A 57,671-nucleotide genomic window follows, 5' to 3' on the forward strand; every position below is an offset into this window, starting at 1 on the left:
TAGGGATTTTGTATACTTCTGTCAATAATTCCCAGCTCCAGGCGATGGCTTCTTTTTTAAAGTAATCTCCAAAGCTCCAGTTACCCAACATTTCGAACATGGTATGGTGGTAGGTATCAATCCCTACTTCCTCCAGGTCATTGTGTTTACCAGAAACACGTAAACAACGCTGTGTATCTGTTACGCGTGGGTATTTTATGGGCGCTTCTCCAAGGAACAAATCTTTAAACTGATTCATTCCTGCATTAGTGAACATCAGCGTAGGGTCGTTTTTCACTACAATTGGTGCAGATGGAACGATATGATGTTGTTTCGATTCAAAAAATTTTAAGTATGCCTGTCTGATTTCCTTAGCTGTCATCCTTCTCTATATTAATGGTGAACAAAATTAAAATTTTATTGCGGTATTCTACTAAAATCCCTTTACATTTGAACACTTTATATAAAAGCCGTAAACCACTAATAATCAAGATCAAACTATGCCTTACAAAGAACGGGAAATTAATAAAATGTATTATACGATGGGTGAGGTGACCGAAATGTTTGGCGTAAATGCATCACAGATCCGCTTTTACGAAAAGGAATTTGACGTTTTGCAACCTAAAAAAAACAAGAAAGGCAACCGCTTATTTACCCCTGAAGACATTGAAAACTTAAAGATCATTTTCCACCTTGTAGACGATAAGGGCTTTACCCTTAAAGGAGCGAAAGAGCATTTAAAGAACAATACTTCGGAAGTAAAAGAAAACCAAAAGATCATCGCTTCACTGGAAAAACTAAAAGATTTCTTACTCAAGCTAAACGAAGAAATATAAATTATTAGTTAAATAATTTTTTATTAAGAGAAATAATATAGTGATTAGGTATCATGATGCCAGCTTCACTCCGATTGCTCTTTCTCCTCATTCTGATGTCCTCAGAAATTCCCCTCTCCGCACAGGAAGGGGAACAGGTAAAAGACCTGAAAGAAAGCCTTGCAGAAAACGGGAATGAGGAAGAGGAACTTTCAGACTTTGCAGAACAGCTTGATTTTTTCAGGAAACACCCGATAGACCTGAACCATACCCATCCGGAGGATTTAAAAAAGCTGATCTGCTTATCTCCGCTTCAAATCAGCAGTTTTTTCAAATACCGCTCGCTGAATGGGAAATTAATAGACCTGCTCGAACTCCAGTCCATTCCCGATTTCGATCTGGAAACGATAGAACGGATTTTGCCATTCGTAACCTTAAGTCCTGCCAGTCCCTATGCCAGGCTCAACCTGAAGAACCTCTGCAAACAGAGCAGCAGCCAGATTATGCTCCGGTATGGCCGGCTTCTGGAACAACAAAAAGGCTTCCGAAACCTGGCCGGAAGCAGGTACTCCGGAAGTCCGGATAAACTCCTGCTGCGTTATAAATATCAGTATTCAGAGCTCCTCTCCGCCTCACTGCTTTTGAAGAAAGATGCCGGAGAAAGGCTGTTTAACGGAAAGCCGGCGATAGATTTTATTTCCGGAAATATTGCCCTTTACAAATACCGGCGCATCCTCAAGCTGATCATCGGAGACTATAGCCTGCAATTCGGACAAGGGCTCTCTCTCTGGTCTGGCTTCTCTTTTGGAAAAGGCCCGGATGTGACCAGTGTAGCGGCTAAAGATGCCGGACTAAAAACCTATACCTCCGGTAGTGAAGGCTCATTTTTCAGGGGTATTGCCGGCACGGTTCAACTCTTCGGGAAGCTCTCCTGTAGTCCGTTCTTTTCTTTCAGAAAGCGCGATGCCAGCCTGAAAGTCATGCCGGATGGCAGTATTGGGCTCAGTACCATTAACGAAAGCGGCCTTCACCGGACGCAGACAGAAATAAAAAACAGAAACACAGTCAGCCAGCAGGTCTATGGCCTGGTCCTGCAATATTCCGGCGAGCAGTTCAGTGCAGGTTTTCTGGGATATCGATCCGCTTACAGCCATGCATTCACCAATGCCGGCCCGACTTACAAAAAGTATCATTTTTCGGGAAATACGCTCAGTAATCTTGGTTTTCATTACAATTACACCTTCCGGAACGTCTATTTTTACGGGGAGGTATCCCGGAGTGTTCCCGGAGGAAATGCGATCCTGCAGGGAGCGATGGCCAGTATCTCTCCTCGTTTATCTGCGGTATTTGTCTATAGAAATTACGACAAAGATCACCACAATTTCTTTGGCCAGGCGATCGGCGAAGCCTCTGAAACGGCCAACGAGAAAGGGGCCTATCTCGGATTAAATTTCAGTCCGCATTCCCATTGGAAACTCTCGGTTTACTTCGATTACTTTAAGTTCCCCTGGTTAAAATACCGGGTAGATTCTGCCTCCTCCGGATTTGAGGTACTGGCTCAGCTGAGGTATACGCCGACTAAAAAACTCCAGGTTACTGCCCGTTTTAAAACGGAGCACAAACAGCAGAACCCAGATGCAGGAAGTATTGCCACTACCCTTGTCCCCCTGTTAAAAACAAATTACAGATTGGAATGCAACTGGCAATTTCACAGAAAATTCAAATCCAGGCAACGCATAGAACTTGTTCAATATCAGAAGGGTGAAAAAAATGCAGAGCTGGGTTACCTGGTATATCAGGACCTTGATTATTCTCCTTTATCTTCAAAATTATCCGGTAATGTCAGACTGGCTTATTTTAACACCCCTTCTTACCAGTCCAGAATCTATGCTTATGAAGATGATGTATTGTCCGGTTCCGGTTCGGGTGGTTATTATGGGAAGGGCATCAGGAGCTATCTGAATTTTCGTTACCGTTTGCTCAGGTCACTGGACCTTTGGGGAAGGTATGCCTTCTATTTTTACCCTGATAAAACGGTGATTGGTTCTGGTCTGGACGAGATCAGGGGAACTCAGAAATCCGACCTGAAATTCCTGGTCCGCTATCAGTTTTAAGTGATGGGGACCCGGAACCGAAACGCCTTAACTTTTTTGAGTCTGCTGATCCCATATGCGGCCGGGATCATCTTTTTCTATAAGGATCAGCTCATCCTGAGCAGCACCGTTTTAATCTCCCTCAACCTCAGTTTATTGCTCGTCCTGCTGGTTATAAATAGCTGTTACCAGGAATTCAAAGCTGATCATTTCAAGACTTTTACCGGATTTATTTTCCAATTGCTCCTTTTCTTTTTTGGCGGACTCTCCTGTATTAGCCATCGCCAGCCGCTAAGGCCGGATTATTTCACAAAAATCCCTTCGGGGTATCTGAAGCTGAGGATCAATGATGAACCTCAATATAAAGCAGGACTGCTGAGGTTTAAAGCCAGTGTATTGCTGGCCTACCAGGTCAGGGAGGCCGCAAACTTGCAAGGGGCATACCTCCTTTCTACCCCTGTTTCAGGAAGCCTCATGGTTGCGATAAAAATGCCTCCTGTAGCTGCATTGAAACTGGGTTACGGGGATGAACTGATCATTCCTTCGCGGTTTTCGGAAATCAGGCCCCCGGACCAACCCTCAGAATTTGATTTTAAGTCCTGGCTTGCTACACAAAACATCTATCAGCAAACTTTCCTGAAAGCACATCAATATTTAAAAACAAAAGGAAATACCGGCAACCCGGTTCTGGGATTCGCTTTAGCGCTCAGGAAGGAACAGGTAAAACGGTATGCCAGCCTGATCAACAATAAAGAGGCCATCAGCCTGGCCTGCACATTAATTCTGGGCGACCGTGCAGATCTGAGCAAAGAAACCCTCGACATTTATTCCAAAACCGGCACCATTCATGCATTGTCCGTTTCCGGCATGCATGTGGGCTTGATTTATATGGTGCTGAATGCTTTGCTGGCTTTCCTGAACCGGTTCAAAAAAAGGGAACTGCTGAAGCTGATTTTCATCCTTCCGGCCCTTTGGTTTTATGCGCTCTTAACGGGCCTCTCCCCTTCCGTACTTCGGTCGGTGCTTATGCTTTCGGTATTTCTGGTTGCCAAATCATCTTCCAGAACGGCAAACAGCTATAATATTATTGCTTTCAGCGCTTTTTTCATCCTTGTTTACCATCCATTTCTCCTTTGGGATGTCGGTTTTCAGCTTTCTTTTTTAGCCGTTACCGGTTTAATTTATCTGCAGCCTAAAATTCAGCACTGCTGGTATATCAAAAACAAATGGCTTCACAAGTTATGGGGACTGATGGCCATGTCTCTTGCCGCCCAGCTGTTTACCTTTCCCGCTTCGGTTTATTATTTTCATCAGTTTCCCCTATATTTTCTGCTCAGCAATCTTTTCATTATGGTTCCCATGGCATTGCTGATGTATCTCGGGATCCTCCTGCTCGTTCCCGGCTTTGGTTTCCTGGCCCCGCTTGTTGAATGGCTGATCAGTTTTACGAATCTGGGCCTTCAGTGGATTGCAAACCTTCCGTTCTCCAGTCTATCAGGCATCTGGATCAGCAAAATGGAATTGATATGGTTATGTTCCGCGTTAATTTTTCTGATCATCGCATGGGTTCATCTCCAAAAAAGCGCATTGCTTGCCGGGATGGCATCATTGCTGATTTTACAAAGCTGCCTTAGTTATGATCAGTTGAGGGCATACCATCAACGAAAAATCATCAGGTTCAGGATCCCCAAACAGAAGGCAACGGCTTACCTGTTTTCAAATCACGCAACGGTCTGTACCACGCTAAAACAGGGCGACAAAGCCTTTGTATATTTCATACAGCCAGCCCTGGATCAACATCAGATAAAGTTCGTAAAACTGATCCCTCCATGATCTTCATTTCCTGTAAAAAGCATGAGCCAGACCATGGGTTTTTACAGGTTCAAAATCAACATCCGGACAGGCTGGAAACCAGGAGCTGATCGCTTCCCGAAAAGCCCGTTTTTACGCCGGTTTTCAGTCGCTGCTTACCCGCCTTTAACACGCTTCTGACCGAGTTAGCACCGAGTATAGACCGAGCTTAGACCTAGGTTAGACCTAGCTCAGGTAAAACGAGGTATTTACATGACCAAAAGCAAAGATTTCAAAGCCTTATTCCTGATCTGGCTTTACCTAAAAATCCATCCGGTTTTGTGGTATTCCTATAGGGGCTTTACATCCGCCGTATTCGCTCTATATACGCTCCGTGTACGCTAGTAGGTTGGAAGGTAGTTGGCAGGTAGTTAAGAGGTGGTTGAGAGGTAGTTGCATGGTTGTTTTAACCTTTCAATAACCTTCCAACTACCTCCCAACTACCTGCCAACCTAAGAGCGTATAAAGCGTGTGTATAGAGCGTATAAAGATACTTATTCGTCTTTAACCTTACAAAAAAACAAGCGTAAACCAGATTTATGCTGACAATGATAATACGAAGAAAATATAATCCCTTTCCCCTAACACCGTTGATTTAGTTTATTTACTTTTGGTGTAAATAAATATTTATTCCCGAACGATCATGACAGCGCCTTTAGTTTTATATACAGTTGAGCAACGCATTGCGACCATCTCCATTAACCGTCCGGAAAAGCGCAATGCTTTAAATCCGGAGCTGGTGAGCCTGTTAACAGAAACCCTGATACGTGCTTCCGAAGATGATGAAGTTAAGGTGATTGTGCTCAGGGCCAATGGCAGCACCTTCAGTGCAGGAGCCGATCTGGCTTATCTTCAGCAGTTACAGCAAAACAGCTATGAGGAAAACCTCGCAGATTCAGAAAACCTGAAACGCTTGTTTACCACCATTTACTATTTACCTAAGCTCGTTATTGCCCAGGTAGAGGGACATGCAATTGCCGGGGGATGTGGATTGGCTACCGTATGTGACATTACCTTCTCTGTTCCGGAGGCAAGTTTTGGATATACAGAGGTGAAACTCGGTTTTGTGCCTGCGATTGTATCCTGTTTTCTGCTCAGAAAAACTTCAGAAACCATTGCCAAAAGAATCCTCTACACTGGCGAATTGTTCTCTGCACAACAGGCTTTGGACTATGGTCTGATTACTTTTGTAACAAACAAGGAGGATATTCATCTTAAAGTAAAAGAATTTGCATTAAGTTTGTGTACTGAAGCCTCTGCAAATTCGTTAATGGTAACCAAACAGCTGATTGGGCAAACCACAAACCCTGAATTGGAAAACAGCCTTTCACTTGCTGTACAGATCAATGCAAGGGTTAGAGAAAGTGAAGATTTCAAAAAAGGTGTTGCTGCCTTTATCAGCAAAGAGAAAATTAATTGGTAAGTTTAAATAAACAAAAAAACTATTATATGTTAACATCTATCAAAACCGGCGTTATAGCTGCAATCTTAGTGAGCACAGCCGTCTTCGCTCAAGCTCAAAAGAAAATTACTGAAGGAACTGTAACCATGGGAATCAGCTATGCACTGACTCCTGAGCAGGAACCAATGGCAGCCATGTTACCTACTGAAACCAAAGTTAAATTCAACGGCAACATGTCGAGATTTGAACTGCAGCAGGGTCCGGCTACCATTACTGTGATTTCTGATAACATCGCATTGAATTCACTGGTATTAATCGACGTTCCGGTAGCGCAAATGCAAATTGCAGTAAAAGGAACCAAAGAAGATTACGAAAAAGAAAAAGCCAATGATCCTAAGTTCAGTGACTTCAAAGCAACAGGGGAAAAACAAACCATTTTAACCTACAGCGCAGAAAAATACACTTACAAAGATGACAAAGGTGCTACTTATGAATTGTGGGCAACCAATGACATCGAACTTCCTGCAGGATTAATGGGACAGGAATTTAAAGACGTTAAAGGTACACCAATCAAATTCACCAGGTTCAACCGCGGTGTAAAATCTACAGCGACTATAAAAGCTTTCACAGCAGAGAAAGCAGGTCCGTTTACCCTGGATGTTCCTAAAGGATATGAACTTAAAACGATGGAAGAAGTAATGCAAATGCAAGGTGGAGGTCAATAACATCCGCTAAAATGTTCAAAAGCCTTATCTTTTTTATTAGATTCTACATTTTCTGGTTGTTATTTTTCTTTCTCGACCGGCTGATGTTCCTTCTTATTTACCATAAAAAGCTTGCCATGGTTCCCCTGTCGGAGACCATGGCAACTTTCTATCATGCCATTTCATTAGACCTTTCCATGGCGGCCTATTTGGCCATTGTACCCCTTCTGGGCTATATTTACTGGTTTTTAAGTGGCAGGAAAGTCGTGGAGCTCAAATGGATTACTCCCTATAACATTGTCCTGATTGTGCTGTTCAGCATCATCTCGGTCGTTAATTTCAATATTTACAGAGAATGGGGAAGTAAGGTCAATGCCAAGGCTATAGGTTTTGCCATTTCAACACCTACAGAAGCCATGGCTTCCAGTGCTTCCTCTCCTATCGGGTTATCGCTCGCTTTACTGGTGTTACTCATCGCCCTGAGCATTTTTATGCAGCGATGGATCGTATCCCGAAAACTAAACTTCGGCAGCAATCCGGTCTGGTTACGGACCCTGGTTTCCGTTCTGCTGGTTGCCCTGACATTTCTCCTGATCCGCGGGGGCCTCAGAGGCTCTCCGATTACGCAGAGTATGGCTTACTTTTCGAAAGAACAACTGCTCAATCAGGCCGCAGTAAATACCGAGTGGAACCTCCTCAGGAGCTCGCTTTCTGAAAGAATGGCCAGAACAAACCCATACGTTTATTTTGACCCCAAAACGGCAGATCAGCTCGTTAAGGAACTGTATACTCCCGAAAAAGACAGTACTGTTCAGGTTCTTAAAACCAGCAAACCCAATGTCGTCCTGGTGATCATCGAAAGCTTTACCGCCGACCTGACCCAAACGCTGGGAAATGAAACGGGAATTACCCCCCACTTCGACACCCTGATGCACAAGGGAATATTGTTCGATCACCTGTATGCATCCGGAAACAGAACCGACAAAGGCATTATTGCCTCTTTAGCGGGTTTCCCTACCCTGGCCTCGGGCAGTGTGGTGAAATGGCCGGAGAAGATGCAGAAATTACCTGCCATCTCCCAGTCGCTTTACAAAAACGGCTACCAAACCTCTTTCTATTATGGAGGAGAATCCGAATTCGACAATTACAAAGCTTTTATCCTCAGTCATGATTACCAGAGGTTAATTGATAAAAATAATTTCAAAGGAAATGAATTGCAGTCTACCTGGGGGAAATATGATGAAACCGTCTTTGCCAGACAGCTGAAGGACATGAATTCAGAAAAACAACCTTTCTTTTCTACCCTGCTGACCCTGACCAATCATGAACCTTACAGCCTTCCGGGGAAACCAAAATTCGGGAATTCTGACAATGTCGCTAAATTTAAAAGCACCGCACATTACACGGATTCCTGCATCAATGCTTACCTGAACAATGCCAAAAAAGAAAGCTGGTACCCCAATACCCTGTTTATCTTTGTAGCAGACCATGGCCATGTACTTCCAAAACAGGCGCATGAGATTTACAGCCCTGAGCGTTATCACATCCCGCTTCTTTTTTATGGAGACGTGATCAAAGATGAATTTAAAGGACGTAAGTTTAGCAATGTAGGTTCACAGATAGACATTGCCGCCACCCTGCTGGCACAATTAAAAATCCCTTCAAAGGAATTTGTCTGGAGTAAAAACCTGCTTAACCCATATACCAAACCTTTCGCTTATTTTACCTGGGACAATGGAATGGGCTTTATCGATAACCAGCAATGTGTTACCTTTGATAACGTAGGTAAAATGATCCTGGACAACAGCAATCCTAAAGACAAGGTCAAAACAACTCAGGTACTTGACCATGCCAAAGCATACCTTCAAAAAGTATATCAGCAATTTATAGAATTATAAAAATGAAATTTAAAAACCTCTTTTTTAAGCTGACCGTCATTATCTTTCTTGGATATTGCGGACAAAGCCATGCACAGAAACAGTCTGACCTAAAATGGGCTAAGGATGGTAATTCTTACTATCAGGAGAAAGACGGTGACATCATCTCTGTCACTTTACCAAAAAACGAGCAAAAGGTGATCCTGGACAGGGGCTTCCTTTATTCCAATGCCGCCAGCGGACTGGGAGAGATCAAAGATTTTCAAATCTCTGAGGATGGCAGTAAAATATTGCTCTATACCAATAGTAAAAAGGTTTGGAGATACGAGACCAGAGGCGATTATTTTGTTGCCGATCTGAAAACCAAAGAACTGATCAAAGTTGGAAAAGACAAACCGGCTTCTTCATTAATGTTTGCGAAGTTCTCTCCTGACGGAAGCAAGGTGGCTTATGTCAGTAAACATAACTTATATGTAGATGACCTGGCATCCCGCAGCACAAAAACCCTGACCACAGATGGAACAGACCGCCTGATCAATGGTACATTTGACTGGGTTTATGAAGAAGAATTTGATTGCAGAGATGGATTCAGATGGAGCCCTGACGGAAAAACGATTGCTTACTGGCAGCTGGACGCCAGCAAAATCAGAAACTTCCTGATGATCAACAACACGGATTCTATTTATTCTTTTAACGTTCCGGTAGAATACCCTAAAGTTGGACAGGACCCTTCTTCCTGCAAAATAGGTGTGGTAGACATCAACAGCGCGACAACCAAATGGCTGGACGTTCCCGGAGACCATATCCAGAACTATATTCCAAGAATGGACTGGGTTCCGAATACGAATGAAGTGATCCTTCAGCAGTTAAACAGAGAACAAAATGTAAGCAAGCTTTTTGTGGCCAATGCACAGTCGGGAGCCGTAAAAAACATCTATACAGAAACAGATAAAGCATGGATTGATGTGGCTCAGGGATGGCAATGGATCAACGAAGGCAAAGAATTCATCTGGGCAAGTGAAAAAGACGGATGGCGCCACCATTACCGCATCAGCAAAGACGGTAAAAAAGAAACACTGATCACCAAAGGCGATTACGATGTGATCGAGCAGGCATTGGTTGATGAGAAAAATAATTTATTTTACTTTATGGCTTCGCCAACAAATGCCACTCAGAAATACCTGTTTAAAACAAAACTAAGCGGCGGTGGTAAAGCAGAAATGGTAACCCCTTCTATCCTTCCGGGAACCCATAACTATGAAATCTCTCCGAATGGCATTTTTGCACGTCATCAGTACACCAGTGCGACAGTACCGACACTTACAGAATGGATGAAGCTGACTACTTTAAACCCTTTCACCATGGATGGCAGCATTACCAACCAGCTGGGCAGGGTAAAACCACCGAAAAATCAGGTGGAGTTTTTTAAAGTAACCACTGAAGATGGAGTAATTCTGGATGGCTGGATGAAAAAGCCGGATCATTTTGACCGTACTAAAAAATATCCTGTTGTATTTTATGTGTATGGTGAACCCGCTTCACAAACCGTAACAGATACCTATGGTGCAGGACGTAACTTCCTTTATGCAGGTGATATGGCTAAAGATGGTTACATCTATATTTCGATAGAAAACCGTGGTGCACCTGCTCCAAAAGGCAGAGAATGGCGCAAAAGTATTTATAAAAACATCGGTACGTTAAACATCCGTGACCAGGCAATGGCTGCTAAAAAAATCCTGGAATGGCCATTTGTCGATAAAGACAGGGTTGCCGTATGGGGATGGAGCGGCGGTGGTTCTTCCACTTTAAACTTGTTGTTCCAATACCCTGAGATCTATAAAACAGGGATTGCAATTGCAGCAGTAGCCAATCAACTGACCTACGACAATGTTTACCAGGAACGTTATATGGGATCTCCTTTAAAATCAACTGAAGCATATGTGAAAGGATCTCCGATCAGCTATGCAAAGAACTTAAAGGGAAACCTTTTGTACATCCATGGCACAGGTGACGACAATGTCCATTATCAAAATGCAGAAATGCTGATCAATGAACTCATCAAATACGGAAAAGTATTCCAGATGATGTCTTATCCGAACAGGACACACAGCATCAGCGAAGGCCAGGGTACCTTCCAGCATCTCGCCCTGACTTACACGCAGTTCCTTCAAAAAAACTGCCCTCCGGGAGGAAAATAAAATAACAAAGCAAAAGGATGGTCTGTAATTTACAGGCCATTTTTTTATGTTAAAAACACGAAAATCGGGAATATATCGTTAATATGGCGCAAATTTTGATATGTGTTGCACATCTCTGTTATAACACATAATATAAAAGGAGTTTTTTAATATAATCTGATCATACCTACACTAATTAATGGATAAAACAGCTGAAACTCCAGCCCATATAAGAAAAGAAGTCAAAACTCCCGGAAAGCTCAGCAGGATGTTTTTGTCATTCTATGATGTATGTCAATTCGTCACGCGCTTCTTTAAGGAAGGGTTCCTTCCTCCTTACGAAGGGAAAGAACTGATGCGTCAATGTTATGACATTGGTTACCGCTCACTGGCTTTGATCTCTTTAACCGGATTTATTACCGGGATCGTATTTACTAAGCAATCCAGGCCCTCACTGGCAGAATTTGGTGCCACTTCCTGGCTTCCTTCACTGGTAGGGATTGCCTTACTCAGAACCCTTGCCCCGCTCCTGACCTCGCTTATTGCTGCAGGAAAAGTAGGCTCCAGTATTGGTGCCGAACTGGGCTCTATGAGGGTAACAGAACAAATTGATGCCATGGAAGTTTCGGCAACGAACCCTTTCAAATTCCTGGTGACCACCAGGGTCCTGGCAGCAACCATTACCATTCCAATCCTGACTTTCTATACCGCAATGGTGGGAATGTTGGGTGCCTTATTAAACGTATCCCTTTTTGAAGATACCAGTGCCAGGGCATTTTTTCAAATGTCGCTAGAATCGATTACCTTTTTAGACATTACCGCTTCTACAGTTAAAGCCATCCTCTTTGGTTTTACCATTGGCATTGTAGGTTGTTATCAGGGCTATAATTCGTCTAAAGGAACAGAAGGTGTGGGTAAAGCGGCCAACTCCGCAGTAGTAATAGGTATGTTCCTCATCTTTATTGAAGAGATCATCTCTGTACAGTTTTTTAGTCTATTCAGAACCTGATCTTTTAAATAATGGAACAAAAGAAAACAACTGATATAGGTCAGGAAAAAGTAATAGAAGTCAAAGGGCTTTATAAATCCTTTGGGAATTATGATGTGCTTAAAGGTGTTGACCTGGATCTTCACCGAAGGGAAAACCTCGTTGTACTTGGAAAATCAGGAACCGGGAAATCGGTATTGATTAAAATCCTGGTGGGTTTACTTAGCCCTGACGAAGGAGAAGTAAAAGTATTGGGGCAGCATGTAGACCAGATCAGCTATAAACAACTCCTGGACCTGCGCCTGAAAGTGGGCTTTTCTTTTCAGAACAGCGCTTTATATGATAGTATGACGGTTAGGCAAAACCTGGAATTTCCCCTGGTTAGAAATCAGCGAAAGCTGACAAAAGGAGAAGTAAACCAGGCGGTAGAAAGGGTGCTGGATGCGGTAGGCCTGTTGCAAACCATTAACCAGATGCCTTCGGAACTTTCCGGCGGACAAAGGAAAAGGGTGGGTATTGCCAGAACACTGATCCTTCAGCCGGAAGTGATGCTTTATGATGAACCTACTGCAGGACTGGATCCCATCACCTGTCTGGAAATCAATAGCCTGATCAATGAAGTGCAGGAACGCTTTCATACCAGTTCAATAGTCATCACTCATGACCTCACCTGCGCAAAAGCAGTAGGCAACAGGGTAGCGATGCTGCTGGACGGCAAATTTGAACGCCAGGGAACCTTTGAAGAAGTATTTAACACCAGTGATGAACGGGTGAAACCATTTTACGATTATAATTTTATACAATAACAATATGCAGGTAACAGACACGCGTCGCAAAGTAACAGTGGGAGTATTCGTAGCCCTTGGATTGGTTATTTTTGTATTAGGAATATTTACGCTGGGCAGTCAAAAGAAGTCTTTTGTAAAAAGCTTCACTGTTGATGTTGTTTTTAATGATATCCAGGGGTTAAAAGCAGGAAACAATGTTTGGTTTTCGGGCGTAAAAATCGGAACCATCAGAAAGATCCAGTTCTTCGGAACCTCACAGGTGCAGGTCTTCCTGAACATCGAGGAAGAAGCACATAAATATATTCATAAGGATGCCACCGCAACCATCAGCTCAGACGGGTTAATCGGAAACAAAATTATCGTAGTGACCGGTGGAACACCTAAATTTCCTTTTGTAGAGGATGGAGACCGCCTGAAAGCGAGCAATGCCCTCTCTACTGACGACATTATGAAAACCTTCCAGGTGAACAATAAAAACCTGGTTGATGTGACTTCAGACTTTAAAATCCTTGCCAAAAATCTGGTAGAAGGAAAAGGTGCTGCCGGTGCTTTACTTGCCGATCAGCAGATCGCAGACAACTTTAAAGCGATTGTACAAAATTTGAAAGTAACCACAGAATCTGCCAATAAGATGGCGGTAGACCTGAATACTTTCACCAGAAAAATGAATTCTAAAGGCGGTTTAGCGGATAAATTACTGACCGATACGCTGGTATTTTCACAACTTCAGGCTTCGGTAAATGAACTGAAGAAAACCGCAAGCTCAGCCGCAGCAATGACGGAGAACTTAAACAAGGCTTCTTCAAAACTGACGCAGTCAGACAATGCCGCAGGAATGCTGTTAAACGATCAGAAAACTGCAGATCAGATCAAAGCGATCATGCAGAACCTGGAAGGCAGCAGCAAGAAACTGGATCAGAATATGGAAGCTTTACAACATAACTTCCTGCTGAGAGGGTTCTTCAAGAAAAAAGCTAAAGCAGAAGCTGAAGCGGCAAAGGCAACAGAAAAACAATAAGGTTCAGGCTGAACCTGAAATCATCCGGACAGAAGTGATCAGGATAAAAAAAAGGCAGTTTTCGATATGAAAACTGCCTTTTTTTGCTCTTTACTCCCGGAATTACCGATCAAATAGCTCAGCCATTTTCTTATCCATCGCTTCATCATTTACAGTGGCAAACCGTAATGCATGAGAGGTTGAGAGCAGGTATTACTTTCGATAAGCATTATTACTTCAAAAATCAAATAGGCGATGATAATGGTAAAAGAATTTCAGATTTACCAGCTAAATACTGGTTATCAAAATAAAAAACAATGCCTCTCTGAGAGGCATTGTTTTTATTATTTTGAATGTTCTTTTCCCGGCAAAGGAGCTTTCCAATAACCGCAGCCAGCCTTGTCATTGCCCTGCCTGCTGAAGGCAAAACGCATCAGCAGTCCGTTTATCGCAATGAACAGTACAACAGCCAATATCGTTGCAATTTTTGTCAGTACAACAAGGCCTGGATTTTTAGAAAACCCGGCAAAAACATATCCGATAATAAATACCATACAGACGCCAAACAGGATCCGCATGAACATGATGATTCCAAATCCCATGATCTTAAATTTTAATGATTAGTTGTTTTTATTTAATAGTTCCTGGCTTTCTGCCTTTCCCCAATGGGGATGAACACCTGTTTCCGGATCTTTTAACAATCCAAGGCTCTGTTCGGCCAATTGCCTGCCCAGCTCTTTATTCCCTCCCCATAGTTTAGGTGTCTTGTACATTTCCCAGGCTTTGACATAGATGGCCCTGGGATTTTGCGGATTCAATGCCTGGGCTTTTACCCTGTACTCCTGAGACAGCTTTCCATACTTACGGCCATAAGTCATGGGGTTGATGAAGACTTTTGTACGGTATACCATACTCAATACCGTATACACTTCCGAAAGTTCCTTCTTTTGCCCTAAGGTATCGAGCAATGTCTTCGCCCTTTTTGCCTGATCTTCTCCCCGGTTGCTGAACGGTTCAATCCCTTCCCCGTCATCCTGCTTGAGAAAGCCTATTTTCGCATTGCAAAAAGCAGCGTAATAATAGGGAAGCCAATTCTTTTTCTCCTGTTCGGCAATGCCCAGAAACTCTTTTTCCAGGCCTTCATACTCCCCGGCGTTTTTAGCCCGGTCCAGTTTTGTTACTGCATTCTGCAATGCAGCTGTTGTTGTCTTTCCCTGTGCGTCTGAGTTAAAATAACTGCACAGCAGGGCCAGAATCGTAATTACTGACTTTTTCATGTTAACGGTTTTTAAGATTAAAAAATATTTAAAGGTTTTTATCGATAAAATCACCCGTACGGTCTATCCCGAAGCTCATAAATATGCCCGCATAGAAATACCTGGCGGCGGGTAAGGTTATGGGTACTTTATTACTGCCATCCAGACTATAATTGTAACCGAAGACCTGTCTGGTGCCCAGGATGTTGTTTACACCGACACTGAAACCGGAGACCGGCTTCTGTCTCCAGCTGCTGAAGATGGAAAAGAGATGGGCAACCTGAAGGTTCGCTACACTGTATACTTTTGTCCTGCCCTGGTCAAAGATCCGGTACGATTGATCAGCAGCATGGTACCTGATGTCGTAATAAGGCCTGCCTGCCGCAAAAGCATAGGAAATATTCAGGTAGGTATTGATCTCCTGAAAATTTTGCTTTAAGGCAATGGTAGCAGTATGCGGAGCAGCGAAAGAAGGCCTTAGCGCATAGGGATAATTCAGCTCAGTCCGCTTCGTGTCCAGGTAGGAATAAGTAATCCAGTAGTCCAGGTTTTTAATGGTCTTTTTATCCCGAAAAAAAAGCTCCAGTCCCTGGGCGTAGCCAGTTCCTCCATTGTCAGTTACCGGCGTTGTTTTCACAAGATCCCGGTAATCTTTTCGGTAGACCTCGATCCGAAAAAAGCGATTATTTGCCTTTTTTGTATAATTCAGGATATAGTGAGCCGCACTCGAAAATTTCAATTCAGAATTCTGGTACAGGATCTCGTTGATGGGTTCCTGATAAAAGCGCCCATAAGCAAGATTAAACTGCCCTCCATTGTTTAAGCGATAAGCGATGCTCAACCTTGGTGCAACCACGGCTTTACGGAGTAGGGAAGAATATTCGATACGGGTTCCGATTTTAGTCGCCAGACCAGGTGCCAGGTAAATGTCTCCTTCTGCAAATAGAGCAGAAAGGTGATCGCGAAGCAAAAAGGCACTATCGTTTAACCTTCCCCGATCCTGAGTATAAAAATGTTCAGCACCAAAGCGCAAAGCCTGATTTTTGGGAAGCTGATCTGTCAGGACAACCCTGAACTGCGAAAAATCAGATTTGATCAGCCGCTGCCTGTTTTTTAAGCGCATGGCTTCCTGCGACAGCTCAACCGGCGATCCGGCTGCATTTTCGAGACCGGTACTGACCTCATCCTGATGATAGCTGTAAGCGGCTCCTGCTTCAACCTGCCAATGCGTAGCGAAATGCCCCCGGTAGCTCAGGTTATTATAGCTGCTTTTTCCTTTCACATGGTCTGCCAGTTTTAACGCTGTACTGTCAATATCGGGATTCCTCATGCCCACATCACTCCTGTTCCAGTTGGTATAAAATTTCAGCATCCCCTGCTTACCGGTTTGTATCCTGAAATTGGCATCACCTTCCAGATACTCCGGCCCGCTAAAATAATCCGGCCGCTGTTTCACAACAGCATTATACAATGAGGCTTTGGTATAGCGCAGTGTAACGCCTAAACTACTCTTTTTATCGGCCGACAGCTGCTGTATACCGCCGCTCAGATTTGGCGGAAAAACGGAAAAATAAGCGGATGATTTCTCCGGAAGGTCATTGCTTTCCAGGATCAGTGCGCTGCTCATCGCACCACCATACAATGCAGAGTAGCCTCCTGTACTGAACAGTATGCCTTTGAATAAAATGGGGTTCACCCGGGCATATTGCTGAATTCCCGGCAGCTTGGGGTAATTTGGGTTTTTAAGCAGCGTACCATCTATAAATTGCCGGCTCTCCTCTCCTGTTCCACCCCGCACAAAGAGCCCATCCATTTCACCGATTTGCTGGGCTCCCGGCAGCGACCGGAGTGCCAAAGCGAGGTCCCCGTTATTTCCCGCAACCGTAAAAGCATCCATAGCGGTAAGGGAAGCACCCTTGGCTTTATCGCTGGCCTCAAAAGAACCGGCACTAATGACCACTTCGTTCAGACTGCGGGTATCTGGTTTCAGAACAATTTCCAGCGCTACAGAAGAATCCAGCTGCAGCTCTTTTTTAAACAACCGGTAACCAACGAAAGAAACCATTAATGTCAGGTTTCCTTTTAAAACCTGCAGTGTAAACCTCCCTATGCTATCAGTTTGAGTTCCTGCCCCTTTCTGGTCTGTTGAAACACTGGCAAAAGGGATGGCATTGCCCTTTTCGCTTTTCACAATTCCCGAAATCCGGTATTGCCCAAAAACAACAGAAGAAACCAGAAATGGCAAAACAAAGAAAAGATATTTAATGAAACCTGCTTTCATAATCAGTTTGTCTTGAATGATTTACAAGCAAACCTATTGCGAAAAACAACACCCTTTCAGGAGAGTAGACGACACATACAATTGTGTAGACAAGAAAAGTAATTCTGTAAACTAGATTTCCCGCGGATTAAAGATCTTCATTAAATGCTCTTTGTAAAACCCGCTTACAGGAATCTCTTTTGTCCCGATACAAACCACATCTCTTTTAACGGCAGTGATCTTTTGTACGGCAGCAAGAAAAGACTTGTGGGTCCTGACAAAGGTATTGGGTGGCATCTTTTCTTCCATTGCTTTCATCGTCATACGGGTAAGCACAGGCTTTTCTGCAGTAGACAAATGGATCTTAATATAGTCTTTCAGCCCTTCGATGTAGTCAATATCTGCGGCCACAATTTTAACCAGTGTATATTCTACATTGACAAAAAAATCAGGTAAACCAGCATTGCTCTGAGGAGGGCTATTTTGTAAGCGGAACCATTCACCGGCACGGTTGCAGGCTTTCAGGAAACGTTCAAAACTGAAGGGTTTTAACAGATAGTCTACCACCTGCCGGTCGAAACCATCCAGGGCGTATTGTTCGTATGCGGTGACCAGGATTACCATTGGCGGATGTGGGAGTGACTGTAAAAACTGAAGTCCGTTTAACCCGGGCATCTGTATGTCGAGAAAGATCAGGTCGACCTGTTCCTTTTCCAGGATTTCATAGGCTTCAAATGAATTTTTACAAGTCTTAATGAGCTGTAAGAAGGGCAATTGCCGGATATTATCTTCGAGGAGGTCCCGAACAAGCTTTTCATCATCGATGGCAATACATTTGATCATTTCAATAGTAAAGTTAAGACAATATGGAACATGCCCTTATCTGTTTTTATCTTTAAATCGTGCCGGTCTTTGTACAGTAAGTTGAGACGCGATCTCACATTGGCCAATCCGATCCCGGAGCTTTCATCTTTACTGGAGCCTGTTTTCTGATCTGCCTGATTTTCCACTTCAAACACCAGCTGATCGTTTTTTATGGATGCCTCAATCCGGATCACCGGATTTTCCAGAGATCCTGTTCCATGTTTAAATGCATTTTCTACAAAAGGAATCAGCAGCATGGGCTCAATGCTATGGTTTTCATTTTCTATATTCTGGTCTGTATGGTATTGAATGGCTATATCATCACCAAAGCGCAACCGCTGTAGTGCGATATAATTGTTCAAATAGGCCATCTCTTTAGCCAATGGCACCTTTACCGCCTGCGTATCATAAAGGGAATACCGCATCAGCTCTGAAAGCATAATCAGGGCGGGCTCCATTTGATCTGATTTCTTTCTGGCCAGTGAAACCAGATTTGTGAGGACATTAAACAGAAAATGCGGACTGATCTGGGAACGCAGAAACTTCAGTTCTGTAGACAACTGTTCGGCCTTGATTTTTTGTTGCAGCCGGTCGTTTTGCAGCTGATCCAGCACCTTCCGGTAAACAATGCTGATGATAAACACAACGATAGATGGTGCAAAAACAAATTTGTAAGCAGCCATGTCTTTGAGCACCTCCGGAAACCACCAGAGCAACATATGGTATTTCAGCTGAAAAGAACCAATGATCAGTGCTGCGGAAGCAAAAATATAGCCCCACCAGAGCCGCCAGTTGAGCAGCTTTGGGATCAGAAAGAAGGCGTTAAAATAGAAGATGAACAGGTGAAGGCATCCTGCCAGGCTGAAGAAAAGGCCGGGAAGAGGCCCTATTTTATAGTCATTTTCTGCGGAGGAAATAAGATAAGGCAGACTGAGTACCAGGCTCCAGATGAGCACATGAAGTATGATGTTGATGTATAGAAACCTAAACCTTATCCTCATTCAGACTGAATTAAAGTGTAAAGTTAAGGATTCAGATAAGGATCTGAATAAAGAGTAGACAAGATGGGGAATTGTAGCGATAAAGGAACACATTTTCCGCCCGATTGAATTAACGCTTAAAACTGGAAATCCGGAACGGTTTCAGATCTACTCCCTCTTTTTTAAACAACGTATTGACCATATCAACACTTTTAACAAAAGCTATTGAATCGATTCCGGGTTTGTTGTTGTCCTTTTCATAAGCGGCCATGTAAAATTTATACCCTTTTATCTCTTTTAAATAGGTTGAACTGGCAACCATTGGCAGGTTGCTGAGCTTAGCCGCGCTTAAATCTGTTACCTGATCAAAACCTATCCCCCATGTGTTCACAAAAGCATCTTTATACAATTCAGGATTCTTTTTCAGCTTTACTGAATCTTTAGGCAAGCGGTTCTCCTGATCAAAACCCATAAACCAAAGTGCTTTATTTCCTTTTTCTTTATCGAAATGAATGCCCCTGTTGATAATGAACACATTTTTATCCCCGCAATTCAGCAGCAGCAGGAAACCCAGGGAGTCTTTTTTCTTTACAAACTTTTCGGCATCTAAAGCATCAATCATGACATTCCTTACGTTGGCCCCAATGTAACTGCCTAAATTATTTGGCACCCATCCTGCCTGCACCGAAGGGTCATTACTGTATACGAAAATCCGGCCCTGCAGTTTAAGCAGGCTATCTATACTGGCTTTAGATTTAACTTTACTTTCCTGTATGCGCGTTCTGATCCCATCAAAAAGCTTTTTATCCTCTTCTTTGATTTTATCGCTTTCAGAAGAAATAAACATTCTGCCCAATGCCAATACAATAAGCAAAACAGAAGTACCGCTGATCAGCGTTTTTTTGTTCATGTTGGATAGATTGATCACTAAAGTTATGCAGAAAACGGCTGTTTTTTCAGACTTATCTGAGGATAAAATTCCGCTATAACGGATAGGCCGTTTCACTCTTTGTTTCCGACAGGACAAAAAAGCTCTGAACGGTACTTACGTTTGGCAGCGTGGCTAATTTATGGCGTAAAAAAAGATGATAAGCATCCATATCACTTGTGGCAATGCGCAGAATAAAATCATAAGCACCCGTCATTTGAAAACATTCCATGACCTCTTCAAATTTCGCCACTTCACTTTCAAATTCTCCCAGGGTTTCCGCCGTATGTTCTTTTAAGAATACATGTGAAAAGGCAATCAGGCTTCTATCGATCTTTTTCCGGTCGAGAATGGCCACAATGCGCTTGATATAACCTTGCTCTTTCAGCTTCCGGATCCGTTCATGGACGGTAGCAATGGATTTTCTGATCTCAAAAGCAATCTCTTTATTGTTCAGCGTTGCGTCTTGCTGAAGCAATCTGAGAATTTCAACATCTGTAGGGTCAAGGCTGTTTTGCATGGCTGTTTATAAAATAGTGGTATCGAAAAAAGAGACAATCAACTTGGTTAAACAAAGAAGTCACTGTAAATAATCACATAAAATTAATCATTTTCCATAAAATAATCAGTAAATAACACTAACCATTGTCACAAAAATCATAAATACAGAGTTTTGTCGGAAATAAACGCAACATAAAAATGCTAACTAAAGAGAAAACTACCTCCGGTTTAACAGCTACCCTGGCCGACAAATTTGAACATTTATGGCACCTGGTAGGCAATACGCCTATGCTTGAACTTCATTACAACTATAAAAACAAAGCAGGAAAGATCTACGTTAAATGCGAACACTATAACCTTACGGGGAGTGTAAAAGACAGAATGGCACTGAACATCATGTACGAGGCCTATTGTTCCGGTGCGATCAACCCTGGCGATACCATCATTGAGGCCACCAGCGGAAATACAGGAATTGCCTTTGCCGCCATAGGACGTGCACTTGGCCATCCGGTTAAAATCATCATGCCCAACTGGTTGAGCAAGGAAAGAATAGACATCATCCGAAGCATGGGTGCAGAGGTGATCTTAGTGAGCAAAGAAGAAGGTGGTTTCCTGGGCAGCATCAAAATGTGTGAAGAACTGGCTGAAAAGGGAGGGGTATTTTTACCGAGACAATTTGAGAACCGCTACAATGAGGAAGCGCATGAAAAAACAACCGGAATGGAGATCTGGGAGCAATTAAAATCGATTGACCTGAGACCTGATGCTTTTGTAGCCGGAGTAGGCACGGGAGGAACCGTTATGGGCGTTGGCAAAAGATTAAAACAGCATCATCCCTCCATTAAAATACATCCATTGGAACCGGCTGAAAGTCCTACCCTGACCACAGGATATAAAGTAGGCAGTCACAGGATTCAGGGAATTTCTGATGAATTTATCCCAGAGATCGTAAAGCTGGATGAATTGGATGAAGTTATACAGGCAAATGATGGGGATTCAATCATTATGGCGCAGAAACTGGCAAAAGAGCTGGGACTTGCCGTAGGAATCTCTTCAGGTGCAAACGTGATTGGCGCCATTAAAATTAAAGAACAAATGGGCGATGATGCCGTTGTGGTGACCTTGCTCTGCGATAGCAATAAAAAATACCTGAGTACCGATCTGGTAAAAGAAGAAGCCGTTAAAGCATCCTTCCTTTCTACGGAGGTTAGCTTCACCGGATACCGCCCGATCTGTCGTTTAAAATAACAACCTAAACCAAATACCACCAATTAAATGAAACAATTCGTTCTATTCAGCCTCGGGCTATTATTTAGCCTTTCGGTAAGCAGCCAGATTCTGAAACCCGTAAAATGGAGTTATGCGGCAAAGAAAACCGGAAAAACAACTGCTGTATTATACCTTAAAGCCAGTATTGAAGATGGATGGCATCTGTATTCCCAGAACATGGCTGATGGCGGACCTATCAAAACCACATTCAGCTTTAGTCCGGCAAAAGCCTACCAGACCACGGGAAAAACCACGGAGCCCAAAGCAGTTGTAAAATTCGAAAAGTCCTTCAATATGAATGTGAGCTATTTTGAAAAATCAGTGATTTTCCAGCAGCAGGTTAAATTGACCGGAAGCGGAAACAATGCTGTGGTAAAAGGAAACGTTGAATTTATGGTTTGTAATGACCAGCAATGTCTTCCGCCAGAAACGGTAGAATTTTCAATTCCTGTAAAATAATAGCGATGGATTTAAGAAAATACAATACTGCTATCAAAACATTTGTTGTTGGATTTCTGCTGAGCATCAGCAGCCTGACCTATGCTCAGGCCCAGGGAACAGACAGCGCGTTAAGCGATCTGGAATTTACAGAGATCAGTCCGGATACTGCCCGGGTGATCAGTAAGGAAAAGGATTCCGCAATAGTTAAAGCTACAGATGCGACAGTGCATGAAGTAAACACTGCAGCAGACCCTAAAACTACAGCAGCACTTAAAACTGCGGGCTCAGAAAAGGAAAAAACGTTATGGGAAACGTTCATTGCAGGCTTATTTGGTGGTTTTCTCGCCTTCCTGATGCCCTGCATATTCCCGATGGTTCCGCTAACGGTAAGTTACTTTACCAAACGTGCCGGAAGCCGGCAAAAGGGCATCGGCCAGGCTTTGATCTATGGGCTGTCTATCATCGTCATCTATGTAGCATTTGGTTTGCTGATCACCATCTTCTTTGGTTCTGCAAAGTTGAATGAGCTCAGCAGCAGCGGTTGGTTTAACTTTGTGTTCTTCCTGCTCCTGCTCACTTTTGCCATTTCTTTTTTCGGCGCATTTGAGATTACCCTTCCAAGTTCACTCGTGAATAAAATAGATCAGAAAGCAGACGACAGTAAAGGCCTTGGAGGTATTTTCTTTATGGCGGCCTCACTGGCGCTCGTTTCCTTCTCCTGTACGGGACCGATAATCGGCACCTTATTGGTACAGGCAAGCTCAAAAGGAGAAATACTCGCCCCTGCGATCGGAATGTTTGGGTTCGCACTGGCACTTGCCCTGCCCTTTACTCTATCCGCCATATTTCCGGGATTTCTGAACAGTATGCCTAAATCAGGTGGCTGGTTAAATACCGTAAAAGTATGCCTGGGTTTTCTGGAACTTGCACTGGCCTTAAAATTCCTTTCGGCAGCAGATCTGGTATGGCATTGGGAATGGTTTGACAGGGAGATTTTCCTGGTGTTATGGATCGTCATCTTTGCATTGATGGGACTGTATATTCTTGGGAAACTTAAGTTTTCTCACGACAGTGATGTCAGCTACGTTTCTGTTCCAAGGTTATTTTTCGCCATCTTTTCTCTTTCCTTTGCCGTTTACCTGATTCCGGGCCTATGGGGAGCACCGGTGAATATATTAAGTGGGATCGCGCCGCCGATGAACACCCAGGATTTCATCCTGAACGGCAACGGATCATCATCCGCGAATGCCCCTGCTGCAGATTTTCCGGCGAAAGTTAAATACAGTGAGGTGTTAAAAGCACCTGTTGGCTTCAGTCCGTTTTTTGATTTAGACGAGGGTGTTGCCTATGCAAAGAAGGTCAATAAGCCTATCCTGATCGATTTCACCGGACATGCCTGTGTCAACTGTCGCAAGATGGAAGATAAGGTTTGGATAGACAAAGAAGTGGGCAGGATCATCAAAGAAAAATATGTACTCATTCAATTGTATGTGGATGAAAGAAATATAAAAATGCCAAAGGATAAGGTCCATTATTCTGAAATATTAAGAACAAGTACGGACGACCTGGGACGCTGGAACGGAGATTTCCAGGCCAGCAGATACGGATCAAATTCACAGCCGTTCTATGTTTTGGCAGGACATGACCTGAACCCTCTGGTTACACCAGGCGGGGCCATTTTTGATGCAAAACAATATGCAGCATACTTACAGAGCGGAGTTGATGCTTTTGATAAAAAGAAATCCGATTAAGCCTTTTGCCGGCTTGTCGGGGTTAGTTAATAGTTAAATAGGTAGTAAAGGAGGTGCCCGGTAATGGCCCTCCTTTTTTTAGTTATCTGTAATTGATCCTGTTTCCCTCTGTATCTCTCAGATAGGCAACTACCGATGCCGGAAGTTCGTTACTTTCTATTGGAAAACTCACCGAATCTGCCACATAGTCTTTTGTGGTATTTACCTTTTGAAAAATTTCAAACAAGGCAATTGGTTCCTGGTTAAAGCTAATGCAGGTACTGATGAAATGCATCTCCTCAATTCTATAATTCGTTTGTTTTAATTTTTCACCTATATCTTTCAGCCTTGAGATGAAGTGCCGCTGACGGATAAATGTATTGCTGTTCATGATGATAAAAATATAATCCGCATAGGACGTTATTTTCCCATAGTATTTATGGTTGTCCCCTCCGCTCCTTTCAATAAAATACTCGCCGGTAGATTCAGATTTATAAATCTCAACAGAAGAACGCCAGATTCTTTCTTCGTGGATTTTCTCCGGATTATCAGGCAGGTTCCGGTTAAAGGAATACCATAAGCCAACCAGCTCGTCCAGCAGTTTATGGTTAACTGTTGCTTTAGGAATGTCAATTTTCAAGTCGTTAAAACTGAAATCTGAGTGATGCGAATTGATGAAATCAATGTAGTTGTCGTAACCAAGCAACTGTACAATGCGGCTCAGCTTGCTCAAACTGGGTTTACTTGATCCACTCAGGTCCTTTTTCTTTTCGTAGGCTTTTAGCTTGTTGATCACCAAATGTTCATACAGATAATTTGAGCCGAATAAATCGCCTTCTTTATTGATTTTCTGTTTTCTGTTCCGTTCCTGCAACAGACCGTTTAATTCGTCAACGATATAGGTCCATTCGGACTTAGAGACATCTTTCCAGCTTTTTTTCTTTAGAAAGTTACTGGCCAGAAAATTCATCAGCTTCTCCAGGTGGAGCAGGTCTTCTTTATTCATAATACGAATATAAGATTAAAAGAATACGATATAATACAGCTGTAAGACTTTTATATTCTCTTATTTAATCAAGTTTGAGTAGAGAAACATAAAAGAAAGCTATAAAAATTAACACAGCAATAAATTAAACAACCTAAAACCAACAATCATGGACTATTATCAAATCTTTCTGAACTACTGGTGGATCTCCGCTACCCTGTTCACACTTTTGTTCTACAAATTCATCTTACGTGTTTTCCTGGGAATGGTCATCGTCCCCGAAAACAAAGTCGGACTGGTCACGAAGAAATTTGTGCTTTTCGGCAGAGACAAAGCCCTGCCCGATGGCCGTATCATTGCCACTAAGGGCGAGGCCGGCTTTCAGGCAAAAGCCCTTGCCCCTGGTCTTTACTGGGGCATGTGGCCATGGCAATACTCCGTAAACATGCAGGGCTTCACCATTATCCCCGAAGGGAAAATAGGATTAATCCTTGCCAATGATGGTGCAGAAATACCTACAGGCGCCATCCTTGCCCGCAGAGTGGAATCAGATAATTTTCAGGACACGGAAAAATTCCTGAACAACAACGGACAAAAAGGGCGTCAGACCTCTTACATCACTGCAGGAAGCTACCGCATCAACCTCTTTGCCTTTACGGTAACGATTGCCGACATGGTCAGCATCAACGAAAACATGGTCGGCATCGTGACGACACTGGACGGGCTTCCCATTGAGGGCGGACAAATTGCAGGAAAGCAAATTACCGGGCATAATAATTTTCAGGACATCGATGTCTTTCTAAAGAACAATGGTAACCGTGGTTTGCAGCCCAGCATCATTTTAGCAGGGAGTTACAACATCAATCCCTGGGCCATACAGATCGAAGAAATACCGATGACCGATGTGCCGATAGGATTCGTAGGTGTAGTGATCAGTTATATCGGAGAAGATGGCAAGGACGTCAGCGGGGAAAGTTTTAAACATGGCAATATCGTGAGCAAAGGCCAGCGTGGCGTTTGGATGGAAGCTTATGGCCCGGGCAAATACCCCTTCAATAAATACATCATGAAGGTAGAGCTCGTACCGACCACCAACCTGGTGCTCAACTGGGCCAATGCCAGGAACGAGTCGCATCAGCTGGACAAAAACCTGAGTACCATTACCGTCCGTTCCAGGGATGGTTTCCCTTTCAACCTGGATGTTTCCCAGATCATCCATATTCCAGCCACCGAAGCGCCAAAAGTAATTGCCCGTTTCGGCAGCATGAGCAACCTGGTAAGCCAGGTGCTGGAGCCCACCATCGGCAACTATTTCCGGAACTCTGCCCAGGACAGCGACGTGATCAGTTTCCTGATTACCCGTAAAGAAAGACAGCAATCGGCAAAAGAGCACATTAAAGCCGTGTTAGATGATTACAATGTCAATGCTGTAGATACGCTGATCGGCGACATTCTTCCTCCTGAATCTTTAATGAAAACCCTGACGGACCGTAAGATTGCCGAAGAAGAGCAAAAGACCTATCAGATCCAAAGAATGGCACAGGAACAACGCCAGGGTATGGAAAAAGAAACCGCCATCGCAGACATGCAGAAAGAAATTGTCAAAGCGCAACAAAACGTAGAGATTGCCCAGCGTACCGCTGATGCGACGGTAAAAAAAGCAGAAGGGGATGCCAATAGCTTAAAACTGCAGGTCGATGCAGAAGCAACCGCCACCAAAATGCGTGCTGGTGCCGAAGCGGAGGCCACCAAAGCCCGTGCCGGAGCGCAGGCAGAAGCAACCAGGCTGAACGCCAGTGCTGATGCGGAGAAAATCGCCAAAACAGGGCTGGCCGAAGCAGAGAAGATCATGGCCATCGGTAAGTCTACCGCAGATGCTTATGACCTGCAGGTAAAAGCCATGGGTGGCGATAACTTCACCAGGTTTAAAATCACCGAGGAGATTGGCAAAGGAAGGATTAAAATCATACCGGATCTCATCGTAAGTGGTGGCAATGGCAGTGATGGAAGCCTGAGCGGCCTGATGGGCATGCAGCTTATGCAAATGATGCAACAGGAAAAAGGAAAAACCAACGAAAAGTAAATCTTATGGACACCAAACTACAGCATCCTCCGGAAATGACCCCCGACCTGGCCCTTCATTTGCTCCAGGACGGGCATGAGCGATTCCAAAACGGGCATACTGCCCGCCGCAGCCTCTTACAGAAAGTGCAGGAAACCAAAGACGAGCCCAGACCATTTGCAGCCATACTGAGCTGCATGGATTCCCGGGTTGCCGCAGAACTGATCTTCGACCAAAGTATAGGCGATATTTTTAATATCCGGATCGCTGGCAACGTCGTTTCCCAACATATTCTCGGTTCCCTGGAATACGCGATCGCCACCGCTGGCGCCAAACTGATTGTTGTGATGGGACATACCAGTTGCGGCGCGGTGAAAGGTGCCTGCAACCATGTGATGATCGAAAACCTTTCAGGTTTGCTCAGAGAGGTAAAGATCAGCATTCCACAGGAGCTAACGGAAAATGACGACCGGACGGGAGAAAATGAATCTTTTGTCAACAAAGTCGCGGTACTTAATGTGTACCGCTCTGTACAGCAGATATTGGAGCAGAGCAGTACGATCAGGCAACTGGCAGATTCCGGAGAAATAAAAGTTGTCCCGGCGATGTATGATGTCTCCCTTGGTCAGGTCACCTTTTATCCCTAAAATATTACACGTTTTTTCTGCTAAATTTTATTTTAGACAATAATCTCCTGTTTTTTAAAGAAACTGTACTGATAATTATGGTAAATTGCGCCTACACACCAGGCCATTTTTTGAAACCTAAAACCATAACAAACCTTGAAACCATTATTTGCTTTGCTGGCAATGATGATGCTTCATCTGCATCTTCATGCCCAAATTGACACGAACTTAAAAGAAATTGAGATCATTGCAGTTAAATCAACTGTTAAAAACAACTCCGACAAACTGATTTACAATGTAGCGACCAGCATTACCGCTACCGGAACTGACGCTTTAAATGCACTTAGTAAGATTCCCGGAATAAAAATCGGCGATGCTGCGATTGGCATTGCCGGGAAAGGCAATGTCAGGGTAATGATCAATGACCAGATTGTACAGCTTTCCGGAATAGAGCTCACGCGATACTTAAAAACCATTCCCGCCGGACAAATTTCCAGAATAGAGCTCATTAAAAATCCGGGCGCCAACTATGATGCCGAAGGAAATGCCGGACTGATCAATATCATTACGAAAAAAAGCAATCAGCAAGGCTATCAGGTAAATATTCAGACCAGCGGAAAAAAATGGCTGCACAATCCGGCCAAAGTCTATAATACCCGTGGTTACCAGGCCGGAAATCTGGCAGGAGACATCAGCTATAATTCCAGCAGGTTATCGGCCCGGGCAGGGATTAATTTCGACCGCTCTCACCTGCTGGAGGGCTTTCGAACAGAATTAAGCTATCCTCAGCAAGCATGGATGCAATCTGATACCGGCGATTATAAATACCGAAACCTAAGCTATGAGGCTGGTCTGGACTATAAGCTCAGCTCCAAAGCATCCATAGGTGTCAATTATATGGGCGGAAAGAACACTTATGAAGGTTTCGACCATGTCTACAATACCTTTACCAGTCCGGGCAGCAGCAAGCCGGATTCCAGCATCAGGACGCTGGCGAGCTATTATCCTGTCTCCCGTATCAATTCCATCAATCTCCACAGTGTGGTAAATTTTGATACCAGCGGCAGAAAGCTCTTATTGAACGCAGACTATTTTAACCATTACCGTACTGATGTTTCTAATTTCGACAGCAAAAGCTACAGGCCGGATGGCAGTGCCAACCCCGGCGGAAATACCAGGTTCTATGACACCAATAAACAAAACATCAATATCTATACTTTTAAAGCAGATGCAATCCTGCCTACCTCTTTTGCCCAGTTTGCTTTTGGAGGAAAACTGAGTTTTATTGACAATTACAGCAATGCCTTTTATTATAATAAAAATCCGCAGAATGAACTCGTTTTTAATCCGGGCCTGAGCAGTGAATTTGATTACAATGAAAATACGCAGTCGCTCTATGCCAGCATGAACATAGACCGCAATGAATGGAAATATAAAGTGGGTCTCCGCACCGAACTGACGCAAACAAAAGGCTATTCTCCAATCCTTAAACAGAACACCAGCAATAATTATTTTAAGTTCTTCCCTTCCTTATCCGTCAATTACCAGCCAAATATCGATCATAACCTGGCCTTTAATTTCGGAAGACGCATCAACCGTCCTACTTTCTGGAACCTGAACCCTTATAAATCATTGTATACCGCCTATAGCTACGGACAAGGGAACCCCTATCTGCAGCCGGAGTACAACAGCAATTTCGAAGTATCACACAGCTATAAGAACATCCTCAGCTCCTCTTTATTTTTTAACATGACGGACAATGGATTCAGCAATGTCATCCTGGCTGATGCAGGTACCAATATTGTTTATACCACGCCTTTGAATTTCATCAAAACCTATCGCTATGGAATTTCGGAAAACCTGTCAATTCCACTGACCTCATGGCTGGACAACAACAACCAGGTGACGCTTTCTTATACCCATGCGAAATCGAAAATGGCCAATATTAAAGATGTGAAAGGTTTTGGCTTATACCTGGCCAGCAACAATAACATTTACCTGAATGAGCAAAAAACATTGGCCGCTGCTGTCAACTTCTGGTATCAGTTCCCGGAGGTAGACCACATCAGCAGAACAGATCGTTATTACAAGCTTGATCTGGGGATGAAAGCATCTGCTTTTAAAAAGAAGGTCGACCTTGCACTAACGGTTAATGACGTGTTTTTAAGCAGTGCACCTGCGATTACCACCACAGTGAACAGCATTAAACAGAAGTTTACTAATTTTCAGCTCAACCGTTTTGCCTTATTGAGCATCAGTTATCGTTTTGGAAACAGCAGTGCTAAATCGGGAGATAAAACGACCGGTAATGCGGAGGAACGCGGCCGGTTGTAATCGGTATTAAATAGAAAAAGCCCTCTCCTGATGATGGAAGAGGGCTTTTTTTTAGTTTTCTTTTCTCCTTACGCCAGTCAGGTTAAACTGGCTGTTGATTTGCCCGGTCAGGTTGTCGGCATCTTTTTTCAGGAGGTTCATATCCACTTCACCGCTGCTGTGGTCAAATTTCACAGTCACCACCGAATCTTTCAGGGAAACCTCCGTAAAAGGCATGTCTTTTTGCTCGGCTTTATCGGTAATGCTGCCGCTGAGTTTTCCATCTTTCAGTTCAAACTTCAGCAGTGCTTCTTTATCTCCCTCCGGCAGGCCCTTGATGAGGATATCCCACTTACCAACAAAGTAAGTTTCATTTTTCTGGGCCTGAACTTCATGGGCAAAAAATAATAGTAAAACAAAAGAGAAAACGAAACTTACTTTTTTCATAACGGGTAGATTATAGGGTTTATATTTACCTAAATATAAAAAATATTCAGGTAAATATAATTCAGTTCATCATCATTAAATTGTTAATTGTCTGTTAGTTGACATCCCAGAAGATCCGGCTTGTAAACTGATCTATAATTCCCTGAGCCCTGATATTGTCTGGATTTGAGCTCAACTCTGAGGTTGGGTATAACAACCTTACCGGCAGTTTATCGGGTCTGGTCGAATTTGATTCCAGGGAAGCCGGCAGATTTTTAGGAAATCCGGTCCTTCTGTATTCGTTCCATCCTTCGATGTTGTTCACCGCATTCAGTGCCAGGTATTTCTGATAAATGATCGTTTCCTGTTTATTCGGAGAAGCGGCAAAATCAATCAGCGGGTTTCCGGGATTCGACGCTAAATAGGTATTCGCATCTATCACTGCCTGCGCAGCTGTTAATGTTGCCGAGCCTTTGTACAAATATTGATAAGATTTCTGAACACCATCCGTATATTCGGCCTGTCCGTTCCCTCCTGAGATCAGGTTTCTGGCTTTTGCTTCTGCCTGAAGGAAAGAACTTTCTGCAGCAAGCATCAGCACCGCAGGCATGTCAAAGGACTTAAATATCCCTCCGGCAAAGGCCGATAGTTTGGTATGTGCCAGGGGTGCATTTTCGCCGAGTACAACGCCAACGTAAGCGCCACCAACCTTGGTATACAACCTTGTCACACGGTTGTCCTTCACCGCATTTACGTATTGGCTGATGATAAAGGTTGTTCCCCTCACATATTTGGAGTTGTTGGTTGCCACATCTGTAGCAGAAAGGTTATAGCTTTCCCAGAATGGGTTTAGCTTTCCGGAGCTTTTCAAATATCCCGGATTGCTCGTGACATCCTCAGTAATATAGGCAGCCGCAGTGGTAGGAAGCTTGGCAAATTCAGCAGCCAGTGCCCCCTGCAAAGCAGGCACCTGTGATTGTCTGAGCAAAACGCGTAACCTCAATGTATTGGCCAGTTGTTTCCATTTGCTCATGGCTCCTTTAAATACGATGTCATCTGCCGGCTTCACGGGAGGCGTGTTGGCAGTTCCCCCGTCGATCAGGGCAACCGCAGCGGTCAGCTGTACATTCAGGTCTGTATAGATGGCTTCTGCCTTATCATATTCCGGCTTTAGGTTTTCGCTTCCCTGCAGCGCCTTTGAATAAGGCAGGTTCCCATATTGATCCACCAGTTGCTGGAACCAGAAAGCTTTCATGATCTTTGCGATGGCAGCATGGTAAACCAAACCCTTTTCTGTTCCTTTCTTTTCGATATAATAGAAATCTTCCAGGTTCCGGTAGGTATCGTTCCACAATGCCTGGTAGGAATTGGAGGTATAGGAATAGGTTCTTTCTGCATCAAAACCGTTTACAGTTCCTGTTTTCCCGAAATAGCCGCCAGTCCAGCCACCAAAAGCATTATAATCGCGGGAATAGATCAAAGCCGCAGTATTTAATGCGCCGGGTAAAATGGATTCAGGCGTAGCCGCGAGAATGTTATTTGGGTTCGTATTGATGTCAAGATAGTTCTTCTCACAACCTGTAAACAACAGCATTGTTGTCAGCATTGCGATGATGTGATATGATGTTTTCATGAGTTAAATGCTAAAAAGTGAATGAGATGTTTCCTCCGTAAAATCTGGTTGGCGGCGTTTGCGCATTGGTATTGATCCCTACCCCGTTTCCGGACGTAAAACTGTATTCCGGATCGGTATAGATGTTTTCCTTAGGCAGGACCGTCAGCAGGTTCCTGGCCATCACACCGATGGTTGCTGATTTGATGATCCTCGTTTTCGACATCCATTTGGCAGGAAGCTGATAAGATAAGGTCACCTCTCTGATTTTAAAATACCTTCCTGAGGTCACATAGTTCTCTCCGATCCCGCGGTTGGCTGCTGAATTGGCCCAGAATTCTGCTCCCCCAGGTGTTTTAACGCTGGTATTTGGCACATAATTTCCATTGGCATCTTTAACCGATGAATTCGGCATAATGAAGGGCTCACGGTTATAGGTGGTACTTCTGGTACCACTTCCGGTAAAGTCAAGGTCTGCCCCGATGGAGTTGTAAATGTTATAACCGGTCCGGAATTCCAGCACCGCGGCTAAGCTCAGGCCTGCATAACGTAAAGTCGTATTCATTCCGAAAAGGTGTTTGGGGTTTGTATTTCCAAATTCCTTCAGTTCAGGATCCTTTGAAGGCATTCCTGCCGAATTCAGGATGATCCGGTTCTCTGCATCTCTTAAATAGGCTGTTCCTTTAAGAATTGGAAAGGGCTTACCTACGACTGCATAAACCTGGGTATTTCCACCCGTGGTCAGGGCGATCTCCGGCAAACCATCATTTAGAGAAATCACCTTATTGTCTCTGTAGTTGTAGTTAAAGGCGATGTCCCAGCGCACTTTCCCAGCTCTGAACGGAGCCAGCTTTAAATCAAACTCAAATCCGTTGTTAGACAATTCTCCTGCATTCAGCAGGTATCTTGAAAAGCCGGAAGCAAAGGAAATGGCACCGGTGAGGGTCTGATCTACGGATTTCTGCTTGTAATAACTCGCTTCAACGATGATGGCATTCTGTAAAAATCCAAGCTCAATACCCAGCTCTAAGGAAGTGGTAAACTCAGGGGTAAGGTCTGTATTCACCAGGGTATTTCCAATGGTCAGTGCCGTTAATGATCCGTAAGGAAAACCACTTGCCGTACCGAAAGTCGGATCTAAGCGGTAGGCCCCAAAATCACTGGCATTTCCCAGGTTGACTTGTCCTACTTTAGAATAACCGGCTCTTAATTTCGCGAAGTTCAATATTTTATTGCCTTTAAGGGCAGCAAATGCTGTGGTAGGGATGAAAGAGATATCGGCGCTTGGATAGAAAAAGGAACGGTTCTTTTTACTTAGAATAGAAACCCAGTCATTTCTACCCGTTGCATGCAGAAACACATAGTCTTTATAACCTACTGTTAAATCTCCAAATACGGAATAAGAACGTTTTCTATAATTGAGCTCAGACCCCGACAACTCTCCCAGCCTGTTTGACACATTGAACACACCCGGAACATTTAATGCATTTGCGGTAACGGACTGTTCTTTGGAAGTTCCCTGATTGATGTTATTTCCCAGGATTAATTTGGTGGTAAAATCGGAGAAATCCTTTTTAATATTGATAAACAAATCGGAATTCACGCGGGTAGAAAAAGAACTTTCATCGTTTACATTCCCTGCGATATCGGCCTTGCTTCCTTCATCATTTGCCAAAGTATAAGGGCTGTAATTGAATTTTTCCTCCCAATCTTTTGAGGATGCATTGGAGGTATTGATCCCCAGGCGGTAGTCAAAACTCAACCAGGACAGCGCTTTCAGGTTGAGGTCGATATTGCTGTTCAGGTAATCATTTCTGCCCAGCGTCCGGTTGTTGTCAATCTGGTAATAAGGATTGCGGTAAAAACCGTTTGCATATCCGTTAGGGTTTGCAAATTTATTGTTTCTCCAATCTTTATAATCGGTAATCGGGATAAAACTTGGGGTATTGAAGACGTTCCAGTACACTGCAGCAAGTCCTCTGTCGGTTCTGTTTTGCGTATAGCTGACATTGAAACCTGCCGTAAGTTTGCCCATATTTTTTGAGGTATTCAAACGAAAGGTATTTCTGTTGTACCGGTCTTTCGGAGTGATTCCGGCAATTTTCAGGTTCAGGGCAGAGAAATAAATATTCTCTTTTTCATTTCCGGAGGATAGGGAAATGTTGTTCTGAATGTTGTGCCCGAGTTCAAAGAATTTCTTTTTCTCCCCTACCCGGTTCTCATAGGTAATTTGCTGGATCGATCCGTCTTCCAGTTTTTGCCCTACATTGACTAATTTTCCATCATATGGCGGCCCATATTGCTGATTTTCTATAGGGTCATAGACACCTGGCGTACCATTTGTTGAGCCGCTGCCAAACCTTCCCTGAAATTCAGGAAGAAAAGAAAGCTGTTCAAACTGTGTGCTGTTGCCCACAGTCACCCTCAACCCGCCGGCAGTTCCTTTTTTTGTGGTGATGATCAGTGCCCCGTTGGAAGCCGAAGAGCCATATAAAGCAGAGGCATTTGCCCCTTTCAGTACCGATACATTGTCCACATCATCGGCGTTTAGAGAAGACAATACTGCCGAAGGAACAGGAACACCATCCAATACGATCAGGGCTTCATTGTTTCCGAGGATAGACCTGTTTCCACGAAGGATTACTTTTACTCCGGGGTTAACACCATTGTTAATGGTGGTGATCTGAAGCCCTGAAACTTTACCGGCAAGTCCGGAAACGACGTTTGTTACTTTTGCCTGGTTAATTTTATCACCTTTAACGGTTTCATTTGCATAGCCCAGCTCCCTTGCTTTCCGGGTAATCCCTCCGGCGGTAACCACTACTTCCGACAGCTCCCGTTCATCTTCTTCCATATTTAAAGTATAAGAATTTGAGTTTCCGATCGGAACCTCCAGATTGCGGTATCCCAGGGAGCGTACCAGCAGTACCGTTGCTCCTTTAGGGACATTGAGGGAGAATTTTCCCGCGGCATTTGTTTGTGTGGCAATTTTAGTTCCCTTAACCGAAACCGTTGCCCCGGGAATTGGGAGCTGGTCTGTTTTACTATAAACCACTCCGGTAATCGTACGGTCGGCCATGGTCATGCTTCTTTCCCTGATGACGATTGCATTGTCTTTTATTTCGTATTCCAATGCCTGATTGTCCATGCAGCGGTCTAAAACCTCCGTTAATATGGCATTGCTGACGCTGATGTTTATTTTACCTGATAACTTATGCAGAGGAGCGGCGTATACGAAATCATAGCCACTTTGTTTTCTGATTTCCCTGAAGACTTCTGTAAGGGAAGCGTCGATTTTGGACATGCGGATTCTTTGAGTGGACAAGACAGCCGCTGCATCGAGAAAGCAGAAGTTCAGCAAAAGAACAAGGGCTATTTTAGAATAACGCATAAAAACCGGCTTTGCATTTTGCAAAAACGGCAGATCTGCACAGGTAGAATACCTGTGCTTTAATAACGTAAAAAATTTCATACTAATGGTTTTAGGCCTTGAGTGGTTCTTGGCCAGTGGTTTAGGTCAGTTAATTATTTTCTCCGAAAGAGCTGGAGCGCAAGCCCTGGTGAAGGTCCGGCGGAGCGTCCGGATGATGTAGATTTATTCCATCGGAAAGTCCTCCTTTCCGGCAACTGGCATTTCTTTTTTCGTCTCTCTCATATTCTTGCAGGTTTGAGTGTATAAATGCGGTGCATTCAAACCCTAAAGACGAAGAAGCAAGCTCATGGGGGTAAAGAAAATAAAAAAATAATAGAAATATTTTCCCAAGCCTTACACGTAAAACCCGGAGCGCGTTATTAACTGTAGTTTTTACCGTTTGTTCTGAAATATTCAATACTACGGCGATTTCCTTATGAGAAAGGAAACCTTTGCGGCTCATCTCAAAGATCTCGCGGGTGCGGGCGGGCAAATCGGCCAGTTCCCGTTCAATGATGGCCGAAAGCTGGTGTTGCCTCACCATGTGGTCTGTAGTCACCTGGCCTTCTTCTGCAAAACGCTGGATCGACACCACATATTCCTGCTTCAGGTATTTCCTCGCCAGAAGGTCAAAGATTCTGTTTCTTACAGACATGTACAGGTAACCGGAGAGGGTACTGTTAAAAGTAGTTTCCCCATGTTTCTGCCAAAGTGCGGTAAAGATTTCCTGCACAATATCCCGGCATTCTTCCCTGTCCTGAAGCCGCTTAAAAGCATGAATATATAAGGCAGCATGGTAACGGTTGTATATTTCTGAATAAGCCCCTGCATCTCCCTTACGAAGAAGCTCCGACAGTTCCAGGTCTGTAAATTTATGATATGGTCCCTTCATTTTCCTGATATTTATGCTGCAATTCGTTTGATTGTTTTCAGGCCCCTGATGTGAACCAGGGGCCTGTAAGTGTGGTGGGGTGAAAAGGGGAACTTAGCGGGTCACGATCACCTTCCTTCCTTCTATTGTAAAATGGACCTGCCCGGTATGCTCCAAAAGCTCCAGAACTTCATTAAGCTTTTTGGACCTGGAAACTTCCCCGCCAAAGACGACTGCAGGAATGGCTCCTTTATATTCAATGTCTACATTATACCAGCGGGAAAGCTTCTTCATGATGCGCTGAATACTTTCGTTATTAAAATAGAAATTGCCGTTTTTCCAATCGACGATCGTCTCCAGATCAACATCCAGCACTTCTATACCTGCTCCAAGAACGGATTGTTGTCCGGGTTTCAGGATTCGAAATCCTGCGGCCTTACCCATCATTTTTACCTTGATGCTTCCTTTCAGTAAGGTTGTTTTCGTAAAACCGTCATCGTCATAACTGTTCACGTTAAAATGTGTGCCCAGCACTTCTACTTCCTGCTGGTTGCTGATCACTTTAAAGGGCCTCTTTTTATCCGGGGCAACTTCAAAATAAGCCTCACCTGTGAGCTTTACCGTACGTGCATCTGATGGATTAAAAGCGGAAGGAAACCTAAGGGATGAGGCCGAGTTGAGCCAGACCCTGGAACCATCCGGAAGTACCACCTGATATTGCCCGCCTATCGGGGTTTCCACGGTATTATAAGAGATCAGTTCGTCATGAGTGGCTCCTTTTCCCGTCAGCTCGTACTTCAGCTGTCCGTCGGCTGTTTTCGAAATCACCAGGCCAGACTCCTTCGCAACTTCCCCTTTTCCGATATCCGTTAAGGAGATCCGGGCACCGTTTGACAAGGTCAGAATCGCTTTTTGTCCGCCCGGGACGATTTCCGGCGCAGGAACTTTTGCCATTTTCTTTTCGCTCTCCTGATCAGCTCCCCTATTTAAATAAAAGGAAATTCCTGCCGCAACGATGAACAGGACAACTGCTGCTGCCATGACTTTAGGCCATAGGTCCAGCCTTTTCTGATCCGCTTTCAAATCCGGTGTATGTGCCTTGATTAAAAGTAAGTCGCTCCTCAGGTCCTGACTCGTTAATCCGAGAGGCCGTTCCTGATTCCATTGAGTATACCAGCCCTCTAAAAAAGCATTTTCCTCAGGACTGGAATTTCCTTCAGCATACTTTCTTAAGAGGCTTTTTATTTTCGCTTCTTCCATGTCCTTTATGATGAATGTATAGATGTTTTGTTTTTCAAGCACTAAAGACGAACAAAGCAGATCATGGGGGTAAAGAAAATAAAAGTATTTATTCATGCAAACTATTTAACCCGAATCTTGTTTATTCAGGAGACGGATTAAATCATTAAAAACACAATTATGGGCCTACTTAAATCTCTTCTCATCGGTGCCGCAGTTTATGGGGCAGTTAAATATGTCACAAAAAAAGGTGTCAATGGCAAATCTCTTGTAGATGAGCTGAAAGAGCAGGCACCGGAATGGCTGGATAAGGCTAAGGAATTTGGAAACGATGTCAAACAACAGTATCGCCAAGCCACTGATCCTTATACAGAATAAGTATTTTTTTTACCGCTAATGACCCCTGCTATAGACCAATAGCGGGGTTTTCTTTTTTCAGGCCCGATCAGTTGAGGATTTAATTTATACGCTTGAGTTGCAAATTTAGTCAGCTGGGTCTCTTTCCCGTCCCGGCCGGTGGGAACATTCCCTATCATTGCATCAACAAAATAAATAATCATGAAGAAGTTATTATTATCAACTGTAATGGTTTTGAGTATCGGAGCTGTTAAGGCCCAGAAGATTGAACTGATTCCTAAGGCAGGGATCAGCATCAGCAAACAATCCATCAGCAACATGAATGGAGAGAAAAACAAAGTAGGTTTCACTGCCGGATTAGGGGTTAATTTTCAGGTTGCCAAAAGTGATTTTTCCATCCAGCCGGAGTTAAACTATGTGAGCGAAGGAACGAAAATTAAGAACGGAAACATCACGGTAAAACAAAATCTGAACTACCTGGAATTGCCGGTACTGGCGAAATACAGCTTTGGACCAGTTTACGTAAATGCAGGTCCATCCATCTCTCTTTTATTATCTGACAAAGACAAATTGCAGGCATTTTATGGAGGTAAAGTTCAGAAATTAGACTTTGGAATCCAGATGGGTGCAGGTGTAGCAATTCCTGCAGGTCCCGGAAAATTCATCGTAGACGGCAGATATGCCCTTGGATTAACAGACCTCAGCAAAGCGGCTAACAAAGTTAAAAACAGAGGAATTATTGCCACCATCGGATATGCAATCCCTTTGTAAACCTTATTAATTGATTTTCTCAAAGCAGGTCGGATTGTGGGCATAAAACCACAATCCGATCTGCTGTTTTCCAAAAAAATATGATCATTCCTATCTTTACTTTCATCAGGATCTACCTTCAGCTCAACCTCTTACTTAAAATAGAATTTGGGACAGATCAACCCGGGCTTCTGAATCCCGATCCGGAGAAAAAGCTGGAACTTCTTCCTTATGAACGGAACAGGTTGTTCAACAGACTGGAAGATTGTTTTAACATCTCTTTCAGTACGCTGGAGGAACAAGCCATAAAAACACCTTACGACCTGATCAATGCGATTATGGAGAAAAGAATGCAAAACGGCTCGGAGTTCATCAACCATTTTCTATTTTCGGGCAGGAATACCTTGTTAAACACGAGCGATCACTCTCATTTTATGTAATTTTGGAGAATAAAAGAACATTTAACAGCACGATGAGCAAGTCAAAAGACCTATTTCCAAGACCAGTAAACAAATACCTCAGGTTTATTACCATCCCTGCGATATTTCTGGTTTTAAACATCTTGTCCTATCTGCTTAATCCTTACAGTGCCTATTACAAACATTATTTTAGCAGGCCGGTTTTGGAAATACTCACTGACGGAGCACTGACGATGATTTTCTGCGGATTGATTTTCGAGTTGAGTGTATTCAATTCCGTAATTCTGGATAAAATTATTCCCTGGACGGAGAAACCATTTACCCGCTTTAGCATCCAGTTGCTCTTCCAGATCATTTTCGTCATCATTCTAATGGTGATATTGTACTATATCGGTTCACTCATTTATACCTATGAAGAAAAACTCACCTTTGAAGAAGAACTCAGCGGTCTTCAGTTTGTCTACGTATGTGTCATCATGGGCATTTTGATCAGCGCGGTCACCACCGGAAATTTCCTGTTGCAAAAGTGGAAAACCACCATGATTGAAGCCACAGAGTTAAAACTCAAAACTGCTGAATTTAAAGAAATTGCCATGCAGGCCGAACTGCAGTCGCTGAAACTTCAGCTTGACCCTCATTTTATGTTCAATAACTTCAGCACTTTATCGGAGCTGATTTCAGAGGACCAGTTAAAAGCAGAGGTTTTTCTAAGAAACCTTTCCCGGGTATACCGGTATATGATTGTGAACCTGAATAAAAACATTGTTTCCCTGGAGGAAGAGCTGATCTTTGTAGATGCTTATTTATACCTGATCCGCATCAGGTACGGGGAAAATGTTACGATCTCCGTAGACATTACCAATGATGACGGAAGGGGCATCCCTCCCATTACGCTGCAACTGCTGATTGAAAATGCCATTAAACACAATGCGGCAACCAAGACCAATCCCCTGCACATCAAAATTTACAATACAGATGCACACATTGTAGTGAGCAATAACCTGCAAAGGATAAAACTGGCCATTCCTTCGGCCCGTATCGGTCTTCAAAATATCAGGAGCCGGTATGCCCTGCTATCAGAAAACCTGCCTTCTATTATTGAAGACGAAAGTTCTTTTGCTGTTTACTTACCTTTACTTCCATTATAGCTCTGCAATATGGCTTCGCAATCTGGCTCCGTAAATTAAATCTGCAATTTAGCTCCCGAAATATGAATATTCTAATCATCGAAGACGAAAAACCAAATGCCAACCGACTGATCAAATTACTGGCAGAGATCAGAGAAGATGTGGTCATTATGGGCGTCCTGGCCAGCGTAGAAGAAAGTGTAAACTACCTGACACAAAATCCTCATCCCGACCTGATCATGATGGACATCAGACTTGGAGATGGATTATGCTTTGAAATATTTCCAAAAGTAGAATTACATTGTCCGGTGATTTTTACTACCGCTTATGATGAATATGCCCTCCGTGCTTTTAAGATCTACAGTCTCGCCTATCTGTTAAAACCTATAGAAAAAAACGAGCTGAAAGATGCCCTGGGTCTGTACGACCATATCCTGCAGGAGAGCAATCCCAATAAAGCATTGGACCAGCTGGTAGATTATATCAAATCCAAATCTGTCATTTACCGTTCCCGGTTTTTACTGCCTTATAAGGACGGTTATAAAACCATTCTTGTTTCCTCTATTGACTATATTTATTCCGAGCATAAGGTGACCCATCTTGTGCTGGACGACAATACCGACATCATCGTTCCCTTTACGATGGACGAGCTGGAAGACCAGCTTGATCCGGTTTGCTTTTTCCGCGCCAACCGTCAGCATATGATTTTTGTGAACAGTATTCTTTCCATTCATAACTATTTTAATGGTAAATTGAAGGTGATTCTGAAGAGCAGGAGCGCCGGCGAAATCATCATTAGCAAGGAAAAGTCAGGGCAATTCAAGGCCTGGCTTGACCGCTAACACCAGCCCTTATCTTCAGAATTTCAGTTGTTGTTTTTTACCGTTTCAGTAACGATTATGGCCATTTCGGTCATTTAATAAGAATAACGCGCGTGTGAGATTTTATTTTTGCATTCATTTTTAAAAGAACATAAATTATAAAAGCAATGTCTTTCCCTCCAACCCCCAAAAATCAAAAGCGATACTTACTATTACTATCCTTGCTTTTCCCTGCAGCTCTTTTAAGCAGTTGCGGTTCGAAAGGAGCAAACGAACAGGCAGCTGGCGCAGGAGCTCCTCCTCCGGCAGAAATTCCGGTTATCAGTGTAATGGAGCAGCCTGCGGTCACCTTTACGGATTATTCCGCTTCGATTGAAGGAAAGGTGAATGTAGACATCCGTCCGCAGGTAGATGGTTACCTGGACAAAATATTTGTCGACGAAGGTGCCCATGTACAAGCCGGACAGCCTTTGTTTAAGATCAATGACCGGGTATATCAGGAACAACTGAATACCGCCAATGCAAGTATGGAATCTGCCAAAGCAAAACTGCGCACTGCACAGATTGAAGTGGATAAAATCACCCCATTGGTTAAAAATAAAGTGGTTTCAGAAGTACAGCTGAGTACTGCCCAGGCCAATTTCAGCGAAGCTCAGGCAGCAGTGTCACAGGCGAAATCAAGCATCGCCTCTGCGAAGATCAATATTGGGTTCTCCCTGATTAAGGCCCCGATCTCCGGTTTTATTGGTAAAATCCCTAAAAGAGTAGGTAACCTGATCAGCAAAGGCGAAGCAGAACCGATGACCACCCTGTCTGACACGAGAGAAGTATATACTTATTTCGCAATGAGCGAACCTGCATTCCTGCATTTCAATGCACAGATTCCGGGATCTTCCATGGCAGAGAAGCTGAAAAAACTACCTCCGGTAAGTTTGATCCTTGCCGATGGAACGACTTATCCTCAAAAAGGAAAGATTCAGATTGTAGATGGTCAGTTCGACAAGAACACAGGCTCCATTAGTTTAAGGGCAGTGTTCCCTAACCCTCAGGGCCTTTTACGTTCAGGTAATACCGGAAAAGTACGTTTAGAAGAAAATCATGCCCAGGCATTGATGGTTCCCAAAGCCTCAACAATGGATGTACAGGACAAAATCTTTGTCTACTTCGTTGGCCCGGGCAATAAATTGCAGCGCAGGGCGATCACAGTTTCCGGAAAAAGCGGCAATAACTACCTGATCAGCGATGGTCTGAAAAAAGGAGAAACCATTGTGTTTTCAGGACTTGATGGTCTGGCTGAAGAAGCAGTGATTAAACCTAAGCCTCTGAATACGGACAGCGTTTACCGCGCACAATAATTTACATTTTAATACGAAATCAACATGTTACAATCTATTATAAGAAGGCCGGTATTGGCTACGGTAATCTCCATCCTGCTGGTTTTGCTGGGGATCGTAGGTCTGACCCGTCTTCCAATTACCCAGTTTCCCGACATTGCCCCTCCCACGGTAATGGTTTCAGGGAGTTATCCCGGAGGAAACAGTGAGGCGGTAGTGCGTTCCGTAATTACGCCTTTAGAGGAATCCATCAACGGAGTGGAAAACATGGATTACATGAAGTCTTCCGCCAGTAATGACGGTTCCTTCTCCATATCTATTGTATTTAAACAAGGAACCAATCCTGATCAGGCTGCTGTAAACGTACAGAACAGGGTTTCACAGATCAATAGCCAGATGCCTGCAGAGGTATTACTGGCGGGGATCAGTACTTCCAAACAACAGAACAGTAATGTGATGTACTTCAATATTTACAGTGAAGACAAAGGAAAGTACGATGAGAAGTTTCTGCAAAACTATACCAAGATCAACCTTGTTCCGGAATTAAAAAGGATTCAGGGTGTGGGTCAGGTACAGATCTTTGGTTCCAAAGATTACTCCATGAGGGTTTGGCTGAATCCGCAGAAAATGTCGGCCAACAACCTTACACCGCGGGAAGTAACTGAAGCGATCAATGACCAGAGTCTGGAAACTGCTCCGGGAAAGTTCGGAGAGGAATCTAAAGAAGCCATAGAATATGTAGTGAAATACAAAGGAAAGTTAAACCTTCCCGAACAATATGAAAACCTGATCATTAAATCCAATCCGGACGGCGGAATCCTTCGTTTAAAGGACGTGGCCAGGATTGAATTTGGTGCAGCAAGCTATAGCAGTGACTCCAAAATGAACGGTAAAGATGCCGTAACGCTGGGGATCCTGCAGGCCAGTGGTTCCAATGCAAACGACATTGAAATTCAAGTGCGTAAATCACTGATTAAAGCTGAGAAATCATTTCCAAAAGGAATAAAATACGACATCTTGCAAAGTACCAAGGAAAGACTGGACGAATCGATCAGTCAGGTAAAAACAACATTGATCGAAGCATTCGTGCTGGTATTTATTGTGGTATTTATTTTCCTTCAGGATTTCAGGTCTACGCTGATCCCTGCGATTGCGGTTCCGGTAGCAATTATCGGTACCTTCTTCTTCCTGCAAATGATCGGTTTCACCGTCAACGTACTGACCCTTTTCGCATTGGTACTCGCCATCGGGATTGTAGTCGATGATGCGATTGTAGTGGTGGAAGCGGTCCATGCCAAGATGGAAGGAACACATATGACCGCCCGTGAAGCCACATATTCGGCGATGAGCGAGATCACAGGAGCAATTGTTTCCATTACCCTGGTGATGGCGGCAGTATTCCTCCCGATCGGATTTATGGAAGGTTCTTCCGGGATTTTCTATAAACAATTTGCCTTTACCCTGGCCATTGCGATTCTGATCTCGGCAGTAAACGCCCTGACTTTAAGTCCGGCATTATGTGCCCTGTTCCTGAAAAATAACCATGCAGAAAAAGCAGGTAAAAAAGAAGGGTTCTCGAAAAGGTTCTTCAGTGCTTTCAACACTTCATTCAACAGAATGACTGATAAATACATCGGAAGCCTTAAATTTCTGATCAGGTTTAAATGGTTAAGTCTGGCCGGACTGGCATTGGTAACCGGTCTGACCTTCTATATGATGAACACGACCCCTAAAGGATTCGTTCCAAATGAAGATGATAGTTTCATCATCTATTCTTTAACGATGCCTTCTGGTACCGGATTAGACCGGACTACGAAATTCATCAAAAGGGTCGATTCCACTTTGAGAACATTTGATGCCGTGAAAAACGTAACGAGTGTATCCGGTTTCAATATCATGAGTAATGCTTCCAGCCCTGCTTATGGTTTAGGTTTCAGTAAACTGAAAGCGCCTAAAGAAAGAGGTGAAGTGCAGGATATGGATGGTGTAATTAACCTGATCAATGCGAAGATGGCGACCTTAAAAGAAGGTACGGTAAGTGTGTTCAGAATGCCTCCTGTGGCCGGTTACGGCGCAATTGGCGGTGCGGAATTTGTATTACAGGACAGGACCGGTGGCAGCCTGGAGAAATTCAGCGGTGTTGCCAATGGGATTGTCGGACAGTTGTTCGGACTGGATGGTGTTGCAGTAGCCTTTACCACCTTCAAAGCAGATTATCCGCAATTTGAACTGGAAGTAAACGACGAAAAAGCGAAACAACTGGGCGTAAGTGTCAGAGAATTACTCAATACCATCCAGGTGTATTATGGTGGTGCACAGGCCTCAGACTTTAACCGCTTCGGTAAATATTACCGCGTAAATGTGAAAGCTGACGGACTGTACAGAACAGACAAAGAATCCCTGAATATGGTTTTCGTTAAAAATGCACAAGGTAAAATGGTTCCGGCAAGTGAGCTGGTAGCTGTAAAAAGAGTATATGGACCTGAGTCTGTAGACCGCTATAACCTGTTCAATTCGATCACGGTCAACGCGATTGCCAAACCTGGGGTCAGCAATGGTAAAATTATGGAACAGATTGAAACCCTGCTAAGCCAAAAACTGCCTAACGGATACAGTTATGAATGGAACGGACTTTCCAGAGAAGAGAAATCTTCAGGTTCTCAAACCATTTTCATTTTGAGTCTGAGCCTCCTGTTTGTTTACTTCCTTCTGGCTGCACAGTATGAAAGTTATATTTTGCCTTTAGCGGTAATGCTGTCCATTCCTACTGGATTATTAGGGGTCTTTGTCGCGATTAAAATCGCCGGAATAGACAACAACATCTATGTACAGGTAGGATTGATCATGCTGATCGGATTGCTGGCAAAAAATGCCATCCTGATTATTGAATTCGCCTTACAACGCAGGAAAGAAGGCATGGAGCTGATCGCTGCTGCTTTGGAGGGTTCGAGATTACGTCTGAGACCGATCCTGATGACCTCCCTGGCTTTCGTAGCGGGTATGATCCCATTGATGATTGCCACAGGTGGTTCGGCAATGGGGAACCGGTCGATCAGTACAGGTGCTGCCGGCGGGATGCTTGCAGGGGTAGTACTCGGACTGTTTATCATTCCGGTATTATTTGTAGTCTTCCAGTCTTTGCAGGAAAAAGTAACCGGAAAACCGGTAGTTGAAACGAACAATGATGTCAAATCACATTAACAATGAATCACTTACATAAATTATATACCATTACCGCCCTGGCCATCCTGATTACAGGATGCAAGGTCGGTAAGGAATATGTCAGACCGGGAATGAATCTTCCGCAGCAATTCAGAACTGAAGATGCCAAAACAGATTCCAGCAGTGTCGCGGCATTAAGTACCAAAGCATTTTTTAACGATACAGAATTACAGTCACTGATCGATAGCGCCAATGCCCGGAATTTCGACCTCCTGATCGCCCTGAAAAACATAGAGCAGGCAGATCAGAGCCTTCGTGAAGCAAAGGTGAATTTCCTTCCGGAACTGGGCTTAAATATCCAGGCAAATTCCAGTACCCCTTCAAAAAACAGCTTAAACGGCTTGAGTATCGACCAGTTTATCGGTTCAAGGTCGGTACAGGATTACAATGCGGCTTTAAACCTTTCCTGGGAAATCGGTTTCTTTGGTAAGTTAAAAGGGATGAAAGCCAAGGCCCTGTCGGAATACCTTCAGACACGTGAAGCTTCCAAAGCCATCCGCAGTAAACTCGTATCCGGAGTAGCGCTTGGTTATTACAACCTGCTGATGCTGGATGAGCAATTACAGATTGCCAACAGAACACTGGCTTTGAATGACAGCACTTTGAGGATGACCAAATTGCAATGGGATGCGGGCTTGACTACCATATTGGCGGTTCAGCAGGCAGAAGCGCAGAAGTTAAGTTCAGCACAACTGATTCCCTCCCTTCAGCAAGGCATCAGCGTTCAGGAAAATGCGTTGAGCCTGTTGACAGGAACGGTTCCTTCTGCCATTAACCGGATGAAAAAACTGAATGAAATTGTGCCGGCTCAGCAAATGTCAACCGGATATCCGGTTGCCCTGCTGAACAACCGTCCTGATGTAAAAGCGAGTGAATATGCACTTCGTGCCGCCAACGAATCGGTAGGCATTGCACAGGCCAGCATGTACCCATCGCTGAACATTACGGCCAATGGCGGACTCAACTCCTTCAAGGCAAGTAACTGGTTTAACATCCCGGGTTCCTTATTCGGAATGGTTGCCGGATCAGTAGTACAGCCTATCTTTCAACGCAGAAAGCTGAAAACGGCCTTTGAAATTGCAAAACTGGAAAGAGAGAAATCTGTTTTACAATTCAGACAAACGGTGCTGACTGCAGTGACTGAAGTTTCAGATGCACTGGTAAAATCAACACGTTTAAAAGAACAGGTTGCCATTGCCGAAAATCGGGTTAACACCCTCCGCTCGGCCATAAAAAATGCGAATATGCTTTTCGGAAGCGGCATGGCAACTTATTTAGAAGTGATCCTTGCTCAGGGAAATCTATTGCAAAGCGAGCTGGAACTGAGCAATCTGAAACGTCAGCGTTTGGCTGCTGATGTGGAACTTTATACTGCATTAGGGGGCGGTATAAACGAATAAAGAGCTTTCCCCCTATATATTTCTATTTGTTAATCAGCACTGCGGAGGTCTTATTTCCAGCCTCCGCAGTATGATAAACCCGCAGAGGCAACAGATCAAATTACTTGAAGTAAATCTTAAAGGTCGTCCCGATCCCCATTTCACTTTCTACCACCACCCTTCCTCCCATTGCATCAATCTGGTTCTTGGAAATGAATAAGCCCAGTCCTTTAGAATCGGGGTTCCCGTTAAAGGTTTTATACATGCCGAATAATTCATCACCATGTCTATCCAGGTTCATTCCAATTCCATTGTCTGAGATCTGCAGCACCAACTGACCTTCATGATGGCAACTCAGTTCGATCAAAGGGCTGCGTTTCGGGTGACTGTACCGGATGGCATTGAAAACAAAATTCAGCAGTATACTTTCCAGATAGGCCGGGTTGTAATTTACAACCACATCTTCCTTTACCTTGTTCACAATAACCGCCTGCTTCAGAACGATCTGATCGTTCAGGATATTCAGGGTCCTCTCAATATACTTGTTCAGGTTGAGCGGCTCTACAACAATGTTAATATTGGTCTGAATATTCACCACCTCATTTAAATTCAGCAGGGTTTCATTAAGGTTATCGGAAACTGTTTTCAAAAGTCCAATCATCTCGTTTCGTTCCTCTTCTGACTTCGTGGTATCAATCAGGACGGAAATGGACTGGATATTACTGGTATGAGAACGAAGATTATGAGACACGATATAAGAGAAATTCAATAAACGTTTATTTTGCTCATTCACCAGATCAAAAGAATGATTCAGGTCTTTTTCTGCCTGTTTGTTCCTGGTAATGTCAATCATAATTCCCCTCAGCAATACCGCCTTTCCCTCTTCCACAATCACATTTACAATGTCCCGTAACCAGACTATATTTCCTCCTTTAGCAATCATCCGGTATTCAAAATCATGTTGCTCCAGGTTGTTTGTACAGACGGTACAATAATCAACCACCCAGTCTTTATCGTCCGGATGAACATGGTCGGCCCAAAAGCTTGGAGAAGACAGCCATTCTTCAGCAGTATAGCCTAAAATATCCTCTGATTTCTTACTGATGAAAGTAAAGTCAAAGGTAACCGGATCGGACTCCCAAACGATCCCATCAATGGTATTGATTAAAGATTCTATCCGGTACTGGTACTCTTCCGCAATCAGTTCGGCTTCGATTCTGGCGGTCACATCTTCAATAACCGTAATGTGGCTGCTTGGTGCATCTCCAACTTTCCACAATGGTGTGATCATTAAATTTACCCAGACCACCTGCCCATCTTTCCGAAGATACCTTTTTAAGAGTTCAAACTCCCTAATCGTCCCTGACCTCATTTGCTGAAAGTACTTCAGGTCTTTCTTTAAATCATCCGGATGGGTTATCGACTGAAAGTTTGTATGCTGTAATTCCGCTTCCGTATAACCCAGTATTTTACAAAACTTCCCGTTAATCCTCAGAAAAGCACCTGTACTGGAGTCTACTTCCGCGATGCCGATTGCGGCCTGATCAAATATCGTTTTAAACTTAATTTCGTTTTCCAGCAAGCGGGTAGCCTGCTCATAAACCAACAATTGCAACTCCGCAGGCTTCTTAAAAACGCGGTAAACTAAAAACCCTGTAAGGGCAGCCAGTAACACGCTGAATATGGTGGGAAAAAGGATTTTCAAATACGGTTTATAGGTAGGAACAGCCACTACATAAATCTTCCAGTCGCCATCCGGGAAATCTATGGTTTCAGAAGAGGAAGCAGAAAAGTCGGAAAACAAAGGCAGAAAGAACTCTTCCTTAGCACTTACAGGGTTCATTTTAGACAATTGAAAACGAAACCTGTTGTTCATTTGTTCGTATATCCCGGCTTGTTTCAGAAATACGTCCAGCTTAATCACAACTGCAGAGAATCCCCAAAACTTATTGTTAAAGAACAAGGGCATGCGACCTACAATCCCCATTCCACCCTGTCGTAGGGCAATGGGCCCGGCGAAATACATTTTCCGGGATTCAATCGCCTTATTCGCCTCCATAGAAATGATTTTGGATTCTTTAAGGATATTCAGATTTAAAGCCTTTTCGTTCCCTTTTAAAGGATAGATGTATTTAATCACGCCATCTGGCACCAGCTCAACAGCAGATAAGGTTCGGTTAGAATTGATCAGCTGTGCCGCCACAGTATCAAAATTTTTAGGAACACCATCCCCATTTATGGTGAGTCCCAATGTCAGCGCCGCAGTATAACTATTTTTAAGAGATTGGTCTACATTGTGTTTCACGGAGGTCAATATCCGGGACATTTCCAGTCGCCGGTCCTCCACCACCAGGCGGTACCTTTGATTGGCAACAAAAAGGATGATCATGGTCAGGATCAGGAACACAAAGATTCCCATAGCTTTAGGCTTCCGAAACAGAATGTTTGTGGTAGCGGATAAATTCTTGTCTATATTCATTTTTTCCCTGGAAGGACTTAAATATAACAAAATTTAATTTTTACTTTTATCCAATATGATTTCCCTAGAAAATACCAAGATCCATGCTTCCTTCTCCTCCAAAGGTGGAGAGTTACAAAGTTTAAGAAGTAAAGAAACAAATCTGGAATACCTCTGGAGTGGCAATCCGGATTACTGGGGTAAATTTAGCCCGATACTGTTCCCTATTGTTGGAGGCTTAAAAGACAACACCTACTATTTTAGGGATCAGGCATTTACCCTCCCCCGTCATGGCCTGGCCAGAGAGCGGGAGTTTAAAGTCAGTCAGATCTCTGAAACTGAAATTCTCTTTACGCTGGAGCAGGATGAAGAAAGCCTGAAAGTATATCCGTTTGAATTCCGTTTGGGGCTGCGCTATACCCTCTCTGAAGATACACTAACCTGCGCTTACGAAGTTACCAATACTGGAAATGAGGCACTGTGGTTCTCTATCGGAGGCCATCCTGCTTTCTCTGTACCTTTAAAAGTTGGATTAAGCTACGGCGATTATTACCTTCAGTTTAATAAAGACCATCAACTCATTTCGAATAAAATTAAGCAGGACCTGATCGACGATGAAACAGAGACAATTGAATTGAGGGATGGAAAGCTTCCCCTGAAACATGAATTGTTTTATGAAGATGCACTGGTCTTTAAAAATCTGCAAAGTGATTCCATTGCACTAAAAAGCGAGGCAGATTCCCATGGTCTTGAATTTCAATTCAAGGGATTTCCTTTCTTTGGGATATGGTCTGCAAAAGACGCTGATTTCGTATGTCTGGAACCCTGGTGTGGCATTGCCGATGGCACCCATCACCAACAAAAACTGGAAGAGAAAGAAGGCATTATGTCTTTAGCTCCAAAGGCAGAATGGAGCAGACACTGGCAGGTGACCTGCTTTTAGCTGTTCCTTGCCGGTAATTCAACGATAAACTTACAGCCCTTGCCTTTTCCTTCGCTCTCTGCGCGGATCGTTCCTTCATGAGCCTCCACCAGGACCTTTACGATGGAAAGTCCAAGGCCTGTAGAGTTTTCACCTCCGGTAGGCTGGGCACTCAGGCGGGTGAAACGCTGATACAGCTTACTTTGATCTTCGCTGGTCAGGCCTAAGCCCTGATCTTCCACTTCAATCCGCACGTTGTGATTTTCTTCTTTTACACGAATAAAAATATTGGTGCCCATGGGCGAATATTTGATGGCGTTATTGACCAGGTTATCTACGATCTCTGTTAACTTCCCTTCATCAGCATTCACGTACAGGTCTTTTTCATAACTGAAGTTTAAGGTCTGGCTTTTTCTTTCCGCAAGGGGCAGGTTCATAGAAACCACATTGCTGACTAAAAACGATACATTTACCTTAATCAACAGCAAATGGATTTTTCCGGCTTCCATACTTCCAACCTGCAACAGCTCATCAATAATACGGACCATATTCAGGCTGGCAATTTTAATCTGATCACAAAGGGTATCTACCATATCCGGATTGCCTTTCTTCATCTTGATGAGGTCAGCACGCACGGGGATGGTGGTCAACGGATTTTTAAGGTCGTGGGCAGTTGTATTTAAAATCTGGTTATGTTGGGCAAGACTTGTTCTTGAAGCCAGTCTCAATTCAATCTGGTCCATCACAATGTCCCTCAGGTCTCTCAGGATTTCTTCTTCTTCAGGAGTCAGGACTCTGGGTTCTTTAGCAATTACGCAAAAAGTACCCAGGTTAAACCCGTCTTTGGTCCGCAATGGGACCGCAGCATAAAACCTTAAACCAAAGGAGCCTGCAACCAGGGGATTACTCAATGTTCGGGGATCGATAGCAGCATCTTCCACCTGATAAAGGTCGTCGGATAAAATTGTCGAGGCACAAAGACCTTCATCGCGATCAATTTGCTGTGCATCGGTTCCGTATTTCGACTTGAACCAAATTCTATCCGTATCTACCAGGCTTACGATTGCGATAGGTACTTTCAACAGGTTTGCAGCCAGCTTGGTTAGCCGGTCGAAAGAGCCATCCGGTGGCGTGTCAAGAATATCATACCTTTTCAGGGCTTTAATTCTTTCTTCTTCTGATGAAATGATATCGATATCTAGTTGAGTCGCCATTGAGATTGCCATTGTGAATATAAAGTTAGTAATGTTCCCTCTGAAAACAAATTACTATCATCTTATCATAGGAATATGACTAAAGAAAAAGATTTATCATCAAAAAATAAAAGCTGCCTTAAGACAGCCTTTATTTTAAAATCCGGTACTTACGGTTACAGTTTTCCATTCTTCCAATGCCTGCTGAACCTGGGCAATCTTGCCATGTGCAAGTTCATAAGCATCAGCGCCCAGAAAAAGATGTAACGGAGGTTGTTCTGCTGTCGTAATGTTGATCAGTGCCGCAACTGCCTTTTCCGGGTCGCCTGCCTGGTTTCCATTAATATTATGCTGATGCGCGTTCTGAACTTCACGCACTTCCTGATAAGCGGAAATTTCATTTTTTGGGGTCAGCAAAGATCCTGAAGAAAGGAAGCTGGTCCTGAAATATCCCGGGTAAACCACAGTTACATGTACGCCAAATGGCTTTACTTCTGCAGCCAGGGATTCGGAGAAACCGGCAACTGCAAATTTTGTAGCGCAGTAAATTCCAAATCCGGGAAAACTACCGGTATATCCCCCTATCGAAGCGATGTTAAAGATATGCCCGGAATGCTGTGACCTGAAATGAGGCATCACCTTTCTGATCACATTTAACGAACCAAATACATTGACGTCGAAATTAGCCCTGGCTTCTTCATCAGTCAATTCTTCCAGGCTTCCGGTTAAGCCGTATCCGGCATTGTTAACAACTACGTCTATCCTGCCAAACCGGTCAATTCCCGTAGCAATGGCCGCATCAACGCGCTCTTCGTTATTCAGGTCCAGTGCCAAAGGAAGAAAGTTCGGGTCATCCAGACCTACCGCATCGGTTAATTCATTTAGTTTTCTTGATGTTGCAGCTACTTTAAAGCCGTCTTTTAACAGTTGTTTTACCAGGCTCAGTCCTAATCCTTTAGAAGCTCCGGTTACAAACCATACTTTTTGATTGTCCATAATTTTAGCGTTTTTACAGCAGCAAAATTACAGGACAGCATTCATGGAGACCTTACATCATTCAAACCAATACTTGTAAGATTCAAACATTCCTAAACTGAGAGGGATTGAAGTGGGTATGTTTTTTGAAATAGTTGTTAAAATGGGCAGACTCTTCGAATCCAAGGCACCAGGCAATCTCAGCGATGTTCCAGTCGGTATGCTTTAACAATGCTTTGGCTTCTGTCAGAATCCGCTCCGTAATGTGCATTGTGGTGGTCTTCCCGGTGGTTTCTTTAATTGCCCTGTTGAGGTGGTTTACATGCACGGCGAGCTGTTGGGCAAAATCTATAGCTGAGCGCATGGTGAAGCGCTGCCGCGGGGTCTCAATAGGAAACTGACGTTCCAGCAATTCTGTAAACACCGCTGTGATTCTGGAATTGGCATCAGGATGCTGGTATAGATTTTCTGCAGGCTGAACCTTTAAAGCAAAATGAATCAGTTCAGTTACATAGTTTCTGATGAGGTCATATTTGTACACATAATCCGAATCAAGCTCCTCCATCATTTTCAGAAAGAGTGCAGTAACCTGTTTGTCCTGCTCCTCGTTCAAGACGAAAGAAGGCTTACCTCCCGGGGCAAACATGGGCAATTCCGTCAGGTTACCACGGATTTTCTCCGTAAAAAAAGCGTCGGTGAAGATGCAGAAATAGCCAGAGCCATCATCATTTAAACATTCCCAGGTATAAGGGACTTTTGGATTGAAGAACATCAGTGTCGAGCCTGAGATTTCCACGCTTTTATCCGCATAATGGTAAATGTTCCTTCCCCGCATAAGGCAGACTTTATAAAAGTCCCTCCGGCTGTATTTTACAGGGACGGCATTTGGCCCAAGGTGGTTTTCCAGGTTAAAGACATTAAAATGTCCAATGCCTTCCTGAAGGTTATCAGGAAGCCAATTGAACTTTTCACGGTAAAAATCTTCAAGGCTCTCTGTTTTTGACATGAACCAAAGTTACACAATTCAAACCATTTGCACCTCAACTACCAGGATTCCATGATGAGGTCGTAGTTGATGACTGCTCCGGCACGCATTCCTGCAGCAACCGACTGAGAAACGGCCCTGAGCATCGTCGAATTGTCGCCCGCCGCATAGATTCCAGGTATATTGGTATGCTGTAATTCATCTACCTCCAGAAAGCCCTGTCCGGTCAGCGTGCAACCCAGCTCCTGCGGAAGACTGCTATGCTGCTCGAAAGGAATCCGGGCATACATGACACTAAACGCATGTTCCTGCCCATCGGATAAAACCAGGCCTTTAAGCTGCCCGTCAGCATGTATCAATTGGCTGACTGCTGTTTCGATCCATGAAATGCCATGTTTTGTCAATTGCGCCTGCTGATCAGCATCCAGGCTGATCGGTCCGTTGGTAAATAAAACCAGTTCTTTTGTCCAGTTACTGAGGACCTGCGCAAAATGAAGGGCTTCGTTACCATTGGCGAGCATGGCCGTCTTTTGATGACGGACTTCATAACCATGACAATAAGGGCAATGAATCACAGAGATCCCCCAGCAGGCTGCAAAGCCCTCTATTTCCGGCATGCGATCTTTCAAGCCGGTTGCAAATACCAGTTTTTTAGCACTTAGTTTTTTACCTGACTCCGTTATCAGCTCAAAGAACAATCCGGATTTTTCGGCAGAAATGACCCGGTCATTCAAAAATTCAACAGTCGGATATTTTAGTACCTGCGCTTTTGCTTTTCTGGCAATTTCTGCAGGTGTTTCCCCATCATGGGTAATGAAATTATGTGAATGAGGGGTCTGTGCATTACAAGGCTGTCCACTGTCAATAACCAGTACTTTCCGCATCGCGCGACCTAAAGTCATCGCTGCTGAAAGACCGGCGTAGCTTCCACCAATAATGATGACTTCCAAAGGATTGTTAATTTCCATTTCCTAAATTTTATGATTCAGGGGTAAAAATAAACATCAGGTCTATTAATGCAACAAAGTTTCATTAATAAAACTTAATCCTGACAATCCGGCTGTAAATTAAATACAGCCGATTATTTAATCACTGCGGTTCTGGAACTCGAAGTATGGGCATTAAATACGCCCAGTGCACCATTGCTGAAATTTGAAGGAGGATTTGCCGGAGAAACAGGTGGCCCTCCCTGTCCGGAATTCTGTCCGAGGCTATAAAAATAGCGGTACACATTTCTATCTATACATTGGAACTCCACATGAACACTATCTCCTTTTAACAGGTCATCCAGTTCATAAAAAATCACATTTTCGACTTTATTGCCATCATTAAAACGATCTTCACTCACTGCATCTTCCTCCACCACACCTTTTGTTCTCAGAATATAGCGATATTGATTGGCAACTCCGGCAGGATCTGAAAAGTTGGCAACGATATAGCTCTTGTTTCCGCCAAAAAAATTGAATGTTTTGAAAGTCAGCGCATCCAGTATTACTCTTGCCGGCATCACCGAGCTCGCCTCATAGGTTTTCCCTTCGAAGGTTACGGCAAGATCATACCTGACACCTGACTTTCCCTTAAATTTAGTCGTAGTCTGATACACTCCCGGCAAGGTCTCTACGAAGGCAGCCTGCACCTTACCATCTGCCTTTAACACAATGCTGGCCTTACTGACCCCATTAAATTTATTTGGCTCCGTGAAATTATAGGTCTTTGAGATTTTTATGATGTGGTTCTCATTCAAATCACTGATTCCCCCATCGATGACAATTACCGGAACGGCCTCGTCCAGTTTAAGGTCTATGACTTTTTCACAAGCACTAAAAGCACTGACTGCAATGATTGCAAAAACGCAGCGGGTATATTTTTTCAAGTTCATCCTTTTCATAAAAATATCTTGTGTTTGTAATGCTAAAATTTAAAGTTCCAGGTTACAGAAGGAATGATCCCAAATAGGGTTGTCCGTGTCACCTGGGTCCTGGTTTTATCGTCCGGATCATCCTTAAAATCGATAGAGAAAGCATTCTGACGGTTGTACAGGTTATAAATTCCAAAAGACCAGCTCGACTGCAGTTTTTTCCCCGGCTTTCCTTCCAGTGTAGCTGAAACGTCGAGGCGGTGATAAGCAGGTGTCCTATACCCGTTCTTTTCCTTATAATAAAATACGGTCCTTCCATTTAACTGGTATTTACCACTTGGATAGGTTACGGCATTTCCGGTATTGTAAACAAAAACAGAAGAGAAGGTCCAGCGTGGCCCGGCCTTATAGATTCCAACCAGCGAAAGGTCATGGGTCCGGTCCTGTTTGGCATAAAACCATTTGCCTTCATTAATTGCATCAAACTGCCGTTCAGTTCTGGAGTAGGTGTAGCCAATCCAGCCATTAAATTTGCCAAACCGCTTCTTTAAAAACAATTCAATCCCATAGGCACGTCCATCTCCATACAAGAGATCTGCTTCTACATTGCCGTTCCCCCTTAAGTCTGTTCCACTGCGGTATTCAATCTGGTTCTGCATCCATTTATAATATACTTCGGCAGAAAACTCATATTTGTCCTCATTAAAATTCCTGAAATATCCCAAGGCTGCCTGATCTGCAATTTCCGGCTTCACATTATTGCTGTTCATGATGTACAAATCTGTAGGCGAGGTCGAAGTAGAGTTAGACATCAGGTGGATGTTCTGAATGTTCCTCGTATAGGCTCCCTTTAAGGAACTGGCAGGATTCAACTGATAGCTTGCAGAAAATCTGGGCTCCAGATTGAGGTAATTTTTCACAAAATCGCCGGATGCATAAGCTTTGGTCTGGATGGTATTCCCATCTGCATCATAGGTTTTGAAATTTCCCGGCCCCAGCAGGGAGAAAGCACTTAGCCTTAATCCATAAACCAGGTTTAACTTTTCATTCACAGCCCATTCATCTGAAATATAAACTGCGGATTCCAGACCTTTACGATTTTCATAGGTCGTTTCATTTACGCTGGACCGGGCATCGGCGGTGAGCTTTCCGGGAGCTATGGTATGGCGGATCACGTTTAATCCGAATTTAAGGTGATGGTCATTACTCAGGCTATATTCAAAATCCTGCTTCAGGTTAAAGTCCTTAATCGAAGAGTTGACTTCAAAGTTATTCTCCTCCATAAAATTCTGAATGACGTAGTTGTAATTGCTGTAAATCAGCGAGGTATTGGAGAATAGCTTATTGCTGTATAAATGGTTCCAGCGCAGGGTTACGGTAGCATTCCCCCAGTTGAAGCCAAAGGTTTTTGCCAGGCCCAGCTTATCCCTTCCAAAATAACCGGACAGGTATAATGTATTTTTATCATCCAGCTGGTAATTGGCCTTGGCATTGATATCGTAAAAATAGAGGGTATTTCTATTGATCGAGCTGTCTGAGGAAAGCTTAAAAAAAGCATCCATATAAGTTCTTCTGGCGCTCACCATAAAGGAACCTTTGTCTTTCACAATCGGCCCCTCTACTTTCAGGCGGGAAGAAATGAGTCCTATTCCACCTTCAGCCGTAAATTCCTTTCGGTTTCCATCATTCATCTTTATGTCGAGCACAGAGGCGAGCCGGCCTCCATATTGTGCAGGCATCCCTCCTTTATAAACGCTTACATCTTTGATTGCATCAGAATTAAAGGTGGAGAAGAAACCCAATAAATGGGAAGCATTGTAAACCGGCGCCTCATCCAGCAGGATCAGGTTCTGATCGGTTGATCCTCCCCTTACATAAAAACCACTGTTTCCTTCCCCTGCCGATTTTATTCCCGGCAATAGCTGCAAAGTCTTCAGCACATCCCGCTCTCCCAATAACACGGGAACATTATTGATCTCCCTTACGTTTATCTTTTGCAGTCCCATCTGCGGACTGCTTACATTTTCATTTTTCTTGGTTGCAGAAATCACCACTTCATCCAGCTGGTTATCTTCCTCTAACGCAAAGTTTAGCCGGATGTCCTTAGTGATTTCCATTTTTTTGACGATTGTTTTATAGCCGATAAAGCTGACGGAAATTTCATAATTTCCATCGCTCACATTCAGGGAATAAAATCCGTAAGCATTGGTAATTCCTCCTGCGGGAGTACTTCCGGTTAATTTAACACTCGCGCCAATTAAGGTTTCTCCGGTCTTTGAATCGGTGATATTTCCATTTACCGTTCTTCTGGTTTGGGCATTTGAATATTGAAACAGGGCAGTGAACAAAAGGATCAGTACAACTCTAATGGTGAAAGGCATAGAAAATTGAGTATATGGATGTTGTAAATATATGATTTTTCTAA

46 protein-coding genes (1 of these 46 running past the window's edge) are annotated in these 57,671 nt (G+C 43.6%); 25 read left to right on the forward strand and 21 right to left on the reverse strand.

The window, feature by feature from the left end:
• Positions 1–361, reverse strand: partial view of an alanine--tRNA ligase gene (alaS, locus tag DBR43_RS01890; RefSeq protein ID WP_124577378.1) — the start only. Its footprint begins 2,345 nt before the window's first position; the window shows 361 of its 2,706 coding nt (coding positions 1–361); the start codon lies at positions 359–361; its stop codon lies off the left edge, out of view.
• A gap of 118 nt (positions 362–479) precedes the next feature.
• On the opposite strand from alaS, the gene DBR43_RS01895 reads away from it, so the two are divergent.
• The 10 genes from DBR43_RS01895 (at position 480) to DBR43_RS01940 (ending at position 13,692) form a co-directional block, all read left to right on the forward strand.
• On the forward strand, positions 480–815 hold the full coding sequence (locus DBR43_RS01895; protein WP_069380672.1) for a MerR family transcriptional regulator: 336 nt from the start codon (positions 480–482) through the stop codon (positions 813–815).
• Positions 816–868: 53 nt separating this feature from the next.
• The gene (locus tag DBR43_RS01900; protein ID WP_233602801.1) at positions 869–2,908 is read left to right on the forward strand and encodes a helix-hairpin-helix domain-containing protein; all 2,040 of its coding nucleotides are present in this window, start codon (positions 869–871) and stop codon (positions 2,906–2,908) included.
• A gap of 36 nt (positions 2,909–2,944) precedes the next feature.
• Positions 2,945–4,720: a ComEC/Rec2 family competence protein gene (locus DBR43_RS01905; protein WP_158622399.1), complete on the forward strand. Its 1,776-nt coding sequence runs from the start codon at positions 2,945–2,947 to the stop codon at positions 4,718–4,720.
• A gap of 661 nt (positions 4,721–5,381) precedes the next feature.
• Positions 5,382–6,161, forward strand: a complete 780-nt coding sequence (locus tag DBR43_RS01910; RefSeq protein WP_124577382.1) for an enoyl-CoA hydratase/isomerase family protein — start codon at positions 5,382–5,384, stop codon at positions 6,159–6,161.
• Positions 6,162–6,187: 26 nt separating this feature from the next.
• Positions 6,188–6,865: a hypothetical protein gene (locus DBR43_RS01915; RefSeq protein WP_124577384.1), complete on the forward strand. Its 678-nt coding sequence runs from the start codon at positions 6,188–6,190 to the stop codon at positions 6,863–6,865.
• 83 nt (positions 6,866–6,948) lie between these two features.
• A complete protein-coding gene (locus DBR43_RS01920) occupies positions 6,949–8,742 on the forward strand; it encodes an LTA synthase family protein (protein ID WP_233602802.1) in 1,794 nt (597 codons plus the stop codon).
• 2 nt (positions 8,743–8,744) lie between these two features.
• Entirely contained in the window at positions 8,745–10,919 is a 2,175-nt protein-coding gene (locus tag DBR43_RS01925) for a S9 family peptidase (RefSeq protein ID WP_124577387.1), read from the forward strand.
• A 178-nt stretch (positions 10,920–11,097) separates the two neighbouring features.
• Entirely contained in the window at positions 11,098–11,907 is an 810-nt protein-coding gene (locus DBR43_RS01930; protein WP_124577390.1) for an MlaE family ABC transporter permease, read from the forward strand.
• An 11-nt stretch (positions 11,908–11,918) separates the two neighbouring features.
• Positions 11,919–12,692, forward strand: coding sequence for an ABC transporter ATP-binding protein (locus DBR43_RS01935; RefSeq protein WP_124577391.1), 774 nt, complete (start codon positions 11,919–11,921; stop codon positions 12,690–12,692).
• 4 nt (positions 12,693–12,696) lie between these two features.
• The gene (locus DBR43_RS01940; protein ID WP_124577393.1) at positions 12,697–13,692 is read left to right on the forward strand and encodes an MlaD family protein; all 996 of its coding nucleotides are present in this window, start codon (positions 12,697–12,699) and stop codon (positions 13,690–13,692) included.
• A gap of 323 nt (positions 13,693–14,015) precedes the next feature.
• Here DBR43_RS01940 and DBR43_RS01945 read toward each other — a convergent pair whose 3' ends face one another.
• From DBR43_RS01945 to DBR43_RS01975, 7 genes are all read right to left on the reverse strand, one after another.
• Entirely contained in the window at positions 14,016–14,273 is a 258-nt protein-coding gene (locus DBR43_RS01945; RefSeq protein WP_124577395.1) for a hypothetical protein, read from the reverse strand.
• An 18-nt stretch (positions 14,274–14,291) separates the two neighbouring features.
• The gene (locus DBR43_RS01950; protein WP_124577397.1) at positions 14,292–14,948 is read right to left on the reverse strand and encodes a hypothetical protein; all 657 of its coding nucleotides are present in this window, start codon (positions 14,946–14,948) and stop codon (positions 14,292–14,294) included.
• Between the two features lie 28 nt (positions 14,949–14,976).
• Positions 14,977–17,208, reverse strand: a complete 2,232-nt coding sequence (locus tag DBR43_RS01955) for a TonB-dependent receptor (RefSeq protein WP_124577399.1) — start codon at positions 17,206–17,208, stop codon at positions 14,977–14,979.
• A 111-nt stretch (positions 17,209–17,319) separates the two neighbouring features.
• Complete coding sequence (locus DBR43_RS01960; RefSeq protein ID WP_124577401.1) at positions 17,320–18,030, reverse strand: LytR/AlgR family response regulator transcription factor; 711 nt, start codon at positions 18,028–18,030, stop codon at positions 17,320–17,322.
• Entirely contained in the window at positions 18,027–19,052 is a 1,026-nt protein-coding gene (locus DBR43_RS01965) for a sensor histidine kinase (protein ID WP_124577403.1), read from the reverse strand. The genes DBR43_RS01960 and DBR43_RS01965 overlap by 4 nt, the downstream gene beginning before the upstream one ends.
• A 109-nt stretch (positions 19,053–19,161) precedes the next feature.
• Positions 19,162–19,941, reverse strand: a complete 780-nt coding sequence (locus tag DBR43_RS01970; RefSeq protein ID WP_124577405.1) for a hypothetical protein — start codon at positions 19,939–19,941, stop codon at positions 19,162–19,164.
• A 73-nt stretch (positions 19,942–20,014) separates the two neighbouring features.
• Positions 20,015–20,479 carry an Lrp/AsnC family transcriptional regulator gene (locus tag DBR43_RS01975; RefSeq protein WP_124577407.1) on the reverse strand — a complete coding sequence of 155 codons (465 nt, stop codon included), beginning with the start codon at positions 20,477–20,479 and terminating at the stop codon, positions 20,015–20,017.
• Positions 20,480–20,658: 179 nt separating this feature from the next.
• On the opposite strand from DBR43_RS01975, the gene DBR43_RS01980 reads away from it, so the two are divergent.
• Genes DBR43_RS01980 through DBR43_RS01990 form a run of 3 tightly spaced genes read left to right on the forward strand, consistent with a single transcriptional unit; the run spans position 20,659 to position 23,921 of the window.
• Positions 20,659–21,708, forward strand: a complete 1,050-nt coding sequence (locus DBR43_RS01980) for a PLP-dependent cysteine synthase family protein (protein ID WP_124577409.1) — start codon at positions 20,659–20,661, stop codon at positions 21,706–21,708.
• A 27-nt stretch (positions 21,709–21,735) separates the two neighbouring features.
• Positions 21,736–22,188: a protein-disulfide reductase DsbD domain-containing protein gene (locus tag DBR43_RS01985; protein WP_124577411.1), complete on the forward strand. Its 453-nt coding sequence runs from the start codon at positions 21,736–21,738 to the stop codon at positions 22,186–22,188.
• Between the two features lie 5 nt (positions 22,189–22,193).
• A complete protein-coding gene (locus DBR43_RS01990; protein ID WP_124577413.1) occupies positions 22,194–23,921 on the forward strand; it encodes a protein-disulfide reductase DsbD family protein in 1,728 nt (575 codons plus the stop codon).
• A gap of 82 nt (positions 23,922–24,003) precedes the next feature.
• Here DBR43_RS01990 and DBR43_RS01995 read toward each other — a convergent pair whose 3' ends face one another.
• Positions 24,004–24,906, reverse strand: a complete 903-nt coding sequence (locus tag DBR43_RS01995) for a hypothetical protein (RefSeq protein ID WP_124577415.1) — start codon at positions 24,904–24,906, stop codon at positions 24,004–24,006.
• 148 nt (positions 24,907–25,054) lie between these two features.
• Here DBR43_RS01995 and DBR43_RS02000 point away from each other — a divergent pair, with 148 nt between their 5' ends.
• From DBR43_RS02000 to DBR43_RS02010, 3 genes are all read left to right on the forward strand, one after another.
• Positions 25,055–26,968, forward strand: coding sequence for an SPFH domain-containing protein (locus DBR43_RS02000; protein ID WP_124577416.1), 1,914 nt, complete (start codon positions 25,055–25,057; stop codon positions 26,966–26,968).
• Between the two features lie 5 nt (positions 26,969–26,973).
• Positions 26,974–27,594 (forward strand): carbonic anhydrase, encoded by a 621-nt coding sequence (locus DBR43_RS02005; RefSeq protein WP_124577417.1) that lies wholly within the window; start codon positions 26,974–26,976, stop codon positions 27,592–27,594.
• A gap of 135 nt (positions 27,595–27,729) precedes the next feature.
• Entirely contained in the window at positions 27,730–29,907 is a 2,178-nt protein-coding gene (locus tag DBR43_RS02010) for an outer membrane beta-barrel family protein (RefSeq protein WP_124577419.1), read from the forward strand.
• A 51-nt stretch (positions 29,908–29,958) separates the two neighbouring features.
• On the opposite strand, the gene DBR43_RS02015 is transcribed toward DBR43_RS02010, so the two are convergent.
• The 5 genes from DBR43_RS02015 to DBR43_RS02035 all read right to left on the reverse strand — a co-directional run bounded on the left by DBR43_RS02015 (position 29,959) and on the right by DBR43_RS02035 (position 37,563).
• Positions 29,959–30,333, reverse strand: coding sequence for a hypothetical protein (locus DBR43_RS02015; protein WP_124577421.1), 375 nt, complete (start codon positions 30,331–30,333; stop codon positions 29,959–29,961).
• 94 nt (positions 30,334–30,427) lie between these two features.
• Positions 30,428–31,945 (reverse strand): SusD/RagB family nutrient-binding outer membrane lipoprotein, encoded by a 1,518-nt coding sequence (locus DBR43_RS02020; RefSeq protein WP_124577423.1) that lies wholly within the window; start codon positions 31,943–31,945, stop codon positions 30,428–30,430.
• A 10-nt stretch (positions 31,946–31,955) separates the two neighbouring features.
• On the reverse strand, positions 31,956–35,396 hold the full coding sequence (locus DBR43_RS02025) for a SusC/RagA family TonB-linked outer membrane protein (RefSeq protein ID WP_124577425.1): 3,441 nt from the start codon (positions 35,394–35,396) through the stop codon (positions 31,956–31,958).
• A 49-nt stretch (positions 35,397–35,445) separates the two neighbouring features.
• A complete protein-coding gene (locus DBR43_RS02030; protein WP_124577427.1) occupies positions 35,446–36,228 on the reverse strand; it encodes an RNA polymerase sigma factor in 783 nt (260 codons plus the stop codon).
• A gap of 93 nt (positions 36,229–36,321) precedes the next feature.
• Positions 36,322–37,563, reverse strand: a complete 1,242-nt coding sequence (locus DBR43_RS02035) for a FecR family protein (protein WP_124577429.1) — start codon at positions 37,561–37,563, stop codon at positions 36,322–36,324.
• A gap of 63 nt (positions 37,564–37,626) precedes the next feature.
• Here DBR43_RS02035 and DBR43_RS02040 point away from each other — a divergent pair, with 63 nt between their 5' ends.
• The 8 genes from DBR43_RS02040 to DBR43_RS02075 all read left to right on the forward strand — a co-directional run bounded on the left by DBR43_RS02040 (position 37,627) and on the right by DBR43_RS02075 (position 46,876).
• Positions 37,627–37,824, forward strand: coding sequence for a YtxH domain-containing protein (locus DBR43_RS02040; protein WP_124577431.1), 198 nt, complete (start codon positions 37,627–37,629; stop codon positions 37,822–37,824).
• A 180-nt stretch (positions 37,825–38,004) separates the two neighbouring features.
• Positions 38,005–38,574 (forward strand): porin family protein, encoded by a 570-nt coding sequence (locus DBR43_RS02045; RefSeq protein ID WP_124577433.1) that lies wholly within the window; start codon positions 38,005–38,007, stop codon positions 38,572–38,574.
• An 80-nt stretch (positions 38,575–38,654) separates the two neighbouring features.
• Positions 38,655–38,993 carry a hypothetical protein gene (locus tag DBR43_RS02050; protein WP_124577435.1) on the forward strand — a complete coding sequence of 113 codons (339 nt, stop codon included), beginning with the start codon at positions 38,655–38,657 and terminating at the stop codon, positions 38,991–38,993.
• Between the two features lie 32 nt (positions 38,994–39,025).
• Positions 39,026–40,120, forward strand: a complete 1,095-nt coding sequence (locus tag DBR43_RS02055) for a sensor histidine kinase (RefSeq protein ID WP_124577437.1) — start codon at positions 39,026–39,028, stop codon at positions 40,118–40,120.
• 62 nt (positions 40,121–40,182) lie between these two features.
• Positions 40,183–40,941, forward strand: coding sequence for a LytR/AlgR family response regulator transcription factor (locus DBR43_RS02060; protein WP_124577439.1), 759 nt, complete (start codon positions 40,183–40,185; stop codon positions 40,939–40,941).
• A 146-nt stretch (positions 40,942–41,087) separates the two neighbouring features.
• The gene (locus DBR43_RS02065; protein WP_124577441.1) at positions 41,088–42,275 is read left to right on the forward strand and encodes an efflux RND transporter periplasmic adaptor subunit; all 1,188 of its coding nucleotides are present in this window, start codon (positions 41,088–41,090) and stop codon (positions 42,273–42,275) included.
• A 24-nt stretch (positions 42,276–42,299) separates the two neighbouring features.
• Positions 42,300–45,455 (forward strand): efflux RND transporter permease subunit, encoded by a 3,156-nt coding sequence (locus DBR43_RS02070; protein ID WP_124577449.1) that lies wholly within the window; start codon positions 42,300–42,302, stop codon positions 45,453–45,455.
• 2 nt (positions 45,456–45,457) lie between these two features.
• Entirely contained in the window at positions 45,458–46,876 is a 1,419-nt protein-coding gene (locus DBR43_RS02075; protein ID WP_124577451.1) for an efflux transporter outer membrane subunit, read from the forward strand.
• Positions 46,877–46,976: 100 nt separating this feature from the next.
• On the opposite strand, the gene DBR43_RS02080 is transcribed toward DBR43_RS02075, so the two are convergent.
• Positions 46,977–49,334 (reverse strand): PAS domain S-box protein, encoded by a 2,358-nt coding sequence (locus DBR43_RS02080; RefSeq protein WP_124577453.1) that lies wholly within the window; start codon positions 49,332–49,334, stop codon positions 46,977–46,979.
• A gap of 55 nt (positions 49,335–49,389) precedes the next feature.
• On the opposite strand from DBR43_RS02080, the gene DBR43_RS02085 reads away from it, so the two are divergent.
• Positions 49,390–50,256 carry an aldose 1-epimerase family protein gene (locus DBR43_RS02085; protein ID WP_124577455.1) on the forward strand — a complete coding sequence of 289 codons (867 nt, stop codon included), beginning with the start codon at positions 49,390–49,392 and terminating at the stop codon, positions 50,254–50,256.
• Here DBR43_RS02085 and DBR43_RS02090 read toward each other — a convergent pair.
• The 6 genes from DBR43_RS02090 to DBR43_RS02115 all read right to left on the reverse strand — a co-directional run bounded on the left by DBR43_RS02090 (position 50,253) and on the right by DBR43_RS02115 (position 57,627).
• Positions 50,253–51,449: a GAF domain-containing sensor histidine kinase gene (locus tag DBR43_RS02090; RefSeq protein ID WP_124577457.1), complete on the reverse strand. Its 1,197-nt coding sequence runs from the start codon at positions 51,447–51,449 to the stop codon at positions 50,253–50,255. The genes DBR43_RS02085 and DBR43_RS02090 overlap by 4 nt on opposite strands.
• A 135-nt stretch (positions 51,450–51,584) precedes the next feature.
• Positions 51,585–52,424: an oxidoreductase gene (locus DBR43_RS02095; protein ID WP_124577459.1), complete on the reverse strand. Its 840-nt coding sequence runs from the start codon at positions 52,422–52,424 to the stop codon at positions 51,585–51,587.
• Positions 52,425–52,506: 82 nt separating this feature from the next.
• Positions 52,507–53,409, reverse strand: a complete 903-nt coding sequence (locus DBR43_RS02100; RefSeq protein ID WP_124577461.1) for a helix-turn-helix domain-containing protein — start codon at positions 53,407–53,409, stop codon at positions 52,507–52,509.
• A gap of 38 nt (positions 53,410–53,447) precedes the next feature.
• Positions 53,448–54,356 carry an NAD(P)/FAD-dependent oxidoreductase gene (locus DBR43_RS02105; protein ID WP_124577463.1) on the reverse strand — a complete coding sequence of 303 codons (909 nt, stop codon included), beginning with the start codon at positions 54,354–54,356 and terminating at the stop codon, positions 53,448–53,450.
• 113 nt (positions 54,357–54,469) lie between these two features.
• A complete protein-coding gene (locus DBR43_RS02110) occupies positions 54,470–55,276 on the reverse strand; it encodes a DUF4249 domain-containing protein (protein ID WP_233602803.1) in 807 nt (268 codons plus the stop codon).
• Positions 55,277–55,299: 23 nt separating this feature from the next.
• Complete coding sequence (locus tag DBR43_RS02115) at positions 55,300–57,627, reverse strand: TonB-dependent receptor (RefSeq protein WP_124577465.1); 2,328 nt, start codon at positions 57,625–57,627, stop codon at positions 55,300–55,302.
• Between the last annotated feature and the right edge of the window lie 44 nt (positions 57,628–57,671).

The sequence above is a fragment of the Pedobacter sp. KBW06 genome (assembly GCF_003852525.1).
In the GTDB taxonomy this organism is placed as follows: Bacteria; Bacteroidota; Bacteroidia; order Sphingobacteriales; family Sphingobacteriaceae; genus Pedobacter.

Bases quoted from the DNA above. Each gene is read 5' to 3' on its own strand.
- DBR43_RS01895 (WP_069380672.1), top strand. From the start codon at position 480: ATGCCTTACAAAGAACGGGAAATTAATAAAATGTATTATACGATGGGT.
- DBR43_RS01900 (WP_233602801.1), top strand. From the start codon at position 869: ATGATGCCAGCTTCACTCCGATTGCTCTTTCTCCTCATTCTGATGTCC.
- DBR43_RS01910 (WP_124577382.1), top strand. From the start codon at position 5,382: ATGACAGCGCCTTTAGTTTTATATACAGTTGAGCAACGCATTGCGACC.
- DBR43_RS01915 (WP_124577384.1), top strand. From the start codon at position 6,188: ATGTTAACATCTATCAAAACCGGCGTTATAGCTGCAATCTTAGTGAGC.
- DBR43_RS01920 (WP_233602802.1), top strand. From the start codon at position 6,949: ATGTTCCTTCTTATTTACCATAAAAAGCTTGCCATGGTTCCCCTGTCG.
- DBR43_RS01925 (WP_124577387.1), top strand. From the start codon at position 8,745: ATGAAATTTAAAAACCTCTTTTTTAAGCTGACCGTCATTATCTTTCTT.
- DBR43_RS01930 (WP_124577390.1), top strand. From the start codon at position 11,098: ATGGATAAAACAGCTGAAACTCCAGCCCATATAAGAAAAGAAGTCAAA.
- DBR43_RS01935 (WP_124577391.1), top strand. From the start codon at position 11,919: ATGGAACAAAAGAAAACAACTGATATAGGTCAGGAAAAAGTAATAGAA.
- DBR43_RS01940 (WP_124577393.1), top strand. From the start codon at position 12,697: ATGCAGGTAACAGACACGCGTCGCAAAGTAACAGTGGGAGTATTCGTA.
- DBR43_RS01945 (WP_124577395.1), bottom strand. From the start codon at position 14,273: ATGGGATTTGGAATCATCATGTTCATGCGGATCCTGTTTGGCGTCTGT.
- DBR43_RS01950 (WP_124577397.1), bottom strand. From the start codon at position 14,948: ATGAAAAAGTCAGTAATTACGATTCTGGCCCTGCTGTGCAGTTATTTT.
- DBR43_RS01955 (WP_124577399.1), bottom strand. From the start codon at position 17,208: ATGAAAGCAGGTTTCATTAAATATCTTTTCTTTGTTTTGCCATTTCTG.
- DBR43_RS01960 (WP_124577401.1), bottom strand. From the start codon at position 18,030: ATGATCAAATGTATTGCCATCGATGATGAAAAGCTTGTTCGGGACCTC.
- DBR43_RS01965 (WP_124577403.1), bottom strand. From the start codon at position 19,052: ATGAGGATAAGGTTTAGGTTTCTATACATCAACATCATACTTCATGTG.
- DBR43_RS01970 (WP_124577405.1), bottom strand. From the start codon at position 19,941: ATGAACAAAAAAACGCTGATCAGCGGTACTTCTGTTTTGCTTATTGTA.
- DBR43_RS01975 (WP_124577407.1), bottom strand. From the start codon at position 20,479: ATGCAAAACAGCCTTGACCCTACAGATGTTGAAATTCTCAGATTGCTT.
- DBR43_RS01980 (WP_124577409.1), top strand. From the start codon at position 20,659: ATGCTAACTAAAGAGAAAACTACCTCCGGTTTAACAGCTACCCTGGCC.
- DBR43_RS01985 (WP_124577411.1), top strand. From the start codon at position 21,736: ATGAAACAATTCGTTCTATTCAGCCTCGGGCTATTATTTAGCCTTTCG.
- DBR43_RS01990 (WP_124577413.1), top strand. From the start codon at position 22,194: ATGGATTTAAGAAAATACAATACTGCTATCAAAACATTTGTTGTTGGA.
- DBR43_RS01995 (WP_124577415.1), bottom strand. From the start codon at position 24,906: ATGAATAAAGAAGACCTGCTCCACCTGGAGAAGCTGATGAATTTTCTG.
- DBR43_RS02000 (WP_124577416.1), top strand. From the start codon at position 25,055: ATGGACTATTATCAAATCTTTCTGAACTACTGGTGGATCTCCGCTACC.
- DBR43_RS02005 (WP_124577417.1), top strand. From the start codon at position 26,974: ATGGACACCAAACTACAGCATCCTCCGGAAATGACCCCCGACCTGGCC.
- DBR43_RS02015 (WP_124577421.1), bottom strand. From the start codon at position 30,333: ATGAAAAAAGTAAGTTTCGTTTTCTCTTTTGTTTTACTATTATTTTTT.
- DBR43_RS02020 (WP_124577423.1), bottom strand. From the start codon at position 31,945: ATGAAAACATCATATCACATCATCGCAATGCTGACAACAATGCTGTTG.
- DBR43_RS02025 (WP_124577425.1), bottom strand. From the start codon at position 35,396: ATGAAATTTTTTACGTTATTAAAGCACAGGTATTCTACCTGTGCAGAT.
- DBR43_RS02030 (WP_124577427.1), bottom strand. From the start codon at position 36,228: ATGAAGGGACCATATCATAAATTTACAGACCTGGAACTGTCGGAGCTT.
- DBR43_RS02035 (WP_124577429.1), bottom strand. From the start codon at position 37,563: ATGAATAAATACTTTTATTTTCTTTACCCCCATGATCTGCTTTGTTCG.
- DBR43_RS02040 (WP_124577431.1), top strand. From the start codon at position 37,627: ATGGGCCTACTTAAATCTCTTCTCATCGGTGCCGCAGTTTATGGGGCA.
- DBR43_RS02045 (WP_124577433.1), top strand. From the start codon at position 38,005: ATGAAGAAGTTATTATTATCAACTGTAATGGTTTTGAGTATCGGAGCT.
- DBR43_RS02050 (WP_124577435.1), top strand. From the start codon at position 38,655: ATGATCATTCCTATCTTTACTTTCATCAGGATCTACCTTCAGCTCAAC.
- DBR43_RS02055 (WP_124577437.1), top strand. From the start codon at position 39,026: ATGAGCAAGTCAAAAGACCTATTTCCAAGACCAGTAAACAAATACCTC.
- DBR43_RS02060 (WP_124577439.1), top strand. From the start codon at position 40,183: ATGAATATTCTAATCATCGAAGACGAAAAACCAAATGCCAACCGACTG.
- DBR43_RS02065 (WP_124577441.1), top strand. From the start codon at position 41,088: ATGTCTTTCCCTCCAACCCCCAAAAATCAAAAGCGATACTTACTATTA.
- DBR43_RS02070 (WP_124577449.1), top strand. From the start codon at position 42,300: ATGTTACAATCTATTATAAGAAGGCCGGTATTGGCTACGGTAATCTCC.
- DBR43_RS02075 (WP_124577451.1), top strand. From the start codon at position 45,458: ATGAATCACTTACATAAATTATATACCATTACCGCCCTGGCCATCCTG.
- DBR43_RS02080 (WP_124577453.1), bottom strand. From the start codon at position 49,334: ATGAATATAGACAAGAATTTATCCGCTACCACAAACATTCTGTTTCGG.
- DBR43_RS02085 (WP_124577455.1), top strand. From the start codon at position 49,390: ATGATTTCCCTAGAAAATACCAAGATCCATGCTTCCTTCTCCTCCAAA.
- DBR43_RS02090 (WP_124577457.1), bottom strand. From the start codon at position 51,449: ATGGCGACTCAACTAGATATCGATATCATTTCATCAGAAGAAGAAAGA.
- DBR43_RS02095 (WP_124577459.1), bottom strand. From the start codon at position 52,424: ATGGACAATCAAAAAGTATGGTTTGTAACCGGAGCTTCTAAAGGATTA.
- DBR43_RS02100 (WP_124577461.1), bottom strand. From the start codon at position 53,409: ATGTCAAAAACAGAGAGCCTTGAAGATTTTTACCGTGAAAAGTTCAAT.
- DBR43_RS02105 (WP_124577463.1), bottom strand. From the start codon at position 54,356: ATGGAAATTAACAATCCTTTGGAAGTCATCATTATTGGTGGAAGCTAC.
- DBR43_RS02110 (WP_233602803.1), bottom strand. From the start codon at position 55,276: ATGAAAAGGATGAACTTGAAAAAATATACCCGCTGCGTTTTTGCAATC.
- DBR43_RS02115 (WP_124577465.1), bottom strand. From the start codon at position 57,627: ATGCCTTTCACCATTAGAGTTGTACTGATCCTTTTGTTCACTGCCCTG.